The organism is Flavobacterium sp. 102, assembly GCF_003634615.1.
In the GTDB taxonomy this organism is placed as follows: Bacteria; Bacteroidota; Bacteroidia; order Flavobacteriales; family Flavobacteriaceae; genus Flavobacterium.
This window is the reverse complement of sequence record NZ_RBKX01000001.1, coordinates 2,710,348-2,768,018: the sequence shown is the minus strand read 5'-3', so window position 1 is coordinate 2,768,018 and position 57,671 is coordinate 2,710,348. Positions and strand designations below refer to the sequence as shown.

Genomic DNA, 57,671 nt, shown 5'->3' with positions numbered 1-57,671 from the left:
TTACTTTGGGTAGTTCTTCGTTGTAGTGAATCATTTCGGTGATGACAATTTTTATCTTTTCGATAAGCATCGCTTTTTTGTCATCCATCAATTCGAGCCCGGATTCTAATAGTGCCACTTTTAATTTTTCGCGTTTTTCATTGGTGATGTCTTCCATGATTTCGACGACACCAAGCTCAACAGTTGTAAAGTGAAGTCCTATATTTTTCAATTCCTCTTTGACTAACATTTTGCAACGCAAACTGACCATATATTTGATGTATAGCTTCATTTTCAGCGGTCATTTTTTTAAAGTACTTTTCGTGTACTGGAACATTAACTGAGGTTATGCTTAATAAAAATGATGCTTTATGTGCTAAATAAAACTTATTCTCTAATCTTCATAACCGCTTTTAATAATGGTTGAGATCATTTTAAATTGTTCGTTGGCGTTAAAACTATGTCGGGCATGTGCCGGAATAATGATTCCTTCGCCCAAAGTAAGTCTGTGCATAAGGTCTTTTATCGTAATTTCTGCAGCACCGTCAATAATTTGTATATAATTATCATACGGTGATGTTTTTTCCTGAAGTTCTTCTCCTGCATCAAATGAAGATGCTGTAATGTTACCTGTAGTTTTTCGGATGATGGTTTTACTCACTACTGCATTTGGTATGTATTGAATGATTTCAACAATAATGTGTGATTTCGATTTTTCGAGTTCTATGATTTCCATGATTTTCGTATAAATATTTGTTAAATAAAAATTCCACAAAATGTTGTAATCATGAAATAATATACGTTAAAGGTAGTCTATTTAAAATGGGTAGCCTCAATTAATCAGACAAATGTTTTTTTTGTATTTACTTACCTAAGACCAATTATGTATTAACTTTCTTTAAGACTCGTCTTTTGTAGTTTTTACCAAACTTATACCGGAAACAAAAAAAATCAACCCCAATACGCCATAAATAATTAGCGATTTGATATCTCGTTCAGTTCCGCTGGCAGAAAGAAATGTTTGCGCAGCAAAAATAAGACTGGCGATTCCAAGTAAAGTGAGTATAGCTCCAAAAATTCGTTTAAGATTCATAATTAAACATTGTTAAATTTCTACCTGCAAATTTTGTTTAATTATAGACAATAACTATTGCATGAAAATATATTTAAATTGCATAATTCACAGATTGAAATAAAGTTTAATTATTTGAATTGCAGTATTTTATATCTTTTAAGTTTTTTTAATAAAAAAAACACCCGATAAATTACTGTCGGGCGTTTTTGTATTATGAAAATTAAATACTTACTTCATTTTTCCATTGACTACGGCTATGCAAGCTCCCATAAAACCTGCTATAACAACTGAGGCTAAGGTGTCAATTGCGACTTGTTTTGCATCCATGCTAGCGCTATACATATTTTGAAAGAAATTAAAATACAGTGCTACAAACAGTCCAACAATCGATGCTAGTTTGATTCCGGGAACACATTTGGTTACGCTTTCGCCTTGCGCCAAAATAAAAGACAACAAAAATCCGAAAGCCAAGCTGCCATATCCGATGAAAGCTAAATTTTCGGTTGCTCCTTCGGGAGCGGGAAAAAGGTCCTTTAGTAACATGCCATAAATGACCCAGCCTAAAAGAAAATTAACGATACCGCCAACGATACCTCCAACAATAAAGTTTTTTGTATTCATAATTAATAGTTATTGGTTAGTCCAATAAAATTATCAATATATGGAATAGGTACGGTTTTAGTAAATGCTTAATTATTAACTATTTAATAAGTTGAATTGTTAATAACGTTTTGATTTTTAAGGGTTTATTTCTTTTTAAAATGACCGCTGTCAACGTCTTTTAAAAACTGAATTACACCGGGAAAGTAATGTTTTTGATCGTCATATTGCGAGCAATGGCTACCGTTCGGACAATATAAGAATCGTCCGTTTTGGACTTCATTGGAAATCCATTCCATATGTTTTGGATCCATAGTATCATATTTTGCACCAATCGCTAAAGTCGGAACGGTTAATGTTTTCAATTTAGAAGTAATGTCCCAATCTTTTAAAGTGGCGTCTCCGGTGATGCCAAACTCACTTGGTCCTTGCATATAAACATACACATTCGGATTCAAATGTTTAAAAGCTCTGTTGATGGATTCCGGCCATTTGTCAATTGGCATTCTTAAGATATGTTCCGTATAGTAATACTTAAACAAAAGTTCGGTGTATTTCGGATTGGTGTAGTCTTTGTTTTTTTCAAATTCTTTGATTTGGGCAAATACTTTTGGATCTAATTTTGGTCCCAATACTTCTTCAGCATATTTATTATAGGCCGGAGCGCTTGCCATCATATTAGAAATGATTAGACCTTTTAAGTTTTTTTGATATTTCAAAGCATATTCCATCGCTAAGATTCCGCCCCAAGATTGCCCCAATAAATAGAAGTTGGTATTGTCCAGTTTCAAGGCTTTACGGACTTGTTCTACTTCTTCCACAAAGCGTTCGGTAGTCCAAAGTTGGTTATTGTTAGGCTGGTCGCTGTAGTATGAACCTAATTGGTCATAATAAATATATTCAATACTTTCTTGTGGAAAATAGCCGTCAAAACTTTCAAAAAACTCATGTGTTCCGCCCGGTCCGCCGTGTAATAAAAGCACTTTTATTTTTGGATTGTTACCCACTCTTTTAGTCCAAACATTGAATTTGCCAATAGGAGTAGAGATGGGAATCATTTTGATACCACCGGTAGCTTGGTCGTCTCTTTTGGAGAAATCGAGGTAATTATCCTTTATAGTATTCTCGGGTTTACTTTCTTTACAACCTGAAAATAAAAAAACAGTTAACAGTACGCTGAATAATATTTTTATTTTATTCATGTTTTAATATTGTTTTTTTGGTATTCCTGAATCTTCGATTTCAGGGTTGAAAGAATTTATTCCGCTGCGCTCCATACAATTCGGCTTCGCCTTGGGTTAAGTTAGTTGTATATTTTTTGATACAAATTTCTGTATTTCTCCAGTACAATTTTACGCTTTAATTTGAGTGTAGGCGTAAGGTGCCCGCCATCAATTGACCAAACATCCGGCGTTAATTCAAAACGTTTTATCTTTTCCCAATTGCCAAATTTTTCATTGATTTTTTCTACTTCTTTTTCAATTCGAGCAACCACGTCAGGATTTGCAGCAATTTCTGAATTTGTTGTTCCAACATTCAAATTCTTTCTTTTGGCCCATTCCTTAATAAAATCAAAACTCGGTTGTATAAAAGCCGCCGGCATTTTTTCGCCATCACCTATGACCATGATTTGTTCAATGAATAAAGATTGTTTCATGGCATTTTCAATCAATTGTGGTGCAATGTATTTTCCACCGGAAGTTTTGAACATTTCTTTTTTACGATCAGTAATTTTCAGGAAACCATTTACATCGACTTCGCCAATGTCGCCGGTGTGGAAATAACCGTCAATAATAACTTCATCCGTTAGTTTTTGGTCTTTATAGTAACCCATCATTACATTTGGTCCTTTGCAAAGGATTTCACCGTCAGCGGCAATTTTGACTTCTACATTGTTGATGACACGTCCAACAGTTCCGACTTTAAAACCACCATTTCGTTGGTCATTAACGGCAATTACCGGAGAAGTTTCGGTCAAACCGTAGCCTTCCATGACCGGCATTCCTGCCGCAGCAAAGACTCTGATTAAGCGGTGTTGTAATGCAGCACTTCCTGAAACCATAACGTTCAAGTTGCCACCCAAACCTTCTTGCCATTTGCTGAAAATCAATTTACGCGCAATTTTTAATTGGAATTCATACCAAAAACCATTGGCGCCATAAGGTTCGTAACGCAAGCCTAAGTCAATCGCCCAAAAGAATAGTTTCTTCTTAATACCACTTAAATCGTCTCCTTTAGCAATAATTTTATCGTATACTTTTTCGAGCAACCTTGGCACAACTGAAAACACCGTTGGTTTTACTTCTTTAATATTATCAGATAATTTTTCAATCGATTCTGCGAAGTAAATGGAAACTGAATAATATTGATAGATGTATAAAATTACCCTTTCAAAAATGTGACAAATCGGTAGAAAACTCAACGCTACACTAGTTCCTTCTTCAAATGGAATTCGAGGCGAACTGTCTAAAACATTGGAAACGATATTGTTGTGTGATAACATTACACCTTTTGGTTTTCCGGTGGTTCCGGAAGTATAAATGATGGTTGCTAATTCTTCCGGTTTTACATTGTTTTTTCGGTCTTCGACTACGTCTTGGTTACTTTGGTCTTCGCCAAGTTCCAATAACGTTTTCCAGTTTTTACAACCTTCAATTTCTTTGAATGAATAGATTTCTTGAAGCAATGGAATTTCGGCTTTAACCGACATTAATTTTTGATATACCACTTCATCTGAAACAAAACAATAAGTTGATTCTGAATGATTTAATATATAAGCATAATCTTCAGCTGAAATTGTTGGATAAATCGGAACGGTTTGGGCACCAATTTGTAAAACACCAACATCCATAATGTTCCATTCGGTTCTATTACTAGAGGAAATTATGGCTATTTTGTCATTTTTTTGAATGTTCAATCGCAACAAAGCTCTGGAAATCGCATTGGCTTTATCGACATATTCTTGCGTAGAAGTAGAAACCCATTGACCATCGTATTTGGTTACGAGGCAATTAGGCATATTGTTCTTTTCGAGTTGGTAGTAAGCAAAATCAAAAAGGCGTGTGATGTTAGTCATTTTGGTTGTTAATTTGATGCAAATTAAGGATTATTGTAATTAAACACAATAATAATTTAAAATATAGCGGCTCCTACTATCGAATTCTGTAGTTTTGCATCGTTTGTTTTTATTTCCAACATGAAAAAATTCCCTAGAATAGCCGAATACAAAGTAATGGCCATTAGATTATTACTGGCTTACGGCTTTTATTTTATTGCCCGAATCCTATTTTACGTTTACAATCAAAGTTTAATTGAAATTGATGGTGTTTTCGAATTGCTAAAGCTTTGTTACCACGGTTTGGCGTTTGATACCACTACGATTTTGTATACCAATGCGTTGTTTATTATTGCCTCAGTTTTTCCGGCGATAATTAATACCAAAAAAGCGTATCAGAAAGTATTGTTCTATCTTTATTTTGTAACCAATCTATTGATGTATTCCGCCAATTTTATTGACTTTATTTACTATCGTTATACTTTCAGTAGAAGTACAAGAGCTTCGTTAGATACGCTGGAAAATGAGAGCAACAAAACGGCTTTACTCTTTAACTTCTTATTGAATTATTGGCATGTCTTCTTGTTGTTTTTTGCCTTGGCTTACATTTGGATTTTACTCTATAGAACAACTAAAATAAAACAAGTCACCGAAAAACCAACGGCCAAATATTTTGGTGCTTCTATAGCTAGTTTCCTTTTGATTACAACACTTTGTATTGGCGGAATCAGAGGCGATTTTAAGAAAAGTACGCGACCAATTAACTTATTGGATGCCAATCGTTATGTACAAAATGCCGGTCAAGCCGATGTGGTTTTGAATACGCCTTTTGCGATTATTCGGACTTGGAATGCCAATACGTTTAAGAAAGTCAATTTGGTTTCTAAAACCCAAGTAGATAGTTTATTAGTACCCATAAAACAGTACAAAAATAATCCGTCAACCAAACCGAATATCGTGATTTTTATCCTCGAAAGTTTTGGTCGAGAATACAGCGGTGCTTTCAACAAAGGCACTAAAATTCCGGATTATGTGGGTTATACACCATTTGTGGATTCTTTGGCGCAACACAGTTTAATTTTTACCAATGCACATGCCAACGGCTGGAAATCCATTCACGGTGTTTCTTCGATCATTGCCGGTGTTCCTTCTTTTAAAAATGCGTTTACGTCTTCTCCTTATCCCAAGCAAAAAATAGAATCTTTGGTTTCTACGTTAGAAAGCGAAGGTTACGACACTTCCTTTTTTCACGGTGCGCCAAATGGTTCTATGGGATTTTTAGGTTTCGGAAATATACTGGGTTACGATCATTATTATGGTAAGACGGAATATAATAATGACGCCGATTTTGATGGTGTTTGGGGTATTTGGGACGAACCTTTTTTCCAGTATTTCAATAAGACACTAACGCAGAAGAAACAGCCTTTTATGGCGACAATGTTCTCGGTGTCTTCCCACGAACCGTATAAAGTTCCCGAAAAATATGAAGGTAAATTCCCGAAAGGAAAAGTAAAAATAAACGAATGTATAGGGTATACCGATTTTGCTTTGAAGCGTTTCTTTGCCGAAGCGAAAAAACAACCTTGGTACAACAACACGATTTTTGTTTTGGTTGCAGACCATGGAAATACCATCGCTTATGACGAATACCGAAAGGAATTCAACCGAAATACAGTTCCGATTTTGTTTTATTCGGCGAATAAAAAATACGTTGGTGTCAACAATGATTTAGCGCAACAAATCGATATTTACCCAACTTTATTAGACATGATTGGCTACCAAAAACCTTTCAGGAGTTGGGGCAGAAGTTTGATTAATGAAAAGACCGTTCCACCGTTTGTGATAAAATACGGCGCGAATGTGTACCAATTTATGAGCGGTAATTATATTTGCACGTTTGACGGAACCAAAGCGGTTGGTTTTTATGATAAAGACGATAGGGGAATGGCGAAGAACTTAATTGGACAGCGCAATGCCGAAATGAATGCGATTGAGTTAAGATGTAAGGCGTTTGTTCAGGACTACATGGAACGTGTCGTGGATAAGCGACTAACGACAGTTAAATAACAAACAAGAAATGCCGAATGTCCACCGGACATTCTCCTCTTAATATCAAATGTACAAGATTATATGGAACGTGTTGTGGATAAAAGATTAACGACAGTTAAATAATTTTCTCAGGAATTGTGATTTCTCCCTTTGGTCGAAATGACAGAACACAAAAAAAAGCTACTTTTCAGTAGCTTTTTTTATTATTTGGTTATTCGTAATTTTTTACAACTTATGCATATTCTCCGCCAAAGTCTCAATAAACTTTGAAATCGGACCTTTAATCATCATCGCCATCATGGGATTGAAATCGCCTTCAAAATGCAATTGAACGCCTGTTGAAGTTTCCGAAATGCTATCAAGATTGGCCGTTAAAGTAAATGGTAATTTGTCGCTGGCTGCGGCAAGATTTACTTTAGAATGCGGCACGCCTTCTTTTAATCTCAATTTGATTTCGGGCATGCCTTTTAAACCAAAATTGAAAATATCGTCACCCAATACTTCAAACTTAGCAATGTTTTCCGGCATTAGTTTCTCGAAGTTTTTCACATCCGATAAAGCGTTGAATAAATATTCGGCTGATTTTTCTACCGTAACTTTTGGGCTCTCTAAATTCATATTTTTTTGTTTTATTTTGAAAGATGAGAGATAATAGGCCTAGAGAAAAAAATGAAAAGTCTATTTTCTAAACGTCTATTATCTATTATCAAATTTACACATTCCAAGTCGACGGATTCTTACGCCATTCTTGTAAAGTGGATAATTCTTTTTCAGTGATATAATTTTTGGCAACGGCCAAATGTAATAAATGTTCGTAATCGGCTAAGGTATTTAACTCAACGTTGGCATTTTTGAAATTTTCTACCGCTACATCAAAACCATAAGTGAAGATGGCCACCATACCTTTTACGTGTGCACCGGCTTCTTTTAAAGCTTCTACAGCCAACAAACTGCTGTTTCCTGTGCTGATTAAATCTTCCACAACAACTACGTTCTGACCGCTTTGCAGAAAGCCTTCTACTTGGTTTTGTCTACCGTGTTTTTTAGGTTCCGGGCGAACGTATACAAAAGGCAATCCCATGTATTCGGCTACGAGCATCCCGATACCTATGGCTCCGGTGGCTACTCCGGCAATGACGTCGGGTTTACCAAATTCTTTCTCAATATGCTTAGAAAATTCCTCGCGCACAAAATTTCTTATCGCCGGGAACGATAGGATTAATCGGTTGTCGCAGTAAATAGGAGAGTGCCATCCTGAAGCCCATGTAAAAGGATTTTTAGGATTCAATTTAATTGCATTTATTTGTAAAAGCAATTCGGCTGTTTTTTCGGCTGTGTCTTTATTAAAAATCATAATACAAATGTATAAAGTTTTTGTCAACGATAAACCACTTTTTTTAACCAACGAAGTCGCCAAAGAAACCGATTTTCAATTGTTCTTATTGGAAAGTGTTGATATTGAGCAAGTCATCATCAAAATGTTCCAGAACAAAATTCAGAAAGCTTATTTGTATTATCCTGATGAAAAGGCGATACTCAAAAAAGTGAAAGAAAAAATTCCGGTTTGTAAAGCCGGTGGCGGATTGGTTTACAACAAAGCCGGAGACGTTTTGTTCATTTTTAGAAACGGAAAATGGGATTTGCCCAAGGGTGGAATCGAAAAAGGCGAAGAAATTGAAGATACTGCAACCCGCGAAGTCGAAGAAGAAACCGGAGTCACTAATTTAAAAATTAGCCACAAACTCCAAAAAACGTATCACGTTTTCAAACGTAATGGTAAATACAAACTAAAAATTACGCATTGGTTCGAAATGCGCACCAACTTCGAAGGAACGCCAAAACCACAGGCTAATGAAGGCATCGAAAAAGTCGCTTGGCTCAATCCGGAGCAGATCAAAGAAGCACTGAAGAATTCGTATGAGAATATTAAGTTGTTGTTTGAGGAAGAGAAGCTATTGAAGTAGTGTTTAGTATTCAGTGGTCAGTGGTCAGTTTTTTGCTGATTGCTAAAAACCTTGAGTTCTTAACATTATTTGAATAAAAGAAGTTTTGAAATAGTATTCAGTAATCAGTCAGTACTTTTAACTGATCACTAAATACTGAACACTGACCACTTATTGTTACCTTTGCCGAATGACAAATCACCATCATTCCAATAATATACTTTTGAATTTAGGCATTGACAGCTTAAATGAAATGCAACTTGCTGCCCAAGAAACCATTGTAAGCGACCGCGATGTTTTATTGCTTTCGCCAACAGGTTCCGGTAAAACACTCGCTTTTTTATTGCCAATTTTCGAATTGTTAGACGAGCAAGTCGCAGGCGTGCAATGCTTGATTTTAGTGCCTTCACGTGAATTAGGATTGCAGATTGAGCAAGTTTGGAAAAAGATGGGCACGGCTTATAAAGTCAATGTGTGTTACGGCGGTCATTCCATCGAAACCGAAATCAAAAATTTATCGAATCCACCCGCGGTTTTAATTGGAACTCCGGGACGAATTGCCGATCATATTGACAGAGGCACTTTTAAAGTGGATCGAATTCAGACTTTGGTTTTAGACGAGTTTGACAAATCATTGCAATTGGGTTTTCATGAGCAAATGTCTTTTATTATCAGTCGGTTATCAAAATTGAACAAACGCGTATTGGTTTCAGCCACTTCTGGTATTGAAATTCCTAAGTATACGAAAGTAGTTCACCCAACCGTTTTAGATTTTATTCCATCTGAAGAAGAGAAAGTTAATCTTTCGATGAAAATGGTGGTTTCGAAAGAGAAAGACAAGATTGGCAGTTTGTTCAATTTGATTTGTTCTTTAAAATCGCAGTCGGCTTTGATTTTCTGTAATCATCGTGATGCGGCCGAACGCATCAGCGATGCTTTAAACGAAAAAGGAATTTACGCCACCTATTATCACGGCGGAATGGATCAAGATGAAAGAGAACGCGCATTGATTCAATTCAGAAATGGTAGTGTGTCTTATTTAGTTACCACAGATTTGGCCGCGCGAGGTTTAGATATCCCCGAAATGAAACACGTTATTCATTATCATTTACCTTCCAAAGAAGACGAATTTACCCATAGAAACGGTAGAACCGCGCGTATGTTGGCTACCGGAACGGCTTATTTAATCATTCATGAAAGCGAAAAAAAGTTGGATTATATCGATTATGGAATGCCGATTTTAAGAGTCGACAATGCTACCACTTTACCAAAACCACCAGAATTCCAAACAATTTACATCAGCGGTGGCAAGAAAAACAAACTGAACAAAATTGACATCGTGGGTTTCTTTTCCCAAAAAGGGAAATTGGAAAAAGGTGATTTAGGTTTGATAGAAGTGAAAGACTTTATCTCATTTGCCGCAGTGAGGTTCAATAAAGTTAAAGATTTGCTTTCCAATATTCGTGATGAAAAAATGAAAGGGAAGAAGTTTAAGATTGAAGTGGCGCGCAAGGTAGTTAAGAAAGAGGAAGACGCTAAAAGCGAGAAGTATTAAACTTCTTTCGCATAGAGAACACGCAAATTAATAGGCCACAGACAATACAGATTACACAAATTTCCACAGATTAATTTACTTCGTCTATTCGCTTTGCTCGGGTGTGCTAATTTGTGTAATCTGTTTTTTTTATTTTTTCACAACAACACTTTCCGAAACCAAGCTAGTTATGGCATTCTTTAGCAATTCCGCTTCATATTTTAGCAGTTCTTGTTTTATTTGATGCGTAATCAAAACTGCATCGCTGTTTTCAGCCGCTTTTCTTTTGGCTTTGGTTTCCATACTTTGCAATAGGTGAGGAGGCGTTGTTTTTTTATCCGTGTCTGCAAGATAGCCTAGTAATTGCAAAGCAGCAACCGCAGCGACTTGTTTCTTTTGTATACCGGCTATTTTTCTTTCCACCACCAGTTGTTGGTATTCGTTTTCGCGAAGCAAAGCTTCCAATGTTTGTTTCTTTTGTGCTTGTTGTTCTGCGGTAGGCACTTGTTTTTTGGCCCTTTTTTGCGGTTGTACCTGTGCTAATATTTCGCTGAGTTGTTGGGCAGCAGCTAAAGGCAAACTCCTTTTTCCCAATTCATACATGGACCACTGACTGCGGGTAATTTTGAGCAAAGTTGCCATTTCCAATTGGCTTGCACCTAACAGTATACTAATGGTTTCCCTTTTTTCCATCACTTTTATTTTGTGTCAAATTGGTCACAACAAAAATTTTGCCACACTTTTTGTGGCATTTTTTAATTTGGAGAAATTTTGCCACAGTTTTTTGTCAGCAATATTTTTTTGGATGGAATTGTTTATTGTGGGAAAATGGGTAGATTTGAAAGAGATACCGACAATCAGGTTTTATGACTGTGATTTTTTATCATACTTATTGGTTAGTTAGCGGTAATTTTCACAACGTATGGATAAAATAGAACTTAAATACAATCGCAAAAAAATTATACTCTACATGATTTTTACAATCATAATGATTGCTTTTTTTTGGTTTTTATTTTCAAATTCATATGAGCTTTCTCTAAGAAAACCAGCAAATGGAAAATACAGTTGGGTTGGTCATATGGTGTACAATAATGATAAAATACTTTCAACAGGTTCGATGCTGTTTATGCTGTTATTTTGCTACGTGTTAATTAGGCTGGTTAGATTGTTGATCAGGAAAAAAAATTGAAAGTTTTTTAAAGGATGTAATTTTTTCGAAGCAAAAAAACTACCTCTAACAGCCGTTTGTAACTACTGCGAATCTGCGGTCATTTTTTCAAAGCCAGCTAAATAAATTGGACACAGATAACACAGATTTTACGGATTTCCACAGATTAATTTACTTCGTCTATTCGCTTTGCTCGGGTGTGCTAATTTGTGTAATCTGTGTTTTACTTTTTCACAACAACACTTTCCGGTACCAAAACCGTATAATCACCACCATTTCTAATCACATCCCGAACGATGCTTGAGGAAATGTAGGAAGTGTTAGAAGCCGTTAAAAGAAATACCGTTTCTATTTTGGACAATTTTCTATTGGTGTGTGCAATGGCTTTTTCGAATTCAAAATCGGCCGGATTTCTTAAACCGCGTAGGATAAATTGAGCGTCCAATTTTCGGCATAAATCAATGGTTAAGCCTTCATAAGTAATCACGGAAACTTTAGGATTGTCTTTAAAAGCTTCTTCGATAAACTTTTTGCGCTCTTCCAAAGAGAACATGTATTTTTTTTCGGCATTGATACCAATGGCTACAACCACTTCATCGAAAAGAGAAACACCTCTTTTGATAATATCATAATGACCTAAAGTGATAGGGTCAAATGAACCTGGGAAAACTGCTTTTTTCATTAGTTTCTGTTAATAGCAAAAATAGTATCTTGCATAAATAATCGTTCAATCTCTTTTCGGCTGTGGGCATTTTTCAAAATACCATAATTCCGATCGATGTCAATTTCACTGATCCCTTTTAGTTGGTCGGTTTCCAAATTATTCTCCGTCGTATAAACGCTGTCTTGGGTAACCTGTAGCACTTTAGCGGTACTGAAATTACCGGAGCGCATTTCTATTTCATAAACATCGCCTACTTTTGGATTACTAATATACGTTTTTTCTTTATCTTTTCTATAATTGTAATAAAGCGCACCAAATGTCATCGCAATTGCCATTACGCCTAAAATACTTAGCGTAATGATAAGGCCGCTTTTGCTTTTCTTTTTTTCCGGCTGAACGTCTGATTTACTGTTGATCATAATTTATTTGTTTAAAGCCAATTCCAAAGCGTTAGTAAATAAATCGGTCAATGAAATGCCCGCTTCTTTGGCTTGTTGCGGAATCAAACTTTCGGTTGTTAATCCCGGAATGGTATTCATTTCTAACATATGTGGTTCACCGTTTACGATGATGAATTCACTTCTTGAAAAGCCGCTCATTTTTAAAACCTCGTAGGCTTTTTTGGCAACAGCCGAAACCTTTGCAGTCATTTCATCTGAAATACGCGCCGGAGTGATTTCCTGAGATTTACCTAAATATTTGGCTTCATAATCAAAGAAATCATTCTCTGAAACGATTTCCGTTATTGGTAAAACGGTTATTTTTCCTTTGTAATTAATGACACCAACAGAAACTTCGGTGCCGTCCAAGAAGCTTTCAATGATGATTTCGTTGTCTTCTTTATAGGCGTTTTCAATCGCCGGTAAAAATTCTGCTTCCGACTTCACTTTCGAAATGCCAAAACTCGACCCTGATTTGTTGGGCTTTACAAAACAAGGCAAACCAACGGTTTTCAGAATAGCTTCAACATTAATTTCATCGCCCAGATTGAGGTAACAAGAAGTCGCCGTTTTGATTCCATACGGTTTTAAAACCGACAATAAATCACGCTTGTTAAAAGTCAAAGCCGCTTGGTAATAATCACAAGAACTTTGCGGAATCCCTAACAATTCGAAGTAAGCCTGCATTAAGCCATCTTCGCCCGGAGTTCCGTGAATGGCATTAAACACCACATCAAAGTTGATTTTTTCGCCATTTACTGTCGTGGAAAAGTCATTTCTGTCAATAGGAAATTCGTTGTCATTTTCATCTGCATATACCCATTTTTCTTTGAAAATATGAATGCGATAGCCTTTATATTTTGTTTGGTCTAAAAATTGATAAACCACATTGCCGCTTTTAAGTGATATTTGATATTCGCTCGAATATCCGCCCATGATGATGGCTACTTTTTTCATTAGTAGTTAGAGTTAGGTTGGTGTTTTAGTTATAACAAAATTATCATTTTTTTTCATAGATATGGCTTTGCCTTTAGATTTTTAGATTGTTAGACACGGCTTTGCCTTTAGATTGTTGGATTTTTAAATTATTTCATTTCTAACTATCTAACAGCGAAGCGTTTCTAAGAGGCCAAAGGGCGTATCTAATTATCTAGGAGCGAAGCGTATCTTTTTTATATCTTTGCTCAAATAAAATTTCTCTATGAGTCTACGCAAATATTTAACCAGTCGGGTTTTCTTTGCCCAAATGCTTGCCTCCATGGCCATTTTTGCGATTATCGCTTATCTCTTTTTTCATTGGATTACTTACACGACCAATCACGGACAAGAAATTACGGTGCCGGATTTGAGTAAACTGTCAGCGGAGCAAGCTGAAGAGAAATTGGATGCCTTAGATTTAGACTATATTATTTTGGACACGGTTGATTTCAGACCGGAGTTTCCAAAGCTGACTATTGTTGAGCAAGAGCCTAAAGCAGGAGCAAAGGTAAAAGAAGGCAGAAAGATTTATATCAAAATTAATGCTTCCACTTATACCATGGTTTCTGTGCCTGATTTGATTGAGAAAACCTATCGTCAAGCGGTACCGACTTTGGAAGCGGTTGGTTTAAAAGAAGGAACGATTACCTATAAACCTTATTTGGGAAAAGATATGGTATTGGAAGTAAGAATGAATGGCAAGAAACTTAAGGCCGGAGATAAAGTACTGAAATCCTCTAAAATCGATTTGGTTTTAGGTGATGGAAAAGTTGGTTTTGTTGATACTGTTGTTGATTCTACCGCAGTTGATTCCACAGAAATAATGCCTTTAGATGAATAATTCAAACGACGTTACTGATTTAGAAGACGAATTGTTCGAACACCATAGATTTGTTTCTGCAAAGGGACAATCGCTATTGCGTGTCGATAAATTCCTGATGCAATTGATAGAAAATGCTACGCGCAATAAAATCCAAATCGCGGCTGAGAAAGGCAATATTTGGGTGAATGATGTTCCGGTAAAATCCAATTACCGCGTAAAACCTTTTGATGTGGTTCGCGTGATGTTGGAACATCCGCCATTTGAAAATCATATTATTCCCGAAAACATCCCGTTGGATATTGTTTATGAAGACGACGCTTTGTTGGTCATCAATAAACCTGTTGGTTTGGTAGTTCATCCCGGACACGGCAATTACACCGGAACTTTGGTCAATGCTTTGGCATTTCATTTTGATAATTTACCAATGAACTCCAGCGAAAGGCCCGGTTTGGTGCATCGCATCGATAAAAATACTACCGGACTTTTGGTTGTGGCTAAAACCGAAGCCGCGATGACGCATTTGGCCAAACAATTTGAAGACAAATCTTCGGAACGCGAATATATTGCGTTGGTTTGGGGTAATGTCAAAGAAGATGAAGGCACGATAGAAGGTAATATTGCTCGACATGTCAAAGACCGAATGCAAATGGCTGTTTTCCCTGAAGGTGATGTTGGAAAGCATGCGGTTACCCATTATAAAGTTTTGGAGCGTTTTGGTTATGTCACTTTGGTTTCTTGTAAATTGGAAACCGGAAGAACGCATCAAATACGTGTTCACATGAAATACATTGGTCACACTTTATTCAACGATGCGCGTTATGGCGGTGATTTGATTTTGAAAGGAACGACTTTTACCAAATACAAACAGTTTATCGACAACTGTTTTAAAACTTTGCCAAGACAAGCATTACATGCTAAAACTCTTGGTTTTGAACATCCAACTACAAAAGAGTTTATGCGTTTTGACACCGAACTTCCCGATGATATGAAAGACTGTATTGAGAAATGGCGTAATTATGCTAAGTCGCATACGGAAGTTAACGAAGAAGATTCGAGTCAGTAGTACGAAATGCTTGTAGCAAAGCGGAATAAAAAAAAGCCTCAAGAAATTGAGGCTTTTTTAGTGGTACTATTATTATTTTTTACAATTTGAGTAATCTATATTGAAGGTGTAATCTTTATCAGTTACTTTTTGAACTTCAGGATTTTTTTTGTGGTTCGGTTTGTAAGACGCACCTGTTCCTAAATCAACAGCCAATCCGACTAATCCAAAAGACAAAACGCTCAATATGAAGTTTCCTGTTCTAAACGATTTGTCAAAGGTTTGTGATTTTGTTTCACAGCCTTCTTGCTTCACTTCAACCACTAAAGGTTGGTCTCTATGGAATAGCGCAGTAGCTGTACCATTTCCTAATTTTTTACCGTTAGCATAAATTTCAGCATTCGGATGGTCTTTGGCCACAATGGTACCTTGGTATTTGCTGCCACCAAACATCACGCCGCAACTATTAAACAAAATACTCATCGATAATAATAAAGCAATAATTGAAATTTTTTTCATGAACAAAATAGGTTTTTTATTAGAGTGCTAAGCTAATAGTTTGTTTATAAGAAAAAAAATAATTCATAAAAAAAATCCCTCATTTCGAGGGATTTTTTTTATTTGTTTATATCATCTTCAATGGGTTTTTCTGCCATAAATAAATAATAAACTCCAACTAGGATAAATGGTATACTTAGCCATTGTCCGGTGGTGAATAGTTTTAAACTTTCTTCGATGCCACCTTGGCTTACTTTTACGTATTCTACAATGAATCGAACAGTCCAAAGTAAGATTAAGAAATAGCCAAAGATTAATCCTTGTTTTTCAGCGGCTTTGGTTTTCCAGTATAAAAAGTAAAGTACTAAGAAAACTATGATGTACAATCCTGCTTCATAGAGTTGCGCCGGATGTCTGTATGGAATTTGACTCAAAACTTCTGTGAATTTTGGGTCGTGTTGAATTAGGTTATAACCTTCACTGTTATTGGTAGCCCCGGTAATGTATTTTAAATTATGGCTTTCCCAAAACTCTTCTTCTCGAATGAATTTTACACCAAAAAAGTTATTGGCAGAAGTGGTATGACCATAAATTTCTGAGTTGAAGAAGTTCCCGATTCTAACAAAAATAGCCCCGCAAGAAACCGGAATTACTACCCGATCAAGCACCCAAAGGATTGGTCTTTTTATGATTTTCTTACTGTAGAAATACATCGTTATGATGATTCCAACAGCGGCACCGTGACTGGCTAAACCTTGAAAACCGGTAAATTCAAATTGAGGCTCGAATCTAAATGGTAAAAGGATTTCCATTAAATGGTCTTTGAAATAATCCCATTGGTAAAAGAAAACATGTCCTAAACGTGCGCCCAACAAAGTAGCCACAACAGTCCAAATAAATAAAGTATCGAGTTTTTCTATAGGTTCGTTTTCCCGGTCGTATATTTTTTTCATTATATACCATCCTAAACCAAAGGCAATTACAAACATTAAGCTGTAATACCGAACAGTAAAGAAACCAAGTTCTATACCTTCTGATGGATTCCAAATCATAAATTAGTAAATTATGGGGTTAAGTTATTATGGTAAAAATAGTGAATTGTTTGGAACTGAAAAAAAATTAACCTTTTCTTTAGTGAGAACATTTTTTCTCAGGAACCGGATCGTAACCGTTTTTCCCCCAAGGATGGCAACTCAAAATTCTTTTTACACCAAGATAAGTGCCATAAAAAGGACCATGAATTTTCAAAGCTTCCATAAAATAACTTGAGCAAGTTGGTTGAAACCTACAACTTGATGGTAGCAAAGGCGAAATCACAATCTTATAAAAATAGATAAGCAATAGGAGTGGCGCTATTACAATTTTCTTCCACATTTATTGAATGCTAAAAGTGGTTCCTTCTTTTCCGTCTTTTAATTGAATGCCTAAGGCTAACAATTGGTCGCGAATTTGGTCCGAAAGCGCAAAGTTTTTATTGGCACGAGCTTCCAAACGCATCGTAATCAACATTTCTACAACTCCATCTAATTTATCTGAATTGTTGGCGATTAGCTTTTCATTTCTAATCCCTAAAATATCAAAAACAAAAGTATTCAAGGTTTCTGAAAGTGTTTTCAAATCTTCAGCAGTCAGGGTTTCTTTTCCGTCATTAACTAAATTGATAAATTTGATTCCTTCAAATAAGTTGGCAATTAAAATTGGTGTGTTGAAATCATCATTCATTGCGTCATAGCAATTTTGTTTCCAAGTTGCGATATCAAGAGTAGACGAAGCATTGGGTTGTAATTCTTTCAGAATATCCAAACCTTCTAACAAACGGTTAAAGCCTTTTTCAGAAGCCAAAATCCCTTCATTGGTAAAATCTAAAATACTTCTGTAATGCGCTTGCATCATAAAGAAACGAGCTACATTAGCAGAGAAAGCTTTGCTCAAAAACGGACTTCCGCCATTGTAAATTTCATCCGGTAAAATGTTATTTCCGGTTGATTTCGACATTTTTTTGCCGTTCAGTGTCAGCATATTGGCATGCATCCAATAATTCACCGGACTGTGACCGGTGCAAGCCTCGTTTTGAGCAATCTCACATTCATGGTGCGGGAACTTTAAATCCATTCCGCCACCGTGTATGTCAAATGTTTCTCCTAAATATTTCGTGCTCATCGCAGTACATTCCAAATGCCAACCCGGGAAACCAATGCCCCAAGGAGAAGGCCAACGCATAATGTGTTCCGGTTCAGCTTTTTTCCACAATGCAAAATCTTGAGGATTCTTTTTATCGCTTTGTCCGTCGGTATCACGAGTATTGGCTAACATTTCGTCAATGTTGCGACCGCTTAATTTTCCGTAGTGATTGGTTTCATTAAACTTTACTACGTCGAAATATACCGAACCGTTGGTTTCATAAGCAAATCCTTTTTCAATAATTTGTCTTACGATTTCAATTTGCTCAATGATATGTCCGGTTGCTGTTGGTTCAATACTTGGCGGTAAAAAGTTGAATTGGTTTAGCACCTCATGAAAATCAACCGTGTAACGTTGCACGATTTCCATAGGTTCTAATTGTTCTACTCTGGCTTTTTTGGCAATTTTATCTTCACCATCATCAACATCGTCTACGATATGGCCAACATCGGTAATGTTGCGCACATAACGCACTTTGTAGCCCAAATGCAATAAGTATCTGAAAATCATGTCAAATGACATAAACGTGCGCACGTTGCCTAAATGGACATTGCTGTAAACCGTTGGTCCACAAACATACATCCCAACATTACCTTCATGCACAGGTTTGAAAAGTTCTTTGTCTCCCGAAAGGGAATTGTATATTTTGAGGGTATGATTTTTATAAAGTTGCATTTTTTTTGGAGCTATTTCCCGCTTTTCGCTATATCTTTTTCTTTTTAGGATATGCCTACGTTAGCACTTCGGCCAATCTAAAAAGAAAAAGGATGTCGCTGCAATCAGGGCTATTAAAAACTAGTTTCTAATCTAATATAATCTAAGAATTCACGTTTGGTTAATTCTTCGCTGAATTTACCACCAAATTCGGAAGTAACCGTACTGCTTTCAATATCGCGAATTCCTCTTGAGTTTACACACAAATGTTTGGCGTCGATAACACAGGCAACATCTTCGGTGTTTAAAACTCTTTGTAATTCTTGCACAATTTGCATGGTTAAACGTTCTTGTACTTGAGGTCTTTTGGCAAAATAATCCACAATACGATTCATTTTAGAAAGGCCAACCACAGTTCCGTTAGAGATGTAAGCCACGTGAGCGCGACCAACAATAGGAAGCAAGTGGTGTTCGCAAGTAGAATAAACAGTAATGTTTTTTTCTACTAACATTTCACCATACTTGTAATTGTTTTTGAAAGTCGATGAGCTTGGTTTTTTGTTAGGATTCAATCCTCCAAAAATCTCTTTGACAAACATTTTGGCCACACGATTTGGGGTTCCTTTTATGCTGTCATCTGTCAAATCCATTCCCAATGTTTGAAGGATGTTTTCAACATCTTTTTTTATTAATTCTATTTTTTTATCATCACTTAAATCAAAAGCGTCATTTCTTACAGGATTTTGAGCGCTGGTAGCAATGTGGTTTTCTCCTAATTCATCGTTTATCATTTCACTTTTTGTCATTAAATTCGCCATTAATTTGGGTTAAAAATTGAAGCCACAAAGATAAATAATTATAATTAATCTGTACTGAATAGTGTTAATATTTGAAAATATTTCATATTTAACATAAATATTTCTTAAAAATATGTAAATTTCGCTCCTCAAAAAAATATTGTCAGTAATGAAAAAAATTTACTTCTATTTATTAATAATTAGCCTATTTTCAATACATTCTGTATTTTCTCAAGGGTCAACTTGTCCCGGTGCACAGCCTTTTTGTGCAGGAGGATCAGCATTGACTTTTCCAAATACGACTGGAGTTCCTAGTACAGGAGCAGTGTCTTGTTTAAGCACCACTCCCAATCCGGCTTGGTTTTTTTTACAAATCAGTGTTGCCGGTACTTTAAATTTTACTATTTCTCAAAACAGTAATGGTGGGGGCGGAATTGATGTTGATTTTATTGCTTGGGGACCTTTTGCTGGTCCAACGTGTGCAGGAACCGATTTATCAGCCGCTAATCAGGTTGGATGTAGTTATTCGACTGCTGCAACTGAGAATTTTACGATACCTAATGCACAGGTTGGTGAAGTCTATATGGTATTATTGACCAACTTTGCCGATCAGGCCGGACAAATATCATTAACTCAAACCAATGCAGGAACAGGTGGCGCAGGAGCAACCGATTGTAATATTGTCTGTCCGTTATCATTAGACGATCAAGTAATATGTGTTGGAGGACAAGCAATTTTAACAGCTACTATCGATAGCGCTACTTCATATGCATGGTCAGGCCCAAGTGGTCCAATAGCTTCAACAGCTCAATCTATAACGGTTTCACAAGCGGGAACTTACACAGTTGTTGTAAATAAACCAGGTTGTGTTGCTAATGCTACGGCTAGTGCTACCGTTTCTTTTTATGCACCGCCTCCAATTAATCTTCCTGTCAATCTTGAAGAATGTACGCCTAATCCTGTATACAATTTAAATGAAGCGATTGCTAATATATTTAATGGTACGGGTCTCAATTCGAGTGATTTTGAAGCGTCATTCCATACCTCTGCAGCCAATGCACAAGATATTATTAGTCCGATAGGTAACCCTTCAGCTTATCCGGGTCCTGCTGGTGGTGCAGGCGCTTGTAGTACGATATATCTTTCTTTAACCGATAACGGTCCAACGTCTAGTGGATGTGTATCTGTTTTTTCATTTACCATTTGTAATATTACGTGTTCACTTGAACCTAATGTACCTCCGAATTTAACGTTATGTGAGAGCAGTTTGGGAAGTGGAACAGCTAATTTCAATTTTATTCCTCAAACTCCTATAGTTTTGGGAACTCAGTATTCAGCTGCAAACCACACGGTGACTTATCACCTGACTCAGGCTAATGCAGATAATGATGTTGGAGCGATTACAAGTGTTGTTGGAACTAACGGTCAAACCATTTATGTGAGACTGGAAGAAAATGCAAATCCAACCACTTTCGGAACTACTTTTTTCCAATTGATAGTAAATCCTTTACCTACAGTTACTATATCAGGAACGACTTCTATTTGTTCAGGAAATAATACGGTTATTACTTTTAACGGAACTCCTAACGCTCAAGTTACTTATAATGTTAATGGTAATCCAAATGAAATAATTACTTTAGATGGAACCGGAACAAATACTATAACAACACCTAATCTTACGGCCAATTCTACTTATACTTTGGTAAGTGTTTTGAATCCGGTAACTAACTGTTCCAGAAATATTACAGGTACAGCAGTTGTAACTGTTTTACCTTTGCCAACAGCTAGCATTTCAGGAACTACTGCAGTTTGTCAAAATGCAGTAAGTCCTCAAATAACTTTGACCGGAGCTAGTGGTACAGCACCTTATACTTTTACTTATTCCATAAATAATGTTGTTCAGCCTACAGTTACTACTTTAGCAGGGAATAGTTTTTCGTTTAATGCTCCTACTGCAACAGCCGGTACTTTTGTTTATTCTCTTATTAATGTATCAGGATCAGGGACGCCGACTTGTTCACAAAATCAAGACGGAACAGCTACTATTACTGTTAATCCATTGCCAACAGCTGTAATTACCGGAAGTGTAGCTAGTTGTTTAAATGCTCCTTATCCACAAGTGATTATTACAGGTGCAAATGGTACACAGCCTTATACATTTACTTATACTCTTAATAACGGAGCTCCAATATCTAATTCTACTACCGGTGGAAATAGTTTTATTATTGATGTTCCAACAGATGTTGCAGGATCATTTACTTATGATTTAATTAGTGTGGTAGATGACAGTTCTACGAGTTGTTCTCAACTACAAAGCGGATCTGCCGTGGTTACTGTTGCGACACCACCGGTTATCAGTCAACCGACTGATTATGTAGTTTGTGATGACAATAATGATACGATATCCTGTTTGTTTGATTTAGGGACAAAAATCAATGAAGTTAACGGAGGTAATCCCAATATAGTTGTAGATTTTTATGAAACTGACACTAGTGGGTCAGCAATTCCTCTGAATGTAAATTATTGCAACCTAACAACAGGTTTAGGAATTCAAACAATCTATGTTAGAGCTTATTTTGTTGGTTCTCCTGCTTGTTATAGCACTACTACATTTAATTTAATTGTCAATCCGATTCCAATGCCTAATCCTGTTATTGAGGATTATGAATTGTGTGATTACAATTCAACGGGTGATGAGATTGAGGTATTTACTTTAAATAGTATGGATACTGAGATTGCCAATGGTCAAACTAATGTAACAATCAGTTATTACTTGACCCAAAGTGATGCTCAAACGCAAACCGGTTCGTTAGCGAATTCTTATCCTAATACTAGCAATCCTCAACAAATATGGTTCAACATCCGTAATAATACCACTGGTTGTTTTTCTGTTGGCTCATTCAATTTGATAGTTAATCCTATTCCGCCTGCGGTAACACCACCAACTCTATTTGAATGTAGTGATGGTTTGACGAATCAAGCAGAGTTTGATTTAACGATTAATGAAGCGTTTGTTACCAACAATAATGTTTCAGGTTTAACTATTACCTACTACAATACTTTACTTGATGCTCAAAATGAAGTAACTGCTAATGCCATACAAGATCCGTTAGCTTACATTGGCACGGATAACGAAATTGTTTACATCAGAGTAGAAGATAATGCTACGGGTTGTTATGCTACGACCACGCAATTGCTTAGAGTTACCCAAGGACCAATTGCCATCACACCACAAGCACTTCACTATTGCGATCCTAACAACGATGGATTTGGATTCTTTGATTTGGAAAGTACAAGGATAGAGATAATGGGAGGCACTGCTGTTGCAGGTGTTTCTGTTAGCTATTATGAAACTGAGACTGATGCTTTAATCGGTGCTGCACCTTCAATTATCAGCCCATACGAGAATATCAATCCATGGACGCAAACGATTTATGTCAGAGTATTTTATACTTTGACAGGATGTGCTAATTATGTTCAATTACAGTTAATTGTTGATCCAACGCCAGAGGCTACAGAGCCTGATGATTATGAATTGTGTGATTACACGGGACAAATAGGTTATGAGGCTTTTGACTTGACAACGACTGAGCCGCAGATATTAGGGACTATTGACCCATCATTAGTGAATGTAACTTTCCATCCAACTTTTGTAGATGCACAGAACGAGACAGCTACTATCACTGGTGTGACGAATTACATCAACCAAACCCAATGGAGCCAAACTTTATTTGTACGAGTAGAGTTTATAGCGACAGGTTGTTATGATATTGTTGAGTTAGATTTGATTGTTAATCCATTACCCAATGCTACCCAGCCGAATTATCCGCAGTATACTTTGTGTGATTACAACGGCGCGATAGGTTTTGAGACCTTTGATTTACTTTCCCAAGTTGATCCGATATTATTGGGACAACAAGGCATGAGTGTTACTTTCTATCCAAGTTTGGCTGCTGCTCAGGCGCAAGTGCCGGGTACTTCGATTAATGAGACACACCCTGATTTGCAGTATCCTAACCAAATTATCTATGTTCAGACTTTAGGCGTGGTGATTACCAATACTCTTACCGGTTGTTATAGTATCTCTACGATAGATATTAGAGTAGTACCATTACCAACACCGATTCCACCAACAGCACCTTACACGATTTGTGATGAGAATCAGGATGGCTTTTCGAGTTTTGATTTAGCGACTTTGACCGCAGATATTTTACAAGGCGCCAATTACATATTGACTTTCTATGAAACCCTAAGCGATGCTGAGCTAGGCAATCTTGTGACGGCAATTGACATTACTCAGTTGTATGATAATATCAATCCGTTTACCCAAATCTTGTATGTGAGAGCTGAGGATCCACTTACAGGTTGTTGGAGTGTTATCCCAATTGTATTGAATGTAAACCCAAGTCCTATAGCCCCAATTAATTTGGATGATATTGTGGTTTGTGATACAGACAACAACAATCAAAGTGCTAGTACAATAGTTGATTTAACGGTAAGAACCCCTGATGTTTTAGCCCAACAACCACTAGCAGCCAGTAATTATACAATCACTTATCATACCACATTGCTACGCGCACAAAATGATATTCCAATCATCCCTGCGACTAGTTATTTGGCTACGACCAATCAAACGATTTGGGTGAGAGTAGAGGACAACACTACAGGATGTTTTAATATTGGCGAATTTGATATTATTGTTAATATTCCATTATTACTCATCACCCCAACACCACTGAGTTTGTGTGATGATGATGCGAATCCGAATGACCAATTCCACAGCTTTGACTTGACGATAAGAGATGTGATGATTACCCAAAGTTTATCAGGTTATACCGTAACCTATTATCCAAGTTATGCTTTGGCGCAGGCAGGCAATCCAGCCAATGCTATTGCTACACCAACGGCTTATACCAATACCTCACCGGCAGTTCAAACATTAGGAGTTGTGGTAACTAGTGCCGCGGGTTGTTCCAGTGTAACGACTTTAGACATCAGAGTCTTACCTATCCCAACGCCAAACACGAATCCACCGAGCTTAGGAGCGAAGTGTGATGACAACAATCCCGGCGATATGATGGAGGTATTTGACTTAACGGTTAATGCGGCTTATATCTTAAATGGCGACCCTAATTTAACGCTACATTATTACCACAGCCAAGCCGATGCTTTAGTGCCACAGAATGAAATTCCACTGTCCACAGTAACAGCAGCTTTAGTAGGAGATGTTGATCCAAATGAGCAAAGTGTATGGATAAGAGTAGAGAACAACAGAATAGATTCTTTTGGCAATCATTGTTTTGTACTGGTGGAGCAACCTTTAACGGTTAATCCTTTACCAACAGTAGTGCAGCCACTGGCACCTTACAGGGTATGTGATAATGATACTGATGGACTGGCAGCATTTGATTTGACCAATCCAATCTTAGCAACCGCTATTTTGGGAGCCACTCAAAACCCGGCTGATTTTACCATTACATATTACTTAACCCAAGCAGGGGCAAATCCGCTGACTAATACCGGAGAAACTCCGCTACCAAACAATTACACCAACACGACACCGGACAGCCAAAACATCTACATCAGAGTAGTGAACAATGCTACAGGTTGTGTTAATGCCACCGGAGTACTTACTTTGGCAGTAGAGGAATATGCTCAGGCTACAGGACCACAGAGCTTCTCGAGTTGTGATACTTACACCGACCCTTATGATGGTGTGTTCCAATTGGATTTAACCCAGTACGAGACTGCGATATTAAACGGACAAGACCCATTGGTGTTCTTGATTAGTTACTATCACACCCAAGCCGATGCAGAACAAGGCATCAATGCCATCACCTTGGCAGAAGCACAAGCTTACATTACCCAACCCGATACTGACCAAATTTGGGTTAAGGTAGAGAACAGCAGCAATAGCATTACCCCATTCTGTTATGCGCTTACTACAATCGATATCGAGATAGAGCGTTACCCGAATCCAATTATCACTACACCAAATGGAGTGACGACGATTTGTGTTGACTTTACCAGTGGATTGGTAGTAAGACCACTGACACTAAACAGCAATATTCCAAATCCGGCGGATTATACCTTTGAGTGGTATGAGGGCACGACGTTAATACCGGGAGCAACAGGTTCAACTTATACCGTTGACACGGCTTCGCCAACAGGAGCCACGAGAAGCTACACCGTTAGAGTAATTAGCAACAGTCTGCTGGCTTGTGAGACTACTTCATTAGGTTTTGATGTGATACAATCAGGACCGGCTAGTATTTCGACAGGTACGGCAGGATATACCGTAACCAATGCGTTTACCAATAGTCAAATCATCACCGTGACAGTGGAAGGCTGGGGCACTTATGAATACAGTTTGGATGACGGCCCAAGACAGACGAGTAATATCTTTGAAGGTGTGTCGTTAGGAAATCATGTGATCCATGTTTGGGATACTGAAGGCGGAATCGCTTTTAGTTGTGAGGAATTAATGATCAATGATGTTCAGGTGATTGATTATCCACATTACTTTACGCCAAACGGAGATGGTATTCATGATACTTGGAATGTAGTAGGATTATTTAATTATGCAGCTCAAACCAAAATCTTCATCTTTGACCGCTACGGAAAATTACTGAAACAAATCAGTTCGGCAGGAGATGGATGGGACGGAACCTACAACGGACAACCGTTACCTTCAACAGATTACTGGTTTACGGTAGATTATCCGGAGCAAGGCGGCATGAAGCAATTTAAAGCGCACTTCTCGTTGAAACGATAGGCGAATAAAATATTGGAAATTAAAAACACCCGTTCTAGAATAGAGCGGGTGTTTTTTTATGATAGAAAAGTATTTGTGTTTTTAGCCCCGATAGGAGCTGGCTACCGTGTAGCGCGGATAGCGGGAGCAGAAGAGAAAGAAAGCACAATTGATCTGCTCCTAAATCAAGACTTAGTGATGTTTAATTTTTCTTCAATGGCTTTTAATCGGTTTTCAAGGGCTTCTTTTTGTTGTTTTAAAGTATCGTTTTCAGTTTTTAATTCTTGGATGGCTTTGACCATTGGAGCGAGTAAATCGTTGTATCGGATAGATAACATTCCGTCATCGTCTTTGGTGATGATACCGTTGTTAGTAGCGCCAACTTCGGTTAAGGTTTTGTCTAGTTCTTGGGCGATGAAGCCGTATTCAGTTTTTTTGGTTTCGTCGTTTTTTCGAGTGTAGTAAACAGGGTTTAACTTGTTGATGAAGTCTAATCCTAAATTTGAGGTTTTGATATTGTCTTTCCATCGGCTATCGGATGTTACTGACCATGCTACTTGAACTCCGGCATACCCAATATTTACATTTCCCATTCGGATTTGGTTGTTGTTAGCTGCTACTGGTACTGTTGCACCAGTTCCGATACCGATATTGTTTCCGCCTGTGGTGACGTTGGATAAAGCATTCCAACCGACTGCTACGTTTTGATCGGCAGCAGTTAAAGCAGCTAGTGCATTGACACCAATAGCAACGTTATAAACTCCAACTGAAGGTTGTAAAGCCCCAATTCCGAAGGCAAGATTGTATTCACCTAGATAACCGATATTTGTACCGCTTCTTCTAAAACTGACATCAACATTATTGGTCGAACCAATAAAATGAGTTCCGGCGGTGATGCTGTTTCCTGTTAGTGACCACGCTGAGTTGCCTATTATTGTTGCTGGGTTTTGCCAAGATAGATTTCCTGCGCCATCGGTTTGCATGATTTGACCGTTGGTTCCACGTGATGGTGGGAAAGTGTAGGTGTTGGTTGTTGCTGTACCAATTCCCACATTGCCAAGAAAGTAACCAGCAAAATTATTTGCTCCAGGTTTTAATACGGTTGAGTGGATACCATAGTGTGTTCCGTCAGCTGCAGCTTCTATTGTTGTTAATGTACCGTATTTGTTGGCATTGCTTAATCCACGTAAATAGTTACTTGTACCAACCATTATATTGTTAGGATCTGTAACATCTATGCCATTATCGATGTAATTAACAACACCGTATAAAGATCTACTCGTGTTTCCATATAAATTATTAATAGTGCCTGAACCGCCTGAATCTGCAAAAACAAATAAATCATTTAAAGATCCCCACAAATCTGAAACTACGCCTGGACTTGAAATAATTCTAGAATTAACACCAATTAAAATTCCAGGTACGTCAGTTGTAATTTCATTTCGAACACCAATTTTATTTCCTGTTTTTCTTCCTCCAATGAAATTTTGCATTCCAAAAGTTCCTCCTGAACCACCATCGGGTGAGTTTATTTCAGTATAAACCCCTGTTGCTTCAAGAGTACTGTTGTTGGTTATTCTATTTTCAATACCGTGTGTTGTTCCTGTTGAACCTAGCGGATTTGTAATTTGATTGTAGACGCCTAAAGTTAAATCGCTTCCTGTATGCGCCAGAGTGTTGCTTAAACCATATAAAAAACTATTGCCAGATGCTTGAAAGTTGTTTTCAAAACCAATTTTAGAACCTAAAATTCCAAAAGCAGCAATATTTCTAACACCAATTTTAAGTCCGTTTCCAGTTCCTAAAAATGAGTTTCGAATACCATAAGCTAGGTTGTTATTATTTATAGTCATGTTATTATCAAGGTTGGAACTAATTCCAAAACCAGAGTTTTTAATCAAATTATTAGTTATTCCTCTGTTTTCGTCGATGGTTTGAACATTGAGTTTACTAATTGGTGTTTCGGTTCCTATGCCAACATTTCCAGTGGTATGTTTTACACGAAATCGTTCAATATTATCGGTTCCAATTACTACATCATTATTGTCAGTTGTTCCTAAAAAGTTTTCGGTTGCTCCAATAGTTGATGTTCCATAAATTGCAGGAGTTGCAGGCGAAGTTGTAGCTGTATTTCCGTTTAATGTCCAGCCAGCTCTAGCATTAAGTGTTACCCATTGTGAACCATTCCAATAGTAAAAACCAGCCACAACATTGTTCGGAGCGGTTCCTGACGCGGCAATGTTGTATACCAAGGTAGAAGTTTCTAAAGGACCAAGATTGGGATTTACAACGGTTGTAGCATCTAAAATAGAAGTAAGTTGAACACGAGGAATTAACATTCCGTTATTGGTAGATTCTACATCTAAAGCTGCTTTTGGTGCAGTTGTATTTATTCCTACTTGGGCTATGGATGCGAAAGGAAGTAACAATAGTAGTGCTAGATTTTTTTTCATGGCTATTTCTTTTTAAAAGTAGTTTTAACGATTAGTTTATTTTTGTTGATGACTCTCAATTCATAGTCGCCTTTTTCAAGATGGTTTACATTGATGTATATTTTCTTGTCAAGTAACTGATTGATATTTGCTTCGTATTTTATGTTTTCTTTCTTTGACATATAGTCCTCTTTTTTTTGTTAATGTAAAACTAGGACAAGCACAAAAAAATCCCTGTGACTATTGTAACAGGGATTATGATTTATGTAACATGGTTTTACAGGTCAATAAAATAGAGGGTTAAGTGAGAAGATTTAGCTTTTTTCGATGTATTCTGTTGGCGTGCAATGGTACATTTCTTTGAAACATTTTGAAAAATATGATACGTCGTTGAACCCAACTGAGTAAGCAATTTCTGAAATGTTTCCGTTGCCTTTTTTGAGTAACTCGGTGCTGACTTTTAATCGTTCGTTTCTTAAAAATTCGGTTGAAGAAACTCCTAATAGCGACTTTAGTTTTCGATGCAATTGCATTCTGCTCATCCCAACTTCGGCTGCGAAATCTTCGGCAGTAAAGTCGGAGTTGGACAGTTGTTTTTCTAGAATAACTTGAAGCTTTTCGATGAATTTTTCTTCTACTGAATTGATAACAATATCCACCGGACGTAAAACCAATTCTTGGCTGTAGCGTGTATGGAGTTTTTTGCGTTCTTCAATGAGTTGTAGCACTGTTGCTTTTACTATTTCGTTGTTGAAAGGTTTGGTTAAGAAGGCATCGGCTGTACTTTTTAAACCTTCAAGATGTGCTTCGTCTGAGGTTTTGGCAGTTAATAGAATAACCGGAATAAAAGATGTCAACTCATTATTTTTGATTTGTTTTGTAAATTCAAATCCGTCTATTTTTGGCATCATTACATCGGAAATAATACAATCCGGAATTTCTTTTTTGGCTAATTTTAAGGCTGCTTCACCATCTTGCGCTTCAATAATTTGGTAGTTAATTTTGAAAATATCTTTCAATACATTTCTAATTTCAGCATTGTCATCAACGATTAATAAAATAGGCAGTTCTGTTTCAGCAATGCTCGAATTGATGACATTTGCAGTCTGAACTTTCGAAGGAATAACGATGGCGTTATCGTTTGTTTGCAATAAAGGTATATTGACTGCAAAAGACAATTCACCATTGCTGACAGTTGCTTCAATAGTTCCTTTACACAAATCAACTAATTCTTTGACTAGTGCTAGACCAATTCCGACGCCTTGATTGTCTTCATTTTTTTGATAAAATCGTTCAAAAAGTTTGGGTAAATCTTCCTTTTTAATATCGCTTCCGGAATTAGAAACTACCAATTTTAAAGTGGAATTTGTAACCGATGAACCAAAGGCTATCGCTTCATTTGGAGCTTTATATTTAAAAGCATTCGTTACCAAATTGGTTACAATTTTTTCGATTACATCTTTATCGAATAAGCTGTTTTCAGTTGTTTTTTCAATCGAAGAGGAGAAATTGATATGGTTTTCTTTTGCCTGAAAATTGAACGGTTCCATGATTGAATGCAGAAACGAACTGATATTGCCTTCTTTTAAGATGAGTTTTAAATTGCCACCATCAATTTTTGAAAGTTCAAGTAGTTGATCAACTAATTCTAGCATTCGGGTTGAATTGGTGTCGATTAAATGCAATTTGCTTTTCTGATTTTCATCTGAAATTTCGCTTTGCAAACTTTGCACCGGACTTTTAATCAGTGTTAAAGGCGTTCGAAACTCGTGTGAAATATTGGCAAAAAAACGTGATTTCAATTCGTTTAACTCTTTGAGTTTTTGTGCCGTTTTGATTTTATTTCGGTAACTGTAGAACAAACTTCCTCCAATTAAGGCTAATAAGCCGAGTAAACCAATGTAAATGTATTTTTCTTTTTGGGCTAATTCATTTTGAGTAGAAAGGAGTTTGATTTGTTTTTGCTTATTTTCGGTTTGATACTTGGTTTCTAATTCAAAAATTTCTTGATTTTCATTCAAATGAGAAATGCTATCTTTTATTTCTTCGTTTAAAACATAAAATTTATTTGCTTCGTCATAGTTTTTTGTTTTGCCATAGGTTTTTGCTAGCTTTAAGTATAAGTTGCTTTTAAGGCTATTTAAGTTGTTTTTATTTACCAATTCAAGTGCTCGTAAATAATGGTTCTTTGATTTATCAAATTCCTCTACTATAAAATAAACATCTCCAATATGAATATTACTTCTTGCTTGTCCGTGATAATAATTTCCTTCTTGTTGTATTTCTAAAGATTTGTTAAAGTATTCAAGTGATTTTTTATATTTTTTTTCTTCCATATAAACCCGACCAATTGACAAATTTGCTTCCGAAAAATTTCCAATAAAGCTATTGTTTTCATAAAAATTATAAACCTTTTTGTAATTAGAAAGTGCATTTTTGTAATTTTTTTCTAAAAAATAAACATCACCTAGTTTAAAAACTGCATGCATTTGACCTATTTTATTTTGAGTCTCATCGAACAGAACTTTAGCCGCTTTAAAGTTTTTCTCAGCTTGGTTGAATAATTTTAATTCTTGATGAAGTTGACCTAAATGCATTAAATTTTCACCCAATGTGTTTTTGTCTAATTTGTGATTTACTTGTATAGAATCTGTTTTTAAATAACTATTCAATGCTAAAACATAGGCTTTTCTACTCTGATAAAATTCTCCTAAAACCATGTAAGCTCTAGATAATTCTAACAAAGCATTTCTTTTTGTAGTGATTTTTATGGCTTCTTTTAGATGAAATTGAGCATTATCAAAATCATTTAGAGCAATATATACGTTAGCTAATTTTATTGATGATTCACAGATTAGAGAAACATCATCTAATTTTTTAGCATATTGATTGGCTTTTGTTAAGTTTGGTATTGCTCCATTTTTTTTTGAATAAATACTCGAAGTTACTCCGGATAAATAATATGCCTTATAGAATGCAAGTGAGTTGTTGTGTTTTTTTCCTATTTCAAAAAGTTGCTGTTTATGAAAATTGGCTATTTTGATGTTATCCAAAAAGTTTCGGTTAAAGAGTAAATCATGAAGTTTAATTTTCTCTTCAATAGTTTTTACCTTTTTTAGTTCAAATTCTAAAGAGTCAATTTCGTTTTTGAATTGACCAAACGAGAAATTTGCGACAAACAAGAGAAGGAAAAATACTTTTTGCATAAAAAAAGTTTTGTTAGGTAAATCTATACAATTTTACTTAAAAACATTTAGTATGAGTAGGAGAGATGTAACATTTTTGAGTTACAATAAAAACTATAACTTGTTTTTTTGTACTGTTTTAGACTAATTATATGATAGAAATCGGAAAGTGTTTTTTAGCCCCGATAGGAGTGGAAATCCTTTTTATTGTTTTTTGGGAAAGTCCTTCAACAAGTTAAGGGTGACAAAACAATAAAAAGATTGTAACGATAGCGGGAAGACAAGTGAAGAGAAGCAAAAAAGGTCTGCTCCTAACCCGAGCGAAGCGAACTGACGTAGTAAAATAAAAAACGCCTCAATCAATTCAAGCGTTTTTGTGGAGTCGGGGAGAGTGGCTTAGCCCAACTCTGTTATTCCAAAATTGCAAATGCAATTTTCGGTCTTTTCAAGACCGCCGTATTAAAAATGGAAAAATCAGATCAAGCGAACTTGTCTGATTTTTCCATTTTAATACGCTAAACCGCGCTTGGTGTGGAGTCGCCGAGAATCGAACTCGGGTCCAAACAAGCAACTAAAGAGCTTTCTACACGTTTAGTCTTTGATTGGGTTTTCGACAGTAGGCTATGCCAAAGACAGCGGCCTAATGCTTAGCTCTATCAGTGTCAGAAAGGATTCAGAACATTACCTTTCCTAGGTTTACATTTACGGTTCCCCTGAGCCAGACGCCATAAACCAAGGCTTCTGAGGAGAATCCAGCTTCTCGATCTTATCGAGACTTGGCAAATCTTACTTTAATTCAGATTATGCAGCTAAAGCGTAGTTATTTTCGCCGTTTATGTGTTTATACCCTTGGATTTACGAGCAAAAGGTACCATGCTCGACGTGCTTACCGTTCAATTCGACTTGCTGTCAAAACCAGTCGACCCCAGTTTTTATTCTGATTAGCAAAAATCAGACCACAAAAGTAGTTAATTATTCGTCATTATCATCATTCAATTTAAATGGATAATCACCAAAAAGTGCGGCCAATTTTTTAGATTGATATGTTTTTTTGGTAAACTTATTGGAAAGTGTGATGATGGTTACTTTTTCTTTTCTTAAATTGATAAAAGAAGACGTGTTACCGTGCCACCAGCCATTGTGAAAATAGAACGGTTCCCCTTTTTCATATTCAACCATTCTAATTCCTAGCCCATAATTTCTTAAACCTTTACTTTCATAGCTGTAACCTTTATAAACCTTTTTTAATAAATCAGCATTGAGGAAAAAAGGTGCGAAGCGCGCGGTATCAAACTTCAATATGTCCCTTGGTGTTGAGTAAATGTTTTTATCACCATAAATTCCGTCTAAATAATCGGTTCCGATTTCCATATTATTGCCTTTGTAGGAAGGAACGATGATTTCTCTGTCCTTTTCGAAATCACAAACAAAAGTATTGGTCATGCCTAATGGTGTGAAAATCATTTCTTTCATGGCTTCTGGATATTTCAATCCGGTTGCTTTTTCAATGATTAGTGCCAACATGGCATAATTAGTATTACAATAGCTAAAACGAGTATCGGTTTTGGTTTCTAAAGGGATTTCTTTTTCGACCATTACTTTGACTATATCTTCATTGGTTAGGATTTTTTTCTTATCCCAATTGTTATTTTCATAAGTGAAATAAGCATAATTTTTCATACCGCTTCTGTGGTTTAAAAGCGTTTGAATCGTCACATCAGGATAAGGAAAACCCTCAATTAAAGTAGCCGCTTTTTGGTCGAGTTTAATTTTTTTGGCATCAATCAACATCAAAATAGCGGTTGCAGTCAAGACCTTACTTACCGAAGCGATATGCAATGGTGTGTCTTTGGTTATTTTTTCATCCGTTCGCTTATTGGCATAACCCATGTAGTTTTCATATATGATTTGGCCATTTTTGGCTACCAAAAAACTAACGTTGTCATTCTTTTCAGACCAAGTTTTTTCAAAGAAACGCGAAGCACCATATTTTTTATCCTCAAGAAATGCTTTGGAAAGTTTTGGTAATTCTTCTAGCAAAGGTTGCATTACAGGAATTCCGTTTTCGTTAATTTTAATAATACTTTCTTCTGTCTTTTCTTGTTTTGAACAGGAAGTAGGAACAAAACAGAAAGCAGTTATAAGTAAAGAGGAACAAAAAAGGAATATATAGTGGGATTTTTTAATTTTCATTTTTAAGACTTATGGAATCACAAATATAATTATTCAAGTAAGGTGGATAGTTAATATTTTGCAAAGCTTTCAACAGGTTTTTCACAATTTATATTTTTCCAAAAAAGTTTTGAAAACGTTTTCGTTACAACTACTTTTGAGGCACAAAAATCGAGAGCATGAAATTCGGAATAATTAAAGAGAGAAAAAATCCGCCTGATAGAAGAGTTGTATTTACGCCTGAGGAATTGGTGAGATTAAAGACCGAGCATCCGGAAGCAATTGTCAAAGTAGAAAGCTCTGACATCAGGGTTTTTAATGACGAGGAATATAAAAAGAACGGCATTGAAGTTTCAGATGATATTTCAGATTGCGATGTATTCTTTGGTGTAAAGGAAATACCGGTTGATTATTTGATTCCGAATAAAAAGTATTTTTTCTTTTCGCATACGATTAAAAAGCAAGCACACAATCGAAAATTGCTACAAGCTATTTTAGACAAGAATATTGAGCTTTATGATCATGAAACTATTGTTGATGCCAATAACAGAAGATTAATCGGTTTCGGACGTTATGCCGGTATTGTTGGTGCTTATAATGGTTTTAGAGCATTCGGAATTAAATATGAGTTGTTTACTTTACCCAAAGCAGAAATACTAACCGGTAAAGATGATTTAATCGTTCGTTTAAAAAGACAAACCTTACCCAATATCAAAATTGTCTTAACCGGTCACGGAAAAGTGGGAATGGGTGCCAAAGAAATTTTGGATGGGATAAAAATCAAACAAGTATCAGTTGAAGATTTTTTAAGTAAAGTATACTCACAGCCGGTTTATACCCAAATCGATGTTTTAGATTATAACAAACGTTTGGACGGAAAAGTATTGGACAATAACGATTTCTATAAAAATCCACAAGAATACACCTCCAATTTTGAGCGTTTTACTAAAGTAGCCGATATTTTTATGGCCGGACATTTTCATGGGAATAACGCACCGGATATTTTAACCCAAGAAATGCTCAAAGCGGCTGATTGCAAAATAAAAGTTGTTGCCGATATTTCTTGTGATGTTGACGGACCGATTGCCTGTACTATCAAAGCTTCAACGATTGCTGAACCGTTTTTTGGTTATTTGCCTTTCGAAAATAAAGAAGTTCCCTTTACACATCCGGGTTCAATTATGGTGATGTCTGTAGATAATTTACCTTGCGAATTGCCCAAAGATGCCAGCGAAGGTTTTGGCGAAATGTTTATGGAACACGTGATTCCGGCTTTCTTTAACGGAGACAAAGATGGTATTTTGCAACGCGCTAAAATCACCGAAAACGGCAAATTAACACCTCGATTTGCTTACCTTAAAGACTTCGTTGACGGAAATTAATTCGGGCTTGGTATCAAAAGGCATAAGTTTTTTTATTTTTGGGTAATAATCTACCAAAAGTGAAAAACAAAATCGCCTTTTTCTTTTTTCTACTCTGTTCATTTACTCATGCGCAGGAGTTGCTTCCTTTTGTGGAAAACTTTACCAAAAGCAATTACAACGGCGACAACCAAGTTTGGAGCGTAACACAAGGCAATGATAATGCTTTCTATTTTGCCAATAATCATTACTTGCTTCGTTTCAACGGTGTTCGTTGGGAGAAATACAGTTTGCCCAACAAAACCATTATAAGATCTGTTTTTTCGGATGGCAATAAAATTTATTCAGGTTCTTATAATGAATTTGGTTACTGGAAAAGACAGAAAGGAATACTAAAATACACTTCACTTTCCAAAAACAAAAATTACTTTACCGGTTCATCAATCAATGAAGAGATTTGGAAGATTTTTAAACATGAGAATAAGATATATTTTCAGTCTTTTAATGAATTATATGTTTTAGAGAACAATAAGATTAGAAAAATCAGGATTCCTTTTCAGGTGTCGTATTGTTTTTTGGTTGACAATAAAATCTACGCAGCATCGGTTAAAGATGGTGTTTTTCTTTTTGAGAATAACGATTTCAAAAAGATTGAGAAATGGAATTTACTCGAAGACAATATCATTCATGCCATTGATAAAGCCAGTGGGAAAATGTACTTTTTTACTCAAAAAAGTGGTGTTTACATTGAAGACAGCAATGGTTTAAAACCATGGTCGCATCCGTTGAACGAATTACTAAAGAAGGAAATCATCATTACGGCTAAGGTAATTTCGAATAGCAAATTAATTATTGGAACGGCTTTTCAAGGGGTTTACATTATAGATTTGACCAACAGTAGTTATAATAATGTTTGCCGAAAAAATGCTTTGAAGAACAATTCCATTTTAAGTATTGGTTTGGATAAAGAAAATGATTTGTGGCTTGGTTTAGATAACGGAATTTCGCACATTGAAATCAATTCGCCTTATCGGATATTTTCTGACAACACCGGAATTCTAGGCTCTGTTTATACTTTGGCACCATTGAAAGAAGGCGGATTGTTGTTAGGTTCTAATCACGGAGTTTTTAAGTATCAGGATAAAATTTTGACCTTATTGCCCCAATCTCAAGGACAAGTTTGGGATATACTCCAAGTTGAAAACAAATACCTTATTGGTCACAACGACGGAACTTATATTTATGAAAACAATACTTTGCAAAAGTCGAATGAAGTCAGCGGTGGATGGAAATTTTTGAAAAGCAATTACCACAACAATTTTTTTCTGGCTAATTATTCGGGCATTGTTATTTATGAGAATCCGACAGATTTTAAAACTTTCAAATATTTTTCAAATCTGACCAAGCCAATTAAAAACATCATTCAGAACAAGCCAAATGAACTTTGGGCCGTTGACAATTACAGAAGTTTGTACAGAATCCTTTTTGACGAAAATTATGTTGTAAAAAAGGTTGAAAATATCACTCAGAAAAATAAAATTCTTAACGATTATGGTGTTAAAATGGTCAATTTTAATAATGAAGTGTTGTTTTACATTAATTCTAAATGGTATGCTTACAATGCGATTTCCGATACTTTAGAAATCAATGTTTATTTCAATAAATCATTTTCAAATATATCGGAACTCATTCCGATTGATGACGAAAACTTTATCGTTTTAAAGGACAAATCACTTTTTTTAATTAATAGAGTGAACGATAAATTTGTTTGGAATCTTATTCCGGAAAAATATTATGAAGGTAAAATCATCAATCAGGATACCAAAGTATTTAAGAATAATGGTGAATATTTATTGAATTTAGATGATGGTTTTTTTGCTTTTAAATTACAGAAGACTAAACCAAAACCAAATGACAAAAGCGTTAAGTTAGAAGCATTTGTTGATGGAGTTTTTGTGGAAAAGTCATCTACAATAGGGTACAACAAATCAATTGGTATAGATATTATTTCGGAATATTACGGTTACAACAAACAAGAATTGTTTTATACACTAGATGATGGTAAAAGGTATTTTCCTCTTAAAGATTCCAATATTGTATTAAACAACCTCTCCAGTGGAAGTCATGACGTTGCCATTTATTATAATGATGGAGATAATTACAAAGAGTTGGCCTCGTTTAACTTTAGCGTTGCCATGCCTTGGTATTTCTCGTTTTGGATGATTTTGATTTATGCAGCGATTATTTTTGCGGCATTTTATTTGTACTATAAGTGGAATAAAATAAGATACATAGAGAAATTAAAACTAAAAGAAGAAGAACTTAAACACCAGAAAGAAATTCTAAAACTAGAGATGGATGCCCAAAACAAATTGAAGTCTCAAGAATATGAAAAACACATATTGGAAGTTCAAATCCAGGCAAAAGCTTCTGAAGTAGCCGGAAAATCATTATCTATTGCGAAACAATCCGAAATGATAGAAAGTATTCAAAAGGCTTTAGAATCTGAGAATGATTTAGGCAATTTAAAAAGCAGTATCAAAAAAGCGATTAAAATAAATGCCATTAATAAAAATGAATGGGAGAGTTTTGAAAAGAATTTGCTTCAAAGTAACGAAGAATTTGTACAGCGTTTATCAAAAAAATATCCGGTCTTAACTTCTAAGGATATTAAGCTTTGTATTTACTTAAAAATGAATCTTTCTTCTAAAGAAATAGCTCCGTTAATGAATATTTCATTTAGAGGAGTTGAACTGCATCGCTACCGATTAAGAAAAAAGCTAGGATTAACTTCAGATGACAGTTTGTCAAAAATTATGATTAACTCATAATTTTTGACTTTTTATTGTCAATACTATAATTTTATTCTTAGTATTTTATTAATTATTAACTCATCAATTACTCATCATTTCCAATAACTGCCGATGAGTTTTTTGTCATATAAATTGATTTTAAATAGCTGTAAGTCAATTTATTATTTTTTTTATTTCTGAAAATGATGTGGTAATGTAGTAAGTGTAATCGCGTTACTATAACGTTTTAGTTTAGTACATTAGCTAAAACAAAATCACATTACTCAAATGAAAATTTTCCTATCTTATTTTTTATTGCTTACGATTAGTTGTTTTTCTTATGCTCAAGAACTAAATGGTAAAGTAGTTGATGAAAATGGCTTACCACTTCCGGGAGTCAATATTATTGCAAAAGACAAAAATATCAATAGCACCACTGATTATGATGGCAACTTTGTCATCCAAGCTGTAGCGGGCGATGTATTAGTTTTTTCTATGATAGGCTATGAAACTCTTACGCGAAATGCCCAGTCAAATATGGTCATTACTTTAAAAGAAAGTAACCAGTTATTAACAGAAGTTGTTGTGATAGGTTACGGAACTAAAAAATCGGGTTCAATCACCGGTTCCGTGGCACAAATAAAGGCTACTGATATAGTTAAAACACCTTCACAATCTGCTATTCAAGCTATACAAGGTAAAGCAGCCGGTGTTAACATTGTCACTAATGATGAACCAGGTGCTAATCCTTCTATACGCATTAGGGGTTTGGGAACAGTTTTAGGCGGTAGAGATCCTTTGTATTTAATTGATGGTGTGGAAGCTACCGGATTAAACGGATTGAATCCAAATGAAATTGCTACCATAGATATTTTAAAAGATGCTTCTTCCTTAGCCATATATGGTCAAAAAGCTGCCAATGGAGCTGTTATTGTTACTACAAAAAAAGGAAAAAAAGGTAAAATAAGGGTAAATTATGATTCTTATTACGGTCAAAAATTCATTCAAAAGAAAGTTGAAATGGCCGACTCGTATCGCTTTGCGTATTACAATAATGTGGCAGCAGGTTCTTCAACCTATTATAGTTTTGATCAACCTTATAATACAGATTGGTTAGATGAAATTACCAATACAGGTGAAGTAATAAGTAATTATGTTTCTTTCTCAGGAGGTAATGAAAATGCCAGTTACTATTTTGGGGCTACAAATTATAAAGAAAAAGGTATTCTAATAGGAACAGAATACGAACGGAACAATATCAATTCAAGAAACGAATTCAAAATATTTGACGACAGACTTAAGATTTCCCAAAACTTTAATCTAGCTATAGCAAACAATACTCCTAAACCGGTTAGTGCTTTTACTAATGCTTACAAGCAATCTCCAATTGTTCCGGTGTATTTTCCAAATGGAAGATGGGGCGTACCATTGCGTAATCCTGCCACCGGACTTATAGATATCAATGGAAATGATCGTTTTAATAATGTGGCCAACCCGGTAGCCCAACTAACTTACTTCAATGAAAGAAGTAAAAATATTGTGATGTCAGGTTCTGTAGCCGCGGAAATTGCTTTGTTGAAGGAATTAAAATATACTTCCAATTTTGGAGCAACATACACTTTGAATAAAGGCTATAATTTTTCATCAAACGCCGATATTTATTTATCACAAAATGCGACACAAACATTGCAAGATTATGAAGATAGTTTTGGAGATAACCCAATAAAATACAATACACTTCAACAGTACAAAAGCGATGATTATATGTGGAATTGGGATAATTATCTAACCTATAAAAAATCATTTAATAAGCATGATTTTACCCTGATTGCAGGGATGTCTAGAACTACTAAAAATAATGGTGAATATTTATCCGGAACTCGCTTTAATGTTCCTGAAAGTTCCAATTACTGGTATTTAGATTTGGCTTCTTTTAATGCCGACGCACCACCAGGAAGTGTGGTTTCCAATAATCATTCAACTCCAATTGTTTCAATAGCTTATTTTGGAAGAGCGGAATATGAGTTTGATGATAAATATTTGTTATCCGCTTCTATCAGAAGAGAAGGAATAAGTTCTTTTCAAGATGTTAAAAAATGGGGTTACTTTCCGGCAGTTTCTGCAGGATGGGTTATTTCTAATGAGACTTTTTTAGAAAAAATAAAGTTTGTTAATTATCTTAAATTCCGAGCAGGTTATGGAGAAGTAGGGAATGCCAATTCCTTAAATGCCTTGAATATTCCTGTTTTTGCTGCAGGTTACAACTATGCTTTTGGAGATAGCCAAACTATTTTTCCGGGAAGCAATCAGCCTTATCAAGTAGATCCAAACCTTACATGGGAAACCATGAAAGAATTTGATTTTGGACTTGATTTTAAAGTGTTAAATAACAGACTTTCCGGTTCTGTTGATGTTTATGACAGAACATCTTCAGACGTTATACTTCCGGTATCACTTCCTCCTGTTTTATCTCCGGGAGAAGTGACTGTAAATACGGGAGAAGTTAATAATAAAGGAGTAGAACTTTCTTTGCGATGGGATACTGAAATTAATGACAATCTGAAATATTGGGTTGCCGGAAATTTTTCCCATAACAAAAACGAATTGACCAAAGTCGATAACGCCTATTTTTCAAGATTAATAGGTGGTGGTTTAGGAAATGGCGAATACACTAAACAAGTATTAGTCGGACAACCTCTGGGGAGTTTTTATGTGTATGATGTGCTCGGTATTAACGGTGACGGAGCTTTTATATACAGCGATGAAAGGGTTATTGCTGGTTCTTATTTGCCAACTTACACCTACGGATTAAGTTTAGGTGGAAGTTATAGAAATTTTGATTTTTCTGTGGATACTTATGGTGTTGGCGGCAATAAGGTTTATAATGGTAAAAAAGCGCAACGCTTTGGTGGAGAGAATATTGAATACAGTTATTTAGATAGTTTTTGGACACCATCAAACCCGAATACAACTAATCCAAAGCCCTACAATGAAACTCCAAGACCTTCAACTTATTTTATAGAAGACGGTTCTTTTTTGAGAATAAATAATATTACCATTGGTTATACAATCCCAAAATTTTATAACAAAATTGAGAAAGTAAGAGTCTATATCACTGCTGTTAATCCTTTTGTATTTACCAAGTACACTGGATATTCACCTGAAGTTGTTGGAGGTGATAATGCTAATCCTCTTGGAGGTGCCGGAATTGAGTTGGATGCTTATCCAACGAATAAAACATTTTTGTTTGGTCTTAACATAAGTCTTTAAAATACTATGAAAATGATGTGTAACATAAAATTTAAAACAGCAATACTGCTATTCTCTTCTTTGATTTTCTTTTCGTGTGAAGACGATTTGAATGTTGAACCCAGTAATGCTCTTACAGAGATTGATTTTCTTAACGATCCTAATAATGCCGTTCAACTGGTTAACGGGGTTTACAACAAGCAATTAGATTACAATATGTATGCTTTTTCTTGGATAGGAATTACCAGTATTGTTTCTGATGATGCTGATAAGGGCTCCACACTTACAGATACCGGTGTAGATAAAGGAAGATTAGATAATTTGGCTTTTGGACCTACCGATATTTCATTTAATGATGTTTGGATAGGTCGTTATGATGGAATATATCGTGCCAATAATGCTTTGTTTTATTTAGAGCAATTGTCTATCGAAGAAAGCCTCAAGAACAGATTGATAGGTGAGGTGAAATTCCTCAGAGCATTGTGCTATTTTGATTTGGTTCGTTGTTTTGGTGGTGTACCATTGGTAATTACAAAAATCGATATTAATGATACTGCTCAAATTAATGAAGTGGTATATGTTAGAAAATCAAAAGCAGAAACCTATGCTCAAATAGAAACTGATTTGTTAGATGCTATCGATAAATTGCCTTTGAAAGGGGCATACGCACCCAATGATAAAGGAAGAGCTTCGAAAGGAGCAGCACAGTCTTTATTGGCTAAAGCTTATTTGTATCAAGAAAAATGGCAACAATCCTATGATATGTGTGGTAACGTAATGAGTTCTGCACAATACGGTTTGCTGACCAATTATGCTGATGTTTGGAAAGAAATAGGCGAAAATGGTTCTGAGTCAATTTACGAAGTACAGGCCACATTAACCAAAGGTTTACAAGATTACACCAATGTTCAAGGACCAAGAGGAACTCCTGATTTAGGTTGGGGTTTCAATACACCATCATTATCGCTAGCCAACTCTTTTGAACCCGGCGATGTTAGAAGAGGTAGTTCAATCATTTTTGTTCCTTCAGTGCTTTGGGATGGATTTGTTGCGCCAACAACGTGGACTAATCCTAGATACAATTATAAATCCTATCAAAGTAGCATCGCAGAATCTTGGAATGGAGACCGAACCCAAACAGCTAAAAATCTGAGAATTTTAAAATACAGTGACCTATTGTTAATTCGTGCAGAAGCGGCTTTTCATCTAGGGTTGAATTCAGAGGCAACAGACAGGATTAACGATTTAAGAACAAGAGCAGGTTTAGGGACATTAAGTTCGGTTACACTAATCTCAATTTTAAAGGAACGAAGAGCTGAGATGGCAATGGAACACGACCGTTGGTTTGATTTAATCAGAACCGGTCAAGCACAAGCAGCTATGGCTGCGGATGGCAAAACATTTATCGTTGGAACCCATGAATTGTTTCCAATTCCACAAAATCAAATAATTACAAGCGGAGGCTTACTAACTCAAAATCCGGGGTATTAAAATTAATTTAACTTAAACCATTTTTTTATTATGAAAACAAACAAAATTTTTATTTCAGCATTTGCTCTAACCATTGCATTTGGCTCATTAACAAGTTGTAGCAGTGATAGTGATAGTTCATTACCACCAATCGGAGGTTATGACAATGCAGGACAAGTAGGCGAGACTGATTTGGTTGCCTATTGGCCTTTGAATGGCAATGGCAAAGAGAGTATTTCCAATACATCTCCTTCTGCAACAGTAGGAGCAACTTATACCGGTGACGCCGTTAAAGGTGACGGTTTGGTTCTTACCAATGGATATTTAGCTTATCCTGAAATTACATCTTTGGCTACAACTTCAGCAAGTATGTCTATAAGTTTATGGGCTAAAATCACAAACAATGGAGGAACAGACGGACATCCAACGATGTTATTTTCTTTGACACGTCCAAACGAATGGGCTGGAAATTTTAACTTAATGTCTGAAACCGGTTGGAGAACAGTGGCTAGTGATACACTTGTGATCAAAGGTTTAGCAGTTATCAAAAATGGTGATGGAAGTGCCAACTTCCAAGACATTATCAATTCAGCTAATCCAAGTGTTGATGACATTGCAGCTGGTCACGTTGCTCATGCAGCAAAATTTGCCAATGTTTGGGCTCATTATGTAATCACTTGGGATGCAACAACAGCGTTATTTAAAGTATATGCTAATGGTCAAAAAATTTCTAACCCAGTTTGGGAATCTAGAAATGGTGGAACTGCTTTACCTTTAAGTTTCTTTACACCGGCTAGACCAGTTATCGGAACATTTGGATCAGTTGCTTTCGGAACACCAGATTCTTGGCAACGACCTATGAATGGTCAAATTGATGAAATCCGTGTCTGGAAAAAAGCATTATCAGCAGCAGATATCAACTCTTTATACGAGCTAGAATTAGCTGGAAGATAATCTTCTTTTAAATCTAAATAAACCTAATAGGTATAACAAACCTATTAGGTTTTTCTTTAATTTTTTCAAAAAATAAGTCACAAATCTCCATCATGAGAAACTTAGTTAAGTTAATAGTTTTACAATTCTTTCTTATTTCTTGTTCGTGTTCTAACCAATCGAATGATAATCCTTCAGAGGAGCAACAATTGACAGATGAACAATTATTGGATTTAGCTCAAAAGGATGCTTTGAAATACTTTTGGGACTATGCAGAAACCAATTCAAAACTAGCCAGAGAAAGATATCATACTGATGAAGTCAGTGTTGATGCAAATCTTGTGACCACAGGTGGTTCAGGATTTGGATTAATGACAATTCTAGTAGGTGTTGAACGTGGATTTGTTCCTAGAGGTGAAGCAGTTTCAAGGTTAACAACAGCGTTAACATTTCTTGAAAATGCAGATCGGTTCCACGGAGCATGGCCACATTGGTTAAACGGAACTAACGGAAATGTAGTTCCTTTTGGAAACGATGATAATGGTGGCGATATCGTAGAAACTTCTTTTCTCTGTCAAGGACTAATTTGTGTCAGAGAGTATTTTAAAAATGGTACAGCCGAAGAGCAAGCCTTAGCTTTAAAAGCTGATAACTTGTGGAAAGGTGTAGATTGGGATTGGTATACTAAAGGAGAAAATGTGATGTATTGGCATTGGTCACCTGATAATGAATGGCTGATGAATCTCAAATTGGAAGGTTATAATGAATGTTTGATTACCTATATCATGGGTGCTTCTTCACCAACACATCCTATTCCTTCTGAAGCTTATCATCAAGGTTGGTCAAGAAACGGAAGTATTGTTAGCCCCGGAACAAGTTTTAATATTCCGAAAGTATTTAATTATAACGGTACTTCAACGGTTGGCCCAATGTTTTGGTCGCATTATTCTTATTTGGGTTTAGATCCAAGAGGTTTGTCTGATCAATATGCAAATTATTGGACGCTAACTCAAAATCATGCCAAAATTATGTATGCTTATTGTGTGGCTAATCCATTAGCATGGAATGGTTACAGTGAAGATTGTTGGGGTTTAACGGCAAGTTATTCCAGAAATGCTAATGGTTCAACAGGCTATTCAGCACACCAACCTAATAATGACCGAGGCGTGATTTCACCAACTGCAGCCTTGTCTGATTTTCCGTTTACACCGATAGAATCCATGAAAGCCTTGCGTTTTTTTTATGAGAATGCTGATTGGAAAGAAAGATTGATTGGTGTTGCCGGTCCGTATGATGCGTTTTCGCCTCATCATGATTGGGTTACTAAACGTTACTTAGCCATCGATCAAGGGACTATTGTTCCTATGATAGAAAATTACAGAACAGGTTTTCTTTGGAACTTATTCATGCAAGCGCCTGAAGTGCAAACCGGATTACAAAACTTAGGATTTACTTCTACTCAACACGGATTCTAAAATGATGCGTTCTTTTAAAATAGTGATACTGTGGTGTTGTTTTGGATTTGGTTTAAGTGGCTTAGCACAAGAAACACAAGGAAGTTTTTCGACGCAGATAACAAACACTTATTCTTATGGTTATTTATTGCGCAAACCACAAAATATAAAAACTAAAAAACCATTAATTGTTTTTTTACACGGTTCCGGTGAAAAGGGAACCGATTTAGAAAAAGTAAAAATACATGGTCCGTTAAAATATGTAAAGCATCACGAACTCGACGCCTATATTTTGGCCCCTCAATGTCCTGAAAATACATATTGGGAATCAGAATCTTTATACCAATTGATTCTAAAAGTAAGCCAAGAGAACAATGTTGATGCCAACAGAATTTACCTAAGCGGTCTAAGTATGGGCGGCTGGGGAACATGGAATTTAGCCATTGCACATCCTGATATGTTTGCCGCTATAGTTCCAATAGCCGGATTTGTTGACAGAGTTCCGTTAATTGAAGATTGTAAAATGGCGGCAATATCCACTTGGATTTTTCATGGTTTACTCGATGATGTTGTTGATGTGAATTATTCATCAGTAATTTATAAAAGGTTAAAAGCGTGCAACAGCAACGTTAAGCTAACCATATTTGATGATGCGAATCACGACAGTTGGAGCAGGGTTTATGATAATCCTGAAATCTATGAATGGATGTTACAGCAGATTAAAAAATAACAATATCAATCAATCAAAAATGAAAGTTAAATTAACCATAATCTTATTGCTGATAGCAGGTTTTGTCTCGGCCCAAAAAGCTAAAAAGAGCAAAACACCTATTGTTATTGCACCCAAAGAAATATTCGTGTCTGACTTATTGTCCAAAATGACATTGGAAGAAAAAATAGGACAGTTAAACCTGCCTACTTCCGGAGATATAACTACCGGCCAAGCTAATAGTTCTAACATCGCCAAAAAAATTGAAGAAGGTAAAGTAGGCGGATTGTTTAACATAAAATCTGTTCAAAAAATAAGAGAAGTACAAAAGATCGCCGTAGAAAAAAGTCGCTTAAAAATTCCGTTGCTTTTCGGAATGGACGTGATTCACGGATACGAAACTACATTCCCAATTCCGCTTGGACTATCGTGTACTTGGGATATGAACTTAATTAAAAGAAGTGCTCAAATTGCCGCACAAGAAGCTAGTGCCGATGGAATCAATTGGACATTTTCACCAATGGTAGATATTTCTCGAGATCCGCGTTGGGGAAGAGTTTCAGAAGGTTCAGGAGAAGATCCATATTTGGGAAGCCAAATTGCCAAAGCGATGGTAACCGGCTATCAAGGTGACGATTTGAGTAAAAACAATACTATTTTATCCTGTGTAAAACACTTTGCCTTGTATGGTGCGCCCGAAGGCGGAAGAGATTACAACACGGTAGATATGAGTAAAATCAGAATGTACAATGATTATTTACCACCTTACAAAGCAGCCGTCGATGCCGGAACAGCTTCCGTAATGGCGTCGTTTAATGAAATAGATGGAATTCCGGCAACGGGAAACAAATGGTTGCTGACCGATTTACTAAGAAAAGATTGGGGTTTCAAAGGTTTCGTAGTAACCGATTATACCGGAATCAACGAAATGACAGAACACGGTATGGGTGATTTGCAAACCGTTTCCGCTTTAGCCTTAAACGCCGGAGTTGAAATGGATATGGTTGGCGAAGGTTTTTTGCTGACATTAAAAAAATCATTAGAGGAAGGCAAAGTGACTATGCAACAAATAGACAACGCCGTTCGATTGATTTTGAATGCCAAATATGATTTAGGATTATTCCTCGATCCCTACAAATACTGTGACGCTAATCGGGCCAAAACAGAAATTTTCACTTCAACTCACAGAAGTGAAGCTCGAAAAATTGCCGCTGAATCTTTGGTTTTGCTTAAAAATGAAAACCAAACTTTACCGCTAAAAAAATCAGGCACGATTGGCGTTATCGGTCCATTGGCGGATGCCAAAGAAAACATGGCAGGAACTTGGAGTGTGGCGACCAAACAGGAAAATTCGGTTTCATTAATTGCCGGAATTCAATCTGTGGTTGGAGTTTCTGCCAAAATATTATACGCTAAAGGTAGTAATCTTGATTATGATGCGGCTTTGGAAGAAAGAGCTACCATGTTTGGCAAAACGCTACACAGAGACCAAAGAACGAATGAAGAATTACTTTTCGAAGCTTTGAAAATCGCCAACCAATCAGATGTGATTGTTGCCGCATTAGGAGAATCGGCTGAAATGAGTGGTGAATCCAGTAGTCGTACTAATTTGGAGATTCCACAAGCGCAAAAGGATTTGTTACAAGCCTTATTAAAAACAGGAAAACCGGTAGTTTTAGTTTTATTCGATGGTCGACCATTGGTGATAACAGAGGAAAATAAAACTGTTCCGGCTATTTTAAATGTTTGGTTTGCCGGAAGTGAAGCCGGTTATGCTATAGCCGATGTATTATTCGGAAACGAAAATCCATCCGGAAAATTAACAGCGACTTTCCCAAGAAGTGTTGGACAAGTGCCCATTTATTATGCTGCAAAAAATACAGGAAGACCTTTAGGTAACAAAGAAGGAATCTTCGAAAAATTTAAGTCGAATTATATCGATGAAAGAAATGAGCCATTATTTCCATTCGGTTTCGGATTGAGTTACACGACTTTTAACTATGCTAATTTGAGTCTTTCTTCGACTAAAATGTCTTTCAATGAAACTATTAAAGCTACTGTAGATATTACCAATACCGGAGATTTTGATGGCAAGGAAGTGGTACAATTGTATATCAGAGACATAGTTGGTTCGGTGACCAGACCGGTTAAAGAGCTGAAAGGTTTTCAAAAAATAAACCTTAAAAAAGGCGAAAAGCAAATGGTAACTTTTGAAATTTCTGTTGAAGATTTAAAATTCTACAATACTAATTTGCAATTTGTGGCCGAACCCGGAAAATTTGAAGTCTTTATCGGAACCAATTCTGATACGATTAATAAAATAGAATTTGATTTGGTTAATTAATTTTATGTTTACTTCGAGGAAAACCCTTTGGTCATCAACTAAAGGGTTTTTTTTAAAGTAATAAGTTATTTCTATCTTTAGCAAAAAATATACTTTATGAAAAATTCGATTACCATCACTTTGCTGTTGTTCGCTTTTTGCCTTAAAGCGCAAACGATACAATCACCTTCAAAAGAACTTACGCTCGAGTTCAAATTAGCTGAAAAAGGTAGACCATCTTATTCGTTGACCTATAAAAACAAACCGGTGATTTTGAAAAGTCTCTTGGGTGTTTATCTCAAAGGCGATACCGATTTGGCTTCCAATTTTAAAATAGATAGCGTTAAAGTTTCTACTTTCAATGAAACATGGAAACCGGTTCTGGGAGAGCAATCTAGCATCGTAAATCATTACAACGAATTGACGTTTTGTTTATCTCAAATGGGAACTAACAGAAAGATGAACATTATCTTCAAAGTCTATGACGAAGGAATGGCTTTTCGCTATGAATTTCCAAAGCAACCCAACTTGAATTATTTCATTGTATCCGATGAAAAATCAGAATTCAATTTAGCCGGAAACCACAAAACGTTCTGGATTCCGGGTGATTTTGACAGTCAGGAATATGCTTATAATGAAACGCTATTGTCTGATGTTAATACCGAAAAAATCGATTTAAATAATGGTATCGGTCTAAAATCCATCGCAGGAAAACACGTCGTACAATCGCCATTAATGATGAAAACTGCCGATAATTTATACTTGAATATTTTTGAAGCAGCGGTTGTCAATTATCCGATCATGCATTTGGATTTAAATCCAACAACAAATGCTTTGACTTCTCGTTTGGTTCCCAATGCTATTGGCGATAAAGCTTATTTACAAGCACCTTGTGTTTCGCCTTGGAGAACCATTATGGTAAGCAATGATGCGCGTGAAATTGTAGGTTCCAAAATGATTTTGAACTTAAACGAACCTTCTAAAATTGAAGATACTTCTTGGATTAAACCCATGAAATACGTTGGTGTTTGGTGGGAAATGCACGTTGGAAAATCGACTTGGGATTACGCCGGAAGTCAAAATGCGCAGAACACCGAATCGAGAGAATTAATTGCCAGTGGAAGACACGGTGCAACTACGGCGAATACCAAACGATATATTGATTTTGCTGCCAAACATGGTTTTGATGGCGTTTTAGTGGAAGGCTGGAATGTAGGTTGGGAAGATTGGTTTGGCAATTGGAAAGAAGATGTTTTCGATTTTACTACACCTTATCCTGATTACAATTTAGCCGAAATCAACGCTTACGCCAAATCCAAAGGAGTCAAGATGATTATGCACCACGAAACTTCGGGTTCGGTGGCGAATTATGAAAGACATTTGGACAGAGCATTAAACTTGATGAAAGAGTATGGTTATCCTGCGGCGAAATCAGGTTATGTTGGTCGAATTATTCCGCGTGGCGAGTTTCACGATGGACAAACGATGGTCAACCATTTTAACTTCGTAGCCCGAAGATTTGCCGATTACAAAATGATGGTCAATTCACACGAAAGTTCTCGTCCTACGGGTTACCACAGAACGTATCCGAATTACATTGCAGCAGAAGCCGCTCGTGGAAACGAGTTCAACGCTTGGAGTAACGGAAATCCGCCAAGTCACGAAACGATTTTGCCATTCACCAGATTATTAGGCGGACCAATGGATTATACACCGGGGATTTTTGAAATCAAAATGAGCTATTATGACAAGACTAAAAAAGAACAAGTTCATACGACTTTAGCCAAACAATTGGCTTTATATGTGACCTTGTATTCACCGTTGCAAATGGCAGCCGACTTACCGGAAAACTATGAAAAATATCCGGATGCTTTTCAGTTTATTAAAGACGTAGCAGCCGATTGGCAAGAATCAAAATATTTGGAAGCTGAGCCGGGAGATTATTTGACGGTTGCTCGTAAAGACAAAAAATCGGAGAACTGGTTTTTAGGTGCTATCACCGATGAAAATGCCAGAAATACTGAAATTAAATTGGATTTTCTTTCTCCGAATAAAAAATACAAAGCTATTATTTACCAAGACGGGAAAACAGCGCATTGGGAGAAAAACCCAATCAGCTACGAAATCAAAACCATGACTGTGACTTCTAAAACCAAGCTGAAATTAGTTTTAGCTGCCGGTGGCGGAACAGCGGTTAGTTTGGTGCCAATTAATTAAAAATCACTTTTATGAAACATCGGATTGCCTTACTAATATTGTTATTCATTTCAAATTATGGAATAGCCCAGCAAAAGACGTATTGCAATCCGATTAACATTGACTACGGTTATTGCCCAATTCCCGATTTTGTCAAACAAGGAAAACATCGTGCCACTGCCGATCCGGTACTGACATTTTTCAAAGGCGAATACTATCTTTTTTCGACCAATCAATGGGGTTACTGGCATAGCAAAGACATGTCTGATTGGAAATTTATTGCTAAAAAATTCCTTCGTCCCGAACACAAAGTGTATGACGAATTGTGCGCACCATCGTTGTCGTTTGTCAACGATACTTTACTTGTTGTTGGTTCTACGCACGGCAAACAATTTCCGCTTTGGATGAGTACGAATCCGGAAAAAGGCGAGTGGAAAGAGTTAATCCACAAATCAGAAGCCGCCGCTTGGGATCCGCAAATTTTTTGGGACAAAGAAAAAGATGAAGTCTATGAATATTACGGTTCGAGTAATTTGTATCCGCTATATGGTATAAAACTTAACCGCAAAACTTTCCAGCCGGAAGGCGATAGGATTCCGGTACTGGCTTTGAATGATGACGAACACGGATGGGAACGCTTTGGCGAGCACAACGACAATACTTTTCTGCAACCGTTTACCGAAGGTGCTTTTATGACCAAATACAACGGTAAATATTATTTGCAGTATGGCGCGCCCGGTACCGAATTCAGCGGCTATGCCGATGGCGTGTATGTGGGCAATCACCCGCTTGGACCATTCGAATACCAATCACACAATCCTTTTTCGTATAAACCCGGAGGTTTTGCTCGTGGTGCCGGACATGGCGCGACTTTCACCGATGCGAACAATCAGTATTGGCATATTTCAACGATTGGTGTTTGTGTGAAAAACAATTTCGAACGTCGTTTGGGTATTTGGCCTGCCGGATTTGATAAAGACGATATTCTGTATTCAAACACAGCTTATGGTGATTATCCAACGTTTTTGCCTTCGGAAAATAAAGGCCATTTGAGCGAAAGCTTTGCCGGTTGGATGTTGCTGAATTATAACAAACCCGTTCAGGTTTCTTCAACGCTTGGTGGCTTTCAGGCGAATCTTTCGGTAGATGAAGATATTAAGACTTATTGGTCAGCGAAAACGGCTAACAAAGGCGAATACTTGATTTCTGATTTGGGCGAAAAAAGCATTATCCATGCGATTCAAATCAATTATGCCGATCAAGATGCCGAGTTAATGGGTAAACCCGAAACAACATTGGGCCACCAATACATTATCTATACTTCGAACGATGGTAAGAATTGGAAAATCTTAATCGATAAAAGCGAAAGCACCAAAGATGTCCCGCATGAATATATAGAATTAAAAACTCCGGCTTCGGCACGTTATTTAAAATTGGAGAATATTGGTATGCCAACGGGTAAATTTGCGATTAGTGGTTTTAGGGTTTTTGGCAAAGGAAGTAGTGAAAAACCAAGCGAAGTTAAAGGATTCGTACCCTTGCGTTCAGGACAAAAAGTAAAAGGCGAGCGCAGAAACGTTTGGTTCAAATGGCAACAGGAGCAAAATGCAGATGGTTATGTAATTTACTTTGGAAAATCGCCGGATAAATTATATGGTTCGATTATGGTTTACGGCAAGACCGAGTATTACTTTAATGGATTGGATAAATCGGATGCCTATTATTTCCAAATAGAAGCTTTCAACAACAATGGTATCGGGCCAAAGAGTGAAATCAGAAAAGCCGATTAGTTTTCAGTTATTAACAAGCGCAAACGTTGTAATTTTTTTGAAATATTCGCAAAAGTGACTTTAAGAAAACGATTTCGTTAATAACTAATTTTATAGCTATCATTAGTGTTTTACTTATAAATGTATATTTATCCAATCAAGTTCGTTTTAATTTAAGGATTTGATAATTTATCGACTCAATTTTTACACAAACAATAACTATTAACAACCTAACCAAAGATTATAATTATGAATTCAGAACAAACCAAAGCCAATAATTCGGCCCTTTACACTTTAATTACCGTATTCTTCTTTTGGGGATTTATCGGAGCGTCAAATGGTGTTTTTATTCCTTTCTGTAAAATTAAATTTGGGTTAGATCAGTTTCAAAGTCAGTTAATAGATTTTGCCTTTTACGGAGCATACTATATTGGAGCATTATTGCTTTTTATTTTTAGTAGTATGGCGAACAAAGACATTCTCAACGCTTGGGGTTTCAAAAAAGGAATTATTAATGGTTTATTGATAAGTACTTTTGGTGCGGCATTTATGATTTTTGCAGTAACTCAAGGAAGTTATGCCTTAATACTAGGCGCTTTATTTGTTGTGGCTCTTGGATTTTCTTTACAGCAAACTTCTGCACAACCCTTTGCAACCTCACTTGGAGATATTAAAACTGCTTCTAATCGTTTGAATTTGGCCGGAGGAATTAATTCTTTTGGAACTACTATTGGACCAATCGTGGTTTCTATAGCTTTATTTGGTGTAATTGCCGGAGCCAATTTGGAAGAGTTTGCCCAAAAAGCTGATTCATTGGATAAAATGGAGATTCTTTACGTATTTGTTGGAGGTCTGTTCTTATTGGCTGCTGCCTTATTTTATTTCTCTAAAAAATTGCCATCCGGAAAAAGTGATTCTACTTTTGAACCAGCAAGTAAAGCAATGAAAACGCTAATTGCTATTACTGTAATATTGGTTGCTATTTTCGGATATATTTTCTCAAGATATGAAGATGCCGATTTTATCACTCGATTTATTGAAAATAAAGAGAAAGATTATTTAGGACTTTATTTGACTATTGCAACATTATTAGTTACCGTTTTCGGATTGTTATTTGCCAATGTTAGAGCGCAAAAAAATCCTGAAGGTTGGGGCGCTATGAAATACCCACAATTGGTTTTAGGGATGTTGGGAATATTCACTTATGTTGGAGTAGAAGTAACTATTCAAAGTAATTTAGGAGAACTTTTAGATACCGCTGCTTTCGGAAATATTACAGGTTCAGCATTGGCACCATACATTTCAATGTATTGGGGAAGTTTGATGATTGGTCGCTGGGCAGGAGCCATTTCGGTTTTTAACCCAACCCATTCTGTGCGTAAAATTCTGTTGATAGTAATACCTTATGTAGCTTTTGGTGTTGTATTGTATGTAAATCATTTGTCAGGTCAAGACGTTTCTCCTTTGTATGCTTATGCCGCAGTGGTTGCTTTTCAAATTGCAGGTTTCTTTTTAGGGCAAGACAAGCCATCAAAGACATTAATGATTTTTGGATTAATGGGAATGATTGCCATGATTATTGGTTTATTCACAACAGGAACAGTGGCTATTTATGCTTTTATGAGTGGTGGTTTATTTTGTAGTATTATGTGGCCAGCTATTTTCTCATTGGCTATTACCGGTTTGGGAAAATATACTTCACAGGGTTCAGCTTTTTTAGTAATGATGATTTTAGGTGGTGGAATTATTCCTCCGTTACAAGGGAAAATTTCGGATATCATCGGAATTCACCAGTCATATTTTATTCCTGTAATTTGTTTTGCTTATTTGGCTTACTATGGTTTTGTTGTAAAAGGAATTTTGAAAAAGCAAAATATTGATGTAGATGACATTCAAGCGGAAGGCGGTCATTAACCAATCCGATTTTTTATAAATCAAAAATCCCGCATCGTGTAAACTTTGCGGGATTTTCTTCATCAAAACCTAACCAAAACAACTATTTATTTTTTATCTTCAATCTTGGCTTTTGTGCCATCTGCTTTGTAATAGTAATAATCATCATCATTTCTTGGGTTGTTTGTAGCATAATCATTGTTGTAATTATTATTGCTATGGTAAACATACCCTTGGTTGCTGTAACCTTTTACATTTCCAAACATTTTCACAATATCACCTCTACGATCATAGACAATTTGCAATCCACCAATTTGGGTTAATGCATGTCTGTTGTATTTCATGTAAACCGTTCCAATTCGGCTTACTCTGTCTCGGCTGTCGTAGTTGATAAAAGTGTTACCAACACGTCTTACTCTGCCAAAACTATCATGTTCAATTCGGGTTCCATAATTTACTGGACCTCTGGCAGAACTAGTTTTTGTTCCTCTTTTCCCGGCGGTTTTGTAAAAATAATCACCTTGACTGTCTTGTGGACGAGTATTAAAATCAAAGTCTCCATTTGGAAAAACAAAAAACTCAATGCCTCTTTCCACAAATGAGATTGGCTCATCAAAGCTATATCTCGTTCTTAAATCTGTTGCATTCACTACGTTTCCAACCAGTAAAACAGTAGCTACTAAAAGGGTAATTTTTTTCATAATCAATACAATTTGAGTTTTGCTTACTCTTTCGATTTTCAGCGTCTTCGAACAGTTATTATTGCTGTTGTTTGGTACATTCCAATACATGTGCCAAAGCCCGTAAATAAATTCTTAAGGTTTGATTAAGACGAGATAAGGTTCAGTATTACAGGTATTTAAGAATCTGAAAAAGGCGTTGTCTTTTATTGTTCTTCGTTTGAATATGTTTAAAAAATTAGTACATTTGCTGACGAATTTGTAAACAAAAGAACTTTATTCTATTAAAATTTCAATGAAAAACCTACTATTTTCATTATCCTTTTTGTTTTTATTGTCAAAAGGTCATGGCCAAACTTATATTCCTTATTACGGAACTATCGTTGACCAAGTCTCTGAAGCCAATATATTAGACAATTTAACTGAATTCGAAAGCCTTGGGGTCAAAAGAAGAGGAACTGCCTCTTTGCAAAACACACTTGACTGGTTAAAAGCAGAATATTTAAGTTATGGATATACTGCTTCACAATTGCAGGAATACAGTTTTACCAATGGTTCGACTACTTGTAAAAATTTAGTGATAACCAAAGTCGGAACCCTTTATCCTAATACGTTTGTCATTATATGTGGCCATTACGATACTATAACCGGAAAAGGAACTAATGACAACGGAAGTGGTGTAGTTACTATTTTTGAAGTCGCTCGTTTGTTGCAAAATATTCCAACAGAATACTCTATAAAGTTTATTAATTTCAGTGGAGAAGAAGATGGTTTGGTTGGAAGTCAAAACTTTGTTTCTACAGTGGTCAATGCTACTAATCCTAAAATGGACATTAAACTGGTATTCAATATAGATGAAGTAGGGGGAAGAGCTGATATGATCAATGATACTGTAACTTGCGAAAGAGATACCGGAAGTCCAACCTCCAATAATGCGGTTTCCAATACTATTACCAATGAATTGATTACTTGTACCCAACTTTATTCTTCTTTGAATACTCATTTGTCTTATGCCTATGCTTCTGATTATATGCCGTTTGAAGAAAACAACGAAGTGATCACCGGTTTTTTTGAAAAAAATGAAACACCACATCGTCATACATCAAGCGATTTGTTAGTCAATATGGATCCTGAATATGTATATAATATAGCCAAAGCTGCTACTGGTGCGATGCTTCATTTTGCAGTAGTTTCAACAGCCGCACTTGACGCTGATGAGTTTGTCAATGATAATCAAGTGAGTTTTTACCCAAGTCCGGCGAAAGATATTTTGAATATCAATTTAGGTACTTTAACCGACACTCATTATTCTTTTTCTTTAATTGACTTACAAGGTAAAGTTGTACTTAGCCGTGAAGTTAAAAACCCTAATTTGTTAGAAAGTATTTCTTTAAATGGTTTGTCCAAAGGGATGTATTTAGCAGTATTGCAAACTGCCAATAATAGAATCGCCAAGAAAATAGTTATCGAATAATACCTCTAAAAAAATAAAAACTATTGTAATGAAATTTAGATTTCAGATTATCCTATTATTATTTTTATCACTAACCGTTGCATATTCACAAGAATATATACCAAGTTATGACGCAGTGGTTAATCAATCAACACAAGCTAATATAACGGCGAGATTGACCGAGTTTCAGAATCTAGGAGTGAAACGAAGAGGAACAGCAGCCTTACAAAATACGTTGGATTGGTTGAAAAGCCAATACTTAAGTTACGGCTACACGGCTTCTCAAATGGAAGAAGATACCTATTCTTATTCGGGATTTACTTGTAAAAACCTTGTTCTTACCAAAGTAGGCACTTTATATCCTAACACTTACGTAATTGTTTGCGGACATTATGACACTATTTCTGGTACAGGAACGAATGATAATGGTAGTGGAACGGCTATTATATTAGAGATTGCTCGTTTGCTTCAAAATATTCCAACGGAGTATTCGATAAAGTTCATCAATTTTAGTGGTGAAGAAGATGGTTTGAGAGGAAGCCAACATTTTGTAACCAATGTGGTAAATGCAACCACTCCCAAAATGGATATTCGCGTGGTGTTTAACATAGATGAAGTGGGTGGTGTTGCAGGAGAAATAAATGATACCATTACCTGTGATGTTGATGAGTCTTTGCCAATGGCTAATAATGCCGCATCAGCAGTAATTACTGAAGAGTTGGCCACCTGTGTAGCTTTATATTCTCCGCTAAATACTTGGATTAATTTTGCCGAAGCTACGGATTACATTCCGTTTGAGAATAATGGAGAAATCATTACCGGTTTTTATGAAACCAATATCTCTTCTCATCCGCATACACCATCAGATAATTTGGCTAATATGGATCCGGAATTTTGCTTTAATGTTGGAAAAGCTGCTATTGGTGCCACTATGCATTTTGCAATAGCCAATGCTTCAGCTTTAGATAATCAGTATTTTAATGAAGATGCTCAGGTTAGTTTTTTTCCAAACCCTTCTAAAAGTATTCTCAATATCAATAAAGGGAATTTAAATGATGCCAATTATACTTTTTCCATAATTGACATTCATGGTAAAACAGTTCTGAACCAATTTTTTACGGATACCGGTTTAATAGAAACCATTAATGTGAGTGATTTAGGCAGTGGTATTTACCTTGGCGTTTTAGAAACCGCAACTAATCGTATCACTAAGAAAGTTATTATTCAATAAAAAAGGCCTTCCCATCGGAAGGCTTTTTATTATAATTTGTCTTTTAGGTATTGTGCCGTGATTGACTTTTTATTTTTTACAATCTCTTCCGGTGTTCCGACCGCTAACAATTGGCCACCATTTTCACCACCTTCC

General features: G+C 36.2%; 42 protein-coding genes and 1 other RNA gene (2 of these 43 only partly in view). 19 read left to right on the top strand and 24 right to left on the bottom strand.

Annotated features, from left to right (window positions below):
- From C8C84_RS11955 to C8C84_RS11930, 6 genes are all read right to left on the bottom strand, one after another.
- On the bottom strand, positions 1-271 hold the beginning of the coding sequence (locus C8C84_RS11955) for an AraC family transcriptional regulator (RefSeq protein WP_121313867.1). It extends 290 nt beyond the left edge of the window; the window shows 271 of its 561 coding nt (coding positions 1-271); the start codon lies at positions 269-271; its stop codon lies beyond the left edge, outside the window.
- Between the two features lie 102 nt (positions 272-373).
- On the bottom strand, positions 374-715 hold the full coding sequence (locus C8C84_RS11950) for a cupin domain-containing protein (protein ID WP_121313866.1): 342 nt from the start codon (positions 713-715) through the stop codon (positions 374-376).
- Between the two features lie 162 nt (positions 716-877).
- On the bottom strand, positions 878-1,072 hold the full coding sequence (locus C8C84_RS11945) for a hypothetical protein (protein WP_121313865.1): 195 nt from the start codon (positions 1,070-1,072) through the stop codon (positions 878-880).
- Between the two features lie 210 nt (positions 1,073-1,282).
- Complete coding sequence (locus C8C84_RS11940; protein ID WP_121313864.1) at positions 1,283-1,675, bottom strand: hypothetical protein; 393 nt, start codon at positions 1,673-1,675, stop codon at positions 1,283-1,285.
- 125 nt (positions 1,676-1,800) lie between these two features.
- Entirely contained in the window at positions 1,801-2,856 is a 1,056-nt protein-coding gene (locus C8C84_RS11935) for a proline iminopeptidase-family hydrolase (RefSeq protein WP_121313863.1), read from the bottom strand.
- 101 nt (positions 2,857-2,957) lie between these two features.
- A complete protein-coding gene (locus C8C84_RS11930; RefSeq protein ID WP_121313862.1) occupies positions 2,958-4,730 on the bottom strand; it encodes a long-chain fatty acid--CoA ligase in 1,773 nt (590 codons plus the stop codon).
- Between the two features lie 120 nt (positions 4,731-4,850).
- On the opposite strand from C8C84_RS11930, the gene C8C84_RS11925 reads away from it, so the two are divergent.
- Entirely contained in the window at positions 4,851-6,776 is a 1,926-nt protein-coding gene (locus C8C84_RS11925) for an LTA synthase family protein (RefSeq protein ID WP_121313861.1), read from the top strand.
- A gap of 207 nt (positions 6,777-6,983) precedes the next feature.
- Here C8C84_RS11925 and C8C84_RS11920 read toward each other — a convergent pair whose 3' ends face one another.
- Together C8C84_RS11920 and pyrE are read right to left on the bottom strand one after the other, a co-directional pair.
- Positions 6,984-7,376 carry an SRPBCC family protein gene (locus tag C8C84_RS11920; RefSeq protein ID WP_121313860.1) on the bottom strand — a complete coding sequence of 131 codons (393 nt, stop codon included), beginning with the start codon at positions 7,374-7,376 and terminating at the stop codon, positions 6,984-6,986.
- Between the two features lie 94 nt (positions 7,377-7,470).
- The gene (pyrE, locus tag C8C84_RS11915; RefSeq protein ID WP_121313859.1) at positions 7,471-8,112 is read right to left on the bottom strand and encodes an orotate phosphoribosyltransferase; all 642 of its coding nucleotides are present in this window, start codon (positions 8,110-8,112) and stop codon (positions 7,471-7,473) included.
- Positions 8,113-8,119: 7 nt separating this feature from the next.
- On the opposite strand from pyrE, the gene C8C84_RS11910 reads away from it, so the two are divergent.
- Positions 8,120-8,722: an NUDIX hydrolase gene (locus C8C84_RS11910; protein WP_121313858.1), complete on the top strand. Its 603-nt coding sequence runs from the start codon at positions 8,120-8,122 to the stop codon at positions 8,720-8,722.
- Between the two features lie 169 nt (positions 8,723-8,891).
- On the top strand, positions 8,892-10,256 hold the full coding sequence (locus C8C84_RS11905) for a DEAD/DEAH box helicase (RefSeq protein ID WP_121313857.1): 1,365 nt from the start codon (positions 8,892-8,894) through the stop codon (positions 10,254-10,256).
- 129 nt (positions 10,257-10,385) lie between these two features.
- Here C8C84_RS11905 and C8C84_RS11900 read toward each other — a convergent pair whose 3' ends face one another.
- The 4 genes from C8C84_RS11900 to C8C84_RS11875 form a co-directional block, all read right to left on the bottom strand.
- Positions 10,386-10,928 (bottom strand): helix-turn-helix transcriptional regulator, encoded by a 543-nt coding sequence (locus C8C84_RS11900; protein ID WP_147406845.1) that lies wholly within the window; start codon positions 10,926-10,928, stop codon positions 10,386-10,388.
- 698 nt (positions 10,929-11,626) lie between these two features.
- Positions 11,627-12,085, bottom strand: a complete 459-nt coding sequence (gene coaD, locus C8C84_RS11885; protein WP_121313853.1) for a pantetheine-phosphate adenylyltransferase — start codon at positions 12,083-12,085, stop codon at positions 11,627-11,629.
- A complete protein-coding gene (locus tag C8C84_RS11880) occupies positions 12,085-12,486 on the bottom strand; it encodes a hypothetical protein (RefSeq protein WP_121313852.1) in 402 nt (133 codons plus the stop codon). The genes coaD and C8C84_RS11880 overlap by 1 nt, the downstream gene beginning before the upstream one ends.
- 3 nt (positions 12,487-12,489) lie before the next feature.
- Positions 12,490-13,464, bottom strand: a complete 975-nt coding sequence (locus C8C84_RS11875; RefSeq protein ID WP_121313851.1) for a D-alanine--D-alanine ligase — start codon at positions 13,462-13,464, stop codon at positions 12,490-12,492.
- A 244-nt stretch (positions 13,465-13,708) separates the two neighbouring features.
- Between C8C84_RS11875 and C8C84_RS11870 the strand changes: the two genes are divergently transcribed.
- Entirely contained in the window at positions 13,709-14,326 is a 618-nt protein-coding gene (locus C8C84_RS11870; protein ID WP_121313850.1) for a PASTA domain-containing protein, read from the top strand.
- Positions 14,319-15,371 carry an RluA family pseudouridine synthase gene (locus C8C84_RS11865; RefSeq protein ID WP_121313849.1) on the top strand — a complete coding sequence of 351 codons (1,053 nt, stop codon included), beginning with the start codon at positions 14,319-14,321 and terminating at the stop codon, positions 15,369-15,371. The genes C8C84_RS11870 and C8C84_RS11865 overlap by 8 nt, the downstream gene beginning before the upstream one ends.
- A 72-nt stretch (positions 15,372-15,443) precedes the next feature.
- Here C8C84_RS11865 and C8C84_RS11860 read toward each other — a convergent pair whose 3' ends face one another.
- From C8C84_RS11860 to folE, 5 genes are all read right to left on the bottom strand, one after another.
- Positions 15,444-15,869, bottom strand: a complete 426-nt coding sequence (locus C8C84_RS11860) for a hypothetical protein (protein ID WP_121313848.1) — start codon at positions 15,867-15,869, stop codon at positions 15,444-15,446.
- Positions 15,870-15,967: 98 nt separating this feature from the next.
- A complete protein-coding gene (gene lgt / locus C8C84_RS11855) occupies positions 15,968-16,900 on the bottom strand; it encodes a prolipoprotein diacylglyceryl transferase (RefSeq protein ID WP_121313847.1) in 933 nt (310 codons plus the stop codon).
- Between the two features lie 79 nt (positions 16,901-16,979).
- Positions 16,980-17,222: a membrane protein insertion efficiency factor YidD gene (gene yidD, locus C8C84_RS11850; RefSeq protein ID WP_121313846.1), complete on the bottom strand. Its 243-nt coding sequence runs from the start codon at positions 17,220-17,222 to the stop codon at positions 16,980-16,982.
- Positions 17,223-18,704 (bottom strand): cysteine--tRNA ligase, encoded by a 1,482-nt coding sequence (gene cysS / locus C8C84_RS11845; protein ID WP_121313845.1) that lies wholly within the window; start codon positions 18,702-18,704, stop codon positions 17,223-17,225.
- 113 nt (positions 18,705-18,817) lie between these two features.
- Positions 18,818-19,489, bottom strand: coding sequence for a GTP cyclohydrolase I FolE (folE, locus tag C8C84_RS11840; RefSeq protein ID WP_121315057.1), 672 nt, complete (start codon positions 19,487-19,489; stop codon positions 18,818-18,820).
- 160 nt (positions 19,490-19,649) lie between these two features.
- On the opposite strand from folE, the gene C8C84_RS11835 reads away from it, so the two are divergent.
- Positions 19,650-26,255, top strand: coding sequence for a T9SS type B sorting domain-containing protein (locus C8C84_RS11835; RefSeq protein ID WP_121313844.1), 6,606 nt, complete (start codon positions 19,650-19,652; stop codon positions 26,253-26,255).
- Positions 26,256-26,419: 164 nt separating this feature from the next.
- Here C8C84_RS11835 and C8C84_RS11830 read toward each other — a convergent pair whose 3' ends face one another.
- The 5 genes from C8C84_RS11830 to C8C84_RS11815 all read right to left on the bottom strand — a co-directional run bounded on the left by C8C84_RS11830 (position 26,420) and on the right by C8C84_RS11815 (position 34,044).
- Complete coding sequence (locus C8C84_RS11830) at positions 26,420-28,687, bottom strand: tail fiber domain-containing protein (RefSeq protein ID WP_121313843.1); 2,268 nt, start codon at positions 28,685-28,687, stop codon at positions 26,420-26,422.
- 2 nt (positions 28,688-28,689) lie between these two features.
- The gene (locus C8C84_RS17140) at positions 28,690-28,848 is read right to left on the bottom strand and encodes a hypothetical protein (protein ID WP_199717154.1); all 159 of its coding nucleotides are present in this window, start codon (positions 28,846-28,848) and stop codon (positions 28,690-28,692) included.
- 132 nt (positions 28,849-28,980) lie between these two features.
- Positions 28,981-31,872 carry a response regulator gene (locus C8C84_RS11825; protein WP_121313842.1) on the bottom strand — a complete coding sequence of 964 codons (2,892 nt, stop codon included), beginning with the start codon at positions 31,870-31,872 and terminating at the stop codon, positions 28,981-28,983.
- Positions 31,873-32,380: 508 nt separating this feature from the next.
- Positions 32,381-32,778, bottom strand: a transfer-messenger RNA (tmRNA) gene (gene ssrA, locus C8C84_RS11820).
- Between the two features lie 45 nt (positions 32,779-32,823).
- Positions 32,824-34,044, bottom strand: coding sequence for a serine hydrolase (locus tag C8C84_RS11815; RefSeq protein ID WP_121313841.1), 1,221 nt, complete (start codon positions 34,042-34,044; stop codon positions 32,824-32,826).
- Positions 34,045-34,202: 158 nt separating this feature from the next.
- Between C8C84_RS11815 and C8C84_RS11810 the strand changes: the two genes are divergently transcribed.
- The 11 genes from C8C84_RS11810 to C8C84_RS11760 all read left to right on the top strand — a co-directional run bounded on the left by C8C84_RS11810 (position 34,203) and on the right by C8C84_RS11760 (position 54,193).
- A complete protein-coding gene (locus tag C8C84_RS11810) occupies positions 34,203-35,405 on the top strand; it encodes an NAD(P)-dependent oxidoreductase (RefSeq protein ID WP_121313840.1) in 1,203 nt (400 codons plus the stop codon).
- Between the two features lie 59 nt (positions 35,406-35,464).
- Positions 35,465-38,215, top strand: a complete 2,751-nt coding sequence (locus C8C84_RS11805) for a histidine kinase (RefSeq protein ID WP_121313839.1) — start codon at positions 35,465-35,467, stop codon at positions 38,213-38,215.
- A 249-nt stretch (positions 38,216-38,464) separates the two neighbouring features.
- Positions 38,465-41,446 carry a SusC/RagA family TonB-linked outer membrane protein gene (locus C8C84_RS11800; protein WP_121313838.1) on the top strand — a complete coding sequence of 994 codons (2,982 nt, stop codon included), beginning with the start codon at positions 38,465-38,467 and terminating at the stop codon, positions 41,444-41,446.
- 12 nt (positions 41,447-41,458) lie between these two features.
- Entirely contained in the window at positions 41,459-42,916 is a 1,458-nt protein-coding gene (locus tag C8C84_RS11795) for a RagB/SusD family nutrient uptake outer membrane protein (protein WP_233549788.1), read from the top strand.
- A 30-nt stretch (positions 42,917-42,946) separates the two neighbouring features.
- The gene (locus C8C84_RS11790) at positions 42,947-43,849 is read left to right on the top strand and encodes a LamG-like jellyroll fold domain-containing protein (protein ID WP_121313836.1); all 903 of its coding nucleotides are present in this window, start codon (positions 42,947-42,949) and stop codon (positions 43,847-43,849) included.
- Positions 43,850-43,941: 92 nt separating this feature from the next.
- Positions 43,942-45,303 carry a glucoamylase family protein gene (locus C8C84_RS11785; RefSeq protein ID WP_121313835.1) on the top strand — a complete coding sequence of 454 codons (1,362 nt, stop codon included), beginning with the start codon at positions 43,942-43,944 and terminating at the stop codon, positions 45,301-45,303.
- A gap of 1 nt (position 45,304) precedes the next feature.
- Positions 45,305-46,012 carry a prolyl oligopeptidase family serine peptidase gene (locus C8C84_RS11780; RefSeq protein ID WP_233549787.1) on the top strand — a complete coding sequence of 236 codons (708 nt, stop codon included), beginning with the start codon at positions 45,305-45,307 and terminating at the stop codon, positions 46,010-46,012.
- Positions 46,013-46,031: 19 nt separating this feature from the next.
- Positions 46,032-48,335, top strand: a complete 2,304-nt coding sequence (bglX, locus tag C8C84_RS11775) for a beta-glucosidase BglX (protein WP_121315055.1) — start codon at positions 46,032-46,034, stop codon at positions 48,333-48,335.
- Positions 48,336-48,431: 96 nt separating this feature from the next.
- Positions 48,432-50,531, top strand: a complete 2,100-nt coding sequence (locus C8C84_RS11770; protein WP_121313834.1) for a glycoside hydrolase family 97 protein — start codon at positions 48,432-48,434, stop codon at positions 50,529-50,531.
- Between the two features lie 11 nt (positions 50,532-50,542).
- Entirely contained in the window at positions 50,543-52,300 is a 1,758-nt protein-coding gene (locus C8C84_RS11765) for a family 43 glycosylhydrolase (RefSeq protein ID WP_121313833.1), read from the top strand.
- A gap of 228 nt (positions 52,301-52,528) precedes the next feature.
- A complete protein-coding gene (locus C8C84_RS11760; RefSeq protein ID WP_121313832.1) occupies positions 52,529-54,193 on the top strand; it encodes an MFS transporter in 1,665 nt (554 codons plus the stop codon).
- An 86-nt stretch (positions 54,194-54,279) separates the two neighbouring features.
- Here the strand turns inward: C8C84_RS11760 and C8C84_RS11755 are convergent, their stop codons facing one another.
- Positions 54,280-54,873 carry a hypothetical protein gene (locus tag C8C84_RS11755; RefSeq protein ID WP_121315054.1) on the bottom strand — a complete coding sequence of 198 codons (594 nt, stop codon included), beginning with the start codon at positions 54,871-54,873 and terminating at the stop codon, positions 54,280-54,282.
- A gap of 274 nt (positions 54,874-55,147) precedes the next feature.
- Here C8C84_RS11755 and C8C84_RS11750 point away from each other — a divergent pair, with 274 nt between their 5' ends.
- Positions 55,148-56,326 (top strand): M28 family peptidase, encoded by a 1,179-nt coding sequence (locus C8C84_RS11750; RefSeq protein ID WP_121313831.1) that lies wholly within the window; start codon positions 55,148-55,150, stop codon positions 56,324-56,326.
- A 28-nt stretch (positions 56,327-56,354) separates the two neighbouring features.
- Positions 56,355-57,536, top strand: a complete 1,182-nt coding sequence (locus C8C84_RS11745; protein ID WP_121313830.1) for a M28 family peptidase — start codon at positions 56,355-56,357, stop codon at positions 57,534-57,536.
- Between the two features lie 29 nt (positions 57,537-57,565).
- On the opposite strand, the gene uvrA is transcribed toward C8C84_RS11745, so the two are convergent.
- Positions 57,566-57,671: the final stretch of an excinuclease ABC subunit UvrA gene (gene uvrA / locus C8C84_RS11740; RefSeq protein ID WP_121313829.1), read on the bottom strand. It continues 2,696 nt past the right edge of the window; the window shows 106 of its 2,802 coding nt (coding positions 2,697-2,802); its start codon lies beyond the right edge, outside the window — the gene reads right to left on this strand; its stop codon occupies positions 57,566-57,568.

Coding starts and splice junctions, on each gene's coding strand:
- C8C84_RS11950 (WP_121313866.1), bottom strand. CDS start 715: ATGGAAATCATAGAACTCGAAAAATCGAAATCACACATTATTGTTGAA.
- C8C84_RS11945 (WP_121313865.1), bottom strand. CDS start 1,072: ATGAATCTTAAACGAATTTTTGGAGCTATACTCACTTTACTTGGAATC.
- C8C84_RS11940 (WP_121313864.1), bottom strand. CDS start 1,675: ATGAATACAAAAAACTTTATTGTTGGAGGTATCGTTGGCGGTATCGTT.
- C8C84_RS11935 (WP_121313863.1), bottom strand. CDS start 2,856: ATGAATAAAATAAAAATATTATTCAGCGTACTGTTAACTGTTTTTTTA.
- C8C84_RS11930 (WP_121313862.1), bottom strand. CDS start 4,730: ATGACTAACATCACACGCCTTTTTGATTTTGCTTACTACCAACTCGAA.
- C8C84_RS11925 (WP_121313861.1), top strand. CDS start 4,851: ATGAAAAAATTCCCTAGAATAGCCGAATACAAAGTAATGGCCATTAGA.
- C8C84_RS11920 (WP_121313860.1), bottom strand. CDS start 7,376: ATGAATTTAGAGAGCCCAAAAGTTACGGTAGAAAAATCAGCCGAATAT.
- pyrE (WP_121313859.1), bottom strand. CDS start 8,112: ATGATTTTTAATAAAGACACAGCCGAAAAAACAGCCGAATTGCTTTTA.
- C8C84_RS11910 (WP_121313858.1), top strand. CDS start 8,120: ATGTATAAAGTTTTTGTCAACGATAAACCACTTTTTTTAACCAACGAA.
- C8C84_RS11905 (WP_121313857.1), top strand. CDS start 8,892: ATGACAAATCACCATCATTCCAATAATATACTTTTGAATTTAGGCATT.
- C8C84_RS11900 (WP_147406845.1), bottom strand. CDS start 10,928: ATGGAAAAAAGGGAAACCATTAGTATACTGTTAGGTGCAAGCCAATTG.
- coaD (WP_121313853.1), bottom strand. CDS start 12,085: ATGAAAAAAGCAGTTTTCCCAGGTTCATTTGACCCTATCACTTTAGGT.
- C8C84_RS11880 (WP_121313852.1), bottom strand. CDS start 12,486: ATGATCAACAGTAAATCAGACGTTCAGCCGGAAAAAAAGAAAAGCAAA.
- C8C84_RS11875 (WP_121313851.1), bottom strand. CDS start 13,464: ATGAAAAAAGTAGCCATCATCATGGGCGGATATTCGAGCGAATATCAA.
- C8C84_RS11870 (WP_121313850.1), top strand. CDS start 13,709: ATGAGTCTACGCAAATATTTAACCAGTCGGGTTTTCTTTGCCCAAATG.
- C8C84_RS11865 (WP_121313849.1), top strand. CDS start 14,319: ATGAATAATTCAAACGACGTTACTGATTTAGAAGACGAATTGTTCGAA.
- C8C84_RS11860 (WP_121313848.1), bottom strand. CDS start 15,869: ATGAAAAAAATTTCAATTATTGCTTTATTATTATCGATGAGTATTTTG.
- lgt (WP_121313847.1), bottom strand. CDS start 16,900: ATGATTTGGAATCCATCAGAAGGTATAGAACTTGGTTTCTTTACTGTT.
- yidD (WP_121313846.1), bottom strand. CDS start 17,222: ATGTGGAAGAAAATTGTAATAGCGCCACTCCTATTGCTTATCTATTTT.
- cysS (WP_121313845.1), bottom strand. CDS start 18,704: ATGCAACTTTATAAAAATCATACCCTCAAAATATACAATTCCCTTTCG.
- folE (WP_121315057.1), bottom strand. CDS start 19,489: ATGACAAAAAGTGAAATGATAAACGATGAATTAGGAGAAAACCACATT.
- C8C84_RS11835 (WP_121313844.1), top strand. CDS start 19,650: ATGAAAAAAATTTACTTCTATTTATTAATAATTAGCCTATTTTCAATA.
- C8C84_RS11830 (WP_121313843.1), bottom strand. CDS start 28,687: ATGAAAAAAAATCTAGCACTACTATTGTTACTTCCTTTCGCATCCATA.
- C8C84_RS17140 (WP_199717154.1), bottom strand. CDS start 28,848: ATGTCAAAGAAAGAAAACATAAAATACGAAGCAAATATCAATCAGTTA.
- C8C84_RS11825 (WP_121313842.1), bottom strand. CDS start 31,872: ATGCAAAAAGTATTTTTCCTTCTCTTGTTTGTCGCAAATTTCTCGTTT.
- C8C84_RS11815 (WP_121313841.1), bottom strand. CDS start 34,044: ATGAAAATTAAAAAATCCCACTATATATTCCTTTTTTGTTCCTCTTTA.
- C8C84_RS11810 (WP_121313840.1), top strand. CDS start 34,203: ATGAAATTCGGAATAATTAAAGAGAGAAAAAATCCGCCTGATAGAAGA.
- C8C84_RS11800 (WP_121313838.1), top strand. CDS start 38,465: ATGAAAATTTTCCTATCTTATTTTTTATTGCTTACGATTAGTTGTTTT.
- C8C84_RS11795 (WP_233549788.1), top strand. CDS start 41,459: ATGATGTGTAACATAAAATTTAAAACAGCAATACTGCTATTCTCTTCT.
- C8C84_RS11790 (WP_121313836.1), top strand. CDS start 42,947: ATGAAAACAAACAAAATTTTTATTTCAGCATTTGCTCTAACCATTGCA.
- C8C84_RS11785 (WP_121313835.1), top strand. CDS start 43,942: ATGAGAAACTTAGTTAAGTTAATAGTTTTACAATTCTTTCTTATTTCT.
- C8C84_RS11780 (WP_233549787.1), top strand. CDS start 45,305: ATGATGCGTTCTTTTAAAATAGTGATACTGTGGTGTTGTTTTGGATTT.
- bglX (WP_121315055.1), top strand. CDS start 46,032: ATGAAAGTTAAATTAACCATAATCTTATTGCTGATAGCAGGTTTTGTC.
- C8C84_RS11770 (WP_121313834.1), top strand. CDS start 48,432: ATGAAAAATTCGATTACCATCACTTTGCTGTTGTTCGCTTTTTGCCTT.
- C8C84_RS11765 (WP_121313833.1), top strand. CDS start 50,543: ATGAAACATCGGATTGCCTTACTAATATTGTTATTCATTTCAAATTAT.
- C8C84_RS11760 (WP_121313832.1), top strand. CDS start 52,529: ATGAATTCAGAACAAACCAAAGCCAATAATTCGGCCCTTTACACTTTA.
- C8C84_RS11755 (WP_121315054.1), bottom strand. CDS start 54,873: ATGAAAAAAATTACCCTTTTAGTAGCTACTGTTTTACTGGTTGGAAAC.
- C8C84_RS11750 (WP_121313831.1), top strand. CDS start 55,148: ATGAAAAACCTACTATTTTCATTATCCTTTTTGTTTTTATTGTCAAAA.
- C8C84_RS11745 (WP_121313830.1), top strand. CDS start 56,355: ATGAAATTTAGATTTCAGATTATCCTATTATTATTTTTATCACTAACC.